Here is a 46,678-nt window from a genome sequence, read left to right as displayed (position 1 = left end):
GCACACCTACAACCACCACCGCGGACACACCGCGCTGAAAGGCCAACCACCCGCCAGCCGCGTCCCCAACCTCACGGGTCAGTACACCTAGGGCCTGTCTCCTTGATGAGTCGGTCCGCTGCTCGGCGCCCTCTTGGATGCCTGCGGCATCGTGCATGGAAGTCTGTTTGCATGGACACATTCGCGGACCGGTTCGACGGCGGGCGAACGTGGTGGGAGGCCGCTGTCGAGGAAGCGCAGGAAGGGCGCTGGGTCCGTGACGCCGTGGAACGGCAAGTCATCGAGGACATCGGCGCCGCCACAAACCCTCTCTGTGGCGGGCGGACGGCCCCGTTCACCGAGGACTCGTGGCACGTGCGAATCGGGAGGATCGCGAACTGGGCCGGGGTGCTGCGACTCGCGGCCCGGTCAGGCGGGTGGGTGCTCCAGCCAGTTGTCGGGGGCCGCCCGCCGCGCCCGGCGGGCATGGCCGAGCTGCTGTCCGGCATCTACGCGGTCGGTGAGCAAGGAGAAATCTGGATGCGGCAGTTCCTGAAGGGCGAGCTGCCGCCGGAGGGCGAGATCGCCAAGGCTGAAGGCTTCTTCACCGGGCCGGGATCCGTCGAGGACCTTGAGCTCTTCTTCTATGACTGAGAGGTCGTCTTCTCCCGCTGTTTCATCCCGGAATCTGCTGTTTGGTCTGTGGTGTCGGGTCGCGCCAGGAGATGGCGTTCTCGCTGGTGAGGCGGCGGGTCATGAGGTCGGTCATGGCGATGTGGATCACGGCTTCGGAGCGGACGGAGGGGTCTCGTAATCGCGGGCCAGTCGGCGGTGGAGCATGAGCCAGCCGTAGGTCCGCTCGACTGCCCAGCGTTTCGGGATCGGGGTGAATCCCCTGGTCCCGGGCTTGCGTTGCGTGATTTCCATGTCACTGCCCTGGGTGGCCGCGTGCTCGACGAGGTGCTGACGGTAGCCGCCGTCGACCCACACCTTGCGGATGCCGGGGTGTTCGGCCGCGACCCGGTCCAGGAGTCTGGTGCCGGCGACGGAGCCCTGCACACTCGCCGCGGTGACCAGGCCCTGGAGTCCTAGCTCAGACACCAGCCGCAAACTAGCCGGATGATTACGCGCTCGCCGCCGTGGCGGCCTGTTCGTCGTGCTCGCGCAGCATCCGCATGACGGTGGCGGGCGAGGGGTGGTGCCCCTTCTTCGTGCCGATGGTGATGACGAGGCGCTTGGCGATGTCGCGCAGGCTCATCTCCTGGTCGCGCAGGTGGAGAGCCATGGACAGCATGTCGTCGTCGGTGACCCCGGCGCCGCCGATGGTCTTGCCGCGCTTCCGCGCGCTCTCGTGGCCTTCCAGGGTGCGGTCGCGGATGTACTCGCGCTCCATGCCGGACATGGCCGCGAGCACGGTGAGCACGATGCCGGACGGGTCGTGCGAGCCCTTCAGTTCGCCGGTGAGGAACTCCAGCCCGACGTCGCTCGCCTTCAGCTCCTCGGCAAGCATAGCGAGTTCGATGCCGCGGCCGAGCCGCTTGTGCTCGTGCACGACGAGGGTGACGGCAACACCAGAGGAGCGGATCTCCCCGGCGAGCTTCACGGCGGCCTCCAACTCGGGGCGCTTGGTGGCGCGGGTGGAGATCTTCTCCGAGAAGACGCGGGTGACCCCGGCCTCGCCGAGCGAGTCGAGTTGTGCGTCGAGGGACTGTCGAGCGGTCGAGGCGCGGGCGTAGCCGAGGCGGACGTGTCCGACCGGTTCGGCGCCGGCGCGCGCGGGCCGGGGCAGTTCGGTCCACACCGAGCCCGGTTTCCGTACGGCGGGGGTCGGCACGCTGAGCGCCTTGGCGAGTTGGGGCACTAGGCGGAAGCGGGCGGTGTGGTACTGGATGGCCACCTTGCTCTTGCCGGTCCGGCAGGGGGAGCCCGCGGGGGCGGCGCAGGTCGGACGGGCGGCTGTTTCATGAGCGACCACCTATGAAACAGTGGGGCGGCGGGCGGACCCCCGGTGCTTCGAGGGCAGGGGGTCCGTCTCGGCCTGATCTGCCACCGATCATCTCGGCCGCGCTGAGATGCCGAGCGCCCAGCAGAGGAAGCTCAGCTCGTCGACGTCCTGTTCGATGAGGGCCGACAGGGTGGTTCCTCCGCCGTGGCCAGAGTCACGCAGCGGCACCAGCAGGTAGGGGCCGCCCTGCGGGGCGTCGGCTTGGAGAGCCGCGATCATCTTGAGCGGGTCGTGCGGCGGTACGGTGCGGTCGTTGAGTGCCGACGCGATCGCCATCACTGGGTAGCGGCGGTCGGGCCGTACGTTGTGGTAGGGCGAGTAGGCGGCGAGATAGGCGCACTCGTCGGGGTCGTCTGGCGAGCCGTATTCAACGGTGGTGCCACTGAGGTTGGGGAAGGTTGGAAAGCGCAGCATGTCGAGCAGGGGCGCGCGGCAGTAGACGGCACCGAACGCGTCGGGAGCTTGCAGTGCGGTGACGGCGACCATCAGGCCGCCGTTGCTGTTGCCGCGCGAGGCGATCCTGTCGGGGGTGGTCCATCCGGTGGCGACCAGATGGCGGGCCGCGGCGATGTAGTCGTCGAAGGCGTTCTGCCGGCGCATGCCGACGGCTGCCTCGTGCCAGGTGCGGCCGTATTCGCCGCCGCCGCGTATGTTGGCGTGGGCCAGCACTCCGCCGAGCTGGAGCCAGGTGGCGCTGACGGCTGAGAAGCGCGGTTCTACGGGGATGTTGAAGCCTCCGTAGCCGCTGAGCCGGACCGGTCGCTGTCCGTCGCGCGGCAGGTCGGTGCGGTAGATGAGGAACATCGACACGGGGGTGCCGTCGGTCGACTCGTACCAGACCTGTTGCGTGGTGTACGCGGCCGGGTCGAGGCCGGCGTCCGGTACGTGGTAGGGCTCCAGTCGGTCCTGTGCGTAGTCGTACTTGTAGACCGACGGCGGCTGCACGAACGAGGTGAAGGCCACCCATACGTCGTCGCCGTGCCAGGAGCCGGTGACCCCGCTGACGACGCCCACCCCCTCGTTCCGGTTGACCGAGCCAAGGGACGGGAGCGCCAGGTCCCGCAGATGAGTGCCGTCCTCGGCGTGGACGGCCACCCGGTGCGAGGCGGCGTGCGAGTAGACGGCGTAGAGGCGGCCTCCGATCCCGGTGACGGTCTGCAGGATGTCCGGGCCTTCTGGGATGAGCGTGTGCCATGAGGTCGGGTCGGTGAGGGGAGCAATGCACAGGCGACCGCGCGGCGCGTCGAGGTCGGTCCACACGAGCACCGAGTCGTCGATCACCTGCACCTGGTTGACCGACCGCATTCCAGCGGCCACCGGAATCAGCTCGTCGTCGGTGAGGCGCAGCAGGGTGACGTCGTTGGCGTGTACGAAGTCCCACACGGTGATGACCGCGTACCGGCCACACTCGCTGGCGTCTACGGTGCACCAGTGGTCCTTATCGCGATCGTCCCCGAAGACCTTGCGGGCCGGGGTGTCCGAGCCGATCCGGTGCTCGTAGACGGCGTGCCAGTACGCCTCCTCGTTCGGTGGGACCTCGCCGTGCTCGGGGTAGGCGGTGTAGAAGAAGCTGGACGAATCGGGTCGCCAGGCGACCGAGCCGTGGTCGGTGCCTCGCAGTCGGTCGGGTAGCAGCTGGCCGGTCTCGACGTCGAGAACATGGACCACTGCGTCGTGGGTGCTGCCACTGGCTCGGCCGAATGCCACCAGGGTGCCGTCGGGGGACGGCTCGGCGAACACCAGGACGTCGCTGGCCGGCCATGTGCCCGGGTCGATCACGGTTTCTGCTGGGACACCGGTCGAACGGCGCATCATCAGGGCGGACTTCTCGTCGTCGGCGTCGGCTTGCCAATGGAAAGTGCGCCCGTTCCGGCCCGCAGGGATCGGTGGGGACAACCGCGCGTAGCGAGTGGAACGGGCGACGGCAGCGCGCAGACCGTCGCGGCCGGGGACGCTGTCGAGCACCGTGCGGGTGACCGCCTCCTGGGCAGCGATCCAGTCGACCGTCTCGCCGTCGTCGAGCCGTTCCAGCCAGACATACGGGTCCTCGTAGTGCCGGCCATGCAGCGTGTATCCGCCCTCAGAGACGCGGCGAGTCGGGGGGACCTCCACAGGCAGCGTTGGCCTCACCATCAGGTGCCTCTCTTTTCGGACCAGCATGGTCCCGGGGGTTGGTCAGCCGGACAAAAACGATCTACAAGCTAAGTAAACGCTCCGGGCACCGCGCATGAGTAACCTTCGCTTGTTCTGCACCCTTCAGACGGTCATCGCTTGTCAAGAGGGGACCGTTCGGCAGCATCAACCGTGGCACGGGGACCGGGCACTGTCACGGCTGGCCCCAGGTCGAGGCGCTTGTCCATGTCGAGGTGGAAGGTGCCGTACGGGTTGACGTTGGACCAGAACAGGGCGGTCAGGCCGCGCCGGTCCTCATGGCTCAGCTTCTTCGCCCACGCCGGTTCGGCCAGGACCTGCTGCACCAGCAGGGTGTTGACGTGCACGAGCGCGGACTGGAGCAGGTGCAGGGTGAGCATCGACGTCTCGGCGTGCTCTTTGTCCGGGCCGGTCAGAGCGCCGTCCTTGCCGTAGTGCAGCACGGCGTTCGCACTGTTCCAGTTCTCCACGACCTGTAGCCCGCCGTGGATCTCGCGGCGCAAGTCGGGGCTGGCCAAGTAGTCGCATACGAAGACCGTGCGAACTGCGCGGCCGAGTTCTTCGAGAGCCTGGTAGGTGGGGTGCTTGGGGCCGCCTCGGGTGAAGCGCCGCAGCACCTGTTCGGCCTCCGCCGTGCCGAGGCGGAGCGCGGTGGCGTACTTGACCATCTGGTCGTACTGCTGCTCGATCAGGTCCCAGCGGATCGGCCGCGTCAGCGAAGCTCCGAGTGCCGGCCAGCCGGGCGGGGTGTCGTCCGGGCGATACAGGCGGATGCTGCCGATTTTCTTCAGCCGCGGCAGCAGGCGGAAGTTCAGCAGTTCGGTGAAGGCGAACCCGACCACGCTCGCACCGTGGGTGTCGACGTAGTTCGACTCGATCTCGGCGTCCGTACAGTGCCGCAGCAAGCCCTCGATCATCGCCACGACCTCAGACGACGAACAGCTCTTGAGCTGGGAATAGATGCAGACGTTCTTCCGCTCGACGTGCCAGTAGATCATCACGCCGTTGCCGCCGTATCGGGCGTGGTACTCGGTCATGAAGTTCGAGGACCAGGATCCGAACTTCTTCGAGTCCGACGCGCACGCGGTGCCGCGGCCCCACCAGGCGGTATCGCGAGAGGCGAAGGTGGCGTTCACCAGCTTGGTGACGGCGGCCCGCAGGTTGTCGACGGTGATGAAGTGCCGGCGTACGTGCCGCAGCGCGGCCTCGCTCTCACCGTGCTCGCCGGTCGCCACGATCGCGCGGATACCCATGTTCGTACCTAGTGCGAAGAGGGCCAGCAGGAGGCGGCGCTGGAGGACGTCACGCTCAATTCGCTCGTAGGCGGCCACCGAGGAGAACTCCTCAGTGAAACCGGTGAGGAAGTCGGCGTTCTTCAACACGTCCAGAAGGTCCAGGACGCCCCAGCGGCACGCGACCTCCTCCTTGAGGGCCGCCAGGCCGGTGGGCTCGGCCAGCGGCTCCAGCTTCGGCACCGTGATCCACGGCTCGCCCTTGCGGGTGGTGACCTTCACCCCGCCCGCCGAGCCGTCCGCGAGCGCGCCGGACAGCTGGTCCAGGCCCGCGATCATGCGCTTCTTCAAGTCCGTGATGAACGCCCTCGGGTTCAGCGGCTGCCGGATCGCGGCGTAGTGCACGGCGCGGGTGGCCTCGAAATCGCCGGGCAGATCGTCCTCCGGATTGCGCCAGCGCGCGGCGCCCTCGACGTAAATCTCCCGGCGCCGTACGGCGTCCCGCAGCGCGACCAGAACGCACATCTCGTACGGGATGCGCTCGACCTTGCCCTTGTCGTCAACGACCGCTTCGCGCCAGTCCTTGCGCACCACGCCGTCCATCGGCACCTCGTCGCCGACGTCGTAGAAGCGGGTCTTGCCGTCGACGCCGGCGTACGTCTTCAGCAGCTTCATCGCGTCCATCACCGGCCGGTACGCGGTGTTGTTGCACTTGAAGCCCAGGGTGTTTAGCAGCGGCGGCAGCATCTGCCGGTAGTACGAGCTGTACGACGACCGGAGCGTGGTGCGGACCTTGGCCCTGAAGACCTTCTCGTTCGCCTTCGCCTCGGCCACCAGCTCGCGCAGCGTCTTCTCCCCGACCACCGGAAACAGGGCCCGGCGTACGACCTCGTCGGGCTTGTCAACGCGGCCGTCGCCAGCTTGAAAAGGATGCCCTCCTTGCCGCGGACCTTCTTCAACTCGGCGGTGAGCTGCTTCTCCACCCGCCGCTCGGCCCGTGCGTTGATCTTGTGGACCAGAGCGACCAACAGGTCGACCAGGGCATCGGTGATCTCCGCTTGCCGGGACGAGCACAGCGCCGCGAGCAGGGTGATCCGTACGTCCTCGCTCGTGTCGCGGAAGTCCGAGGGGTACATCTTGATCGCCCGTGCCCGCCAGGCGGCCACCAGCTTCTCCGAGCAGTCCGTGAACAGCCCGTCGGGCAGCCCGAGCTTGCGCACGTCGTTGAGTTTGGTGATCTCCGTCAGCAGGGAGTCCAGGCCGACCGCGCCCGGGTCGCGCTTGAGCGCGGCCAGCAGCGCAGTACCCGCCTCGTTGACCTCGGCCACCAAGGACAGCAGCCGGGCCGTGCCCGCCTCGCCGAGGCGGCCGATCGTGCGGGCGCAGAACGTCCTCTCCCACTTGCCGCGCGCCGCAACGAGGACCTTCTCGACCCGGGTCTGGCCCGGCGGCTCAATCTTCCGGGCCCGGCACTCGACCAGCAGGGCCTCGCGCCGTCGGTCCTCCACCAGCTCGACCGGACAGACCTCCACGGCCAGCCACTCGGCCAGCGCCTTCTCGTCCGCGTCCGTCGAGGGCCGAAAGCCCAGGGCCTCACGGATCTGCTTGCGGTGGTACTCGGCAGTCCGGCCGATCAGCGTGTACTTCGCGAAGTCGGTGGCCGGGACCTTCACCAGACCGGCACACGAAGGGCTTCCCCGTAATGATCATGGTGAAGCCCGCCAGCATACAGGACCGCGACGCCGCACGCGAACTCCTCTGGAGGCTTCGCCTCACGCATCCGCAGATCACCCAGGTCTGGGCCGACTCCGCCTACGCCTACGCCGGCCAACTCGTCACCTGGGCCGAGGACTTCCTCCACATCACCCTCAAGACCGTCTCCCGCCCCGAAGGCGCCAAAGGCTTCGTCGTACTCCCGCGCCGCTGGCGCGTCGAACGCACCCTGGGGTGGATCATGAACGCCCGCCGCAACGCGCGGGATTACGAGCGCCTTCCCCAGCACAGCGAAGCCCACCTGAACTGGTCGCTCATCACCCTCATGACCAGACGGCTGACCCGGAAGAAGCCTGCCTCCGGCTGGGCGAAGAAGCCGGAACCGATGGCCTGAGGCTGCCTGGAGGCGCGGAACCGAGCCTTGTAAAGGTGATGCACGGCCTGCCCGACGCCGTCCACCTCCAGGACCGGCTCCTCATCACCCGGCGGCGCGAGCAACGCCGCCCTGGAACAGGTGCGTACCCGAGTCGTGCAGGGCGCAGGCCGCTGCACCCGCGTGCCGCGCGACTTCGCGCTCGTCATCGCCGTCGGCCGCGCATTGCAGCGGTTCCCCTCCCGTACGGACGTCCGCGCGGGAATGCCGCCCGAGTTGCAGGCGGAGACCGCCTTCGGCCGGGAGAACAGCGAGGTTCCCGCCGGCGACCTGGTCGCGCTCACGCAAAGCGCCCTGGACCAGGAGTTCTCTTGGGGAGCGACTGCGGCGCGCGACCAAGCCTTGGGGCCTTGTACAGCTCAGTGCCGGTTTCGTCGACGCTAGCAGGTGCAACAGGTCCGGCGGTATCGCCGGTTCAGGTGAAGCCCCGGCGGCGCCGGCGCTGCCGGGCCGTTGTCCGATCAGCCACAGGGGAAGGCCGCGCTCGAAGGTGTTGCCGGTGTGGGTTCACCGAGCCGTTGCCCAGCGAGCTGGAACAGATCTTCCATATGGACGCCGGGCCTTGGAGATGAAACGGGTGTCCGAGCCCGTCGGCTGCGGCTGGACCCGATGCGAGTGTCCGGCAAGGCGATGGAGCTCGCTCCGAAGCGCATTCGCGACGTACGGCCTCTGGGCGCCGGGACGGTCGACGTCGGGCAGGCGCGGCGGCACGGATGACGGGCCGCCTTCTTCGCGCTCCCAAAGTAGATTTGGTTAACCATGACTGGATTGCACGTTTTCTACCCTGGGAATCGCCCCGTCGCTCTGCCCTGGAGGGTTCTGTTGCCCCTTTTCGTGTTCCCTGGGCTGATCGGTGTGCCCCCGGCTGGCCGCACGGCAGTGCCTGCCGATCCAGTGGAACTGGAAGCGAAGGTGATTCAGGTACTGCCGCATGACGTCGGCGCCTTCACCGAGGGCTTGGAGGTTCTGGCCGGCTCGCTGTACGAGAGCTCCGGAATTTACCGGCAGTCCTGGGTACAGAAGGCAGATCTGTCCTCCGGCCGGGTGAGCCGACGCGTGGCGCTGCCCGCCTCATGGTTCGGCGAAGGACTGGCCCTGGTCGACGGAGGGCTGTGGCATCTGACGTGGCGTGAGCATACGGCCGTGCTCAGGGACAGCCGGACCCTGGGCGAACTGCGCCGGGTGACTTACGACGGTGAGGGCTGGGGTCTGTGCCACGACCGAGCACGGGGTCGGCTCATGATGAGTGACGGCAGCGCAACCCTGTCGCTGCGCGACCCGCAGTCCTTTAGGCTGCTGGGCCGGATCACGGTCCACGACGGTGACGGGCCCGTAAGCGGGTTGAACGAGCTTGAGTGCACCGGCACGGACGTGTGGGCCAATGTCTGGCCCACCGAGGAGATCGCCCGTATCGATCCCAGCACAGGGCGCGTGAAGGCGACCCTGCACATCGGCGCCCTCCCAGATCTTCCGCCTGCTGCTCGGCGCCCCGGCAACGTCAACGGCATCGCCGTGGACCCTTCCACACACGACTTGCTCCTCACTGGGAAGTATTGGCCGCACGTCTACCGCGTCCGCACACAGCCTGCCGAACGATAAGGCGACTCGGCCGCCTGTCTCGGAAGCGATTCCCAACCCGAGGGACACGGCGGCCGCTCGAACCTCCGTACGTCTCACTCCCGTTCGGGTGTTCTCCACCCGCTCGCGCTTCTCCAGCACCCCCAGCACCCCCAGCACCCCCAGCACCGACGGCATCGACGGCATCGGCCACCTCCGCACACCTCCCATCCGAACCAACGGAACGAGCCTGCCTACCCAGCGGCCACTCCACTCCCGACATGCGGAAACGTGACCCTACGTCCGGGTTGGGATCACTTCTGACGCCAGTTCAGGCGACTGACGCGGCTGGCTGAGTGGGCAGCTATCGGCTCGAGAGTGAGCGTGGAAGCCCGAACCAGGGCAGCACGCTGTTCTCGAATCGGGTCATGGCGCTGATGCGGTGGTCGGCGAGGGTGAGGACGTAGAGGCCGGTCCCGTGGCTGATGCCGTTGGAGGCGCGCAGATACGCGCCGAACGCCGGCTGACCGTTGGCTCGCGTCGGCACCAGGTCGAACCTCCGGCCAGACCAGAAGACGCTGGCGCAGAAGCGGGCAACGAGGTCTTTGCCCTCGTACTCGAAGGGCACTGGCGGCATCGAGAAGAAGACGTCGTCGGTGAGAAGATCCACCAGCGCGTCGAGATCGGCGCACTCCCACGCGCGGACGAACCTCGCCACGACCGCGTCCTCGGAGGCCGAGCCGGGGGCGGGAGGTTGGTGGTGGGCGGCCTGCGGCCGGCGGCGTTGCAGGGCGGCGCGGGCTCGTTTGAGGGCGCTGTTGACCGAGTCGACGGTTGAGTCGAGCATGTCGGCCACCTCGCGGGCGTGGAATCCGAGGACGTCACGCAGGACGAGAACGGCGAGTTGACGAGGCGGCAGTACCTGCAAAGCGGTGACGAACGCCAGGGAGATCGATTCGGCCTGCTCGTAGCGGGCTTCCGGCCCGAGCGGCGCGTCGATCACGGCCCTGAGCAGGGTGTCGGGATACGGCTGCAGCCAGACGACCTCACCGAGCCGGGTCGGCTCGGGCGGTTCGACATCGGGCACGTTCCACTCCTTCGCCTGGCGCCGACTCGCCGAGCGACGCGCGTTGAGGCACCGGTTGGTGGCGATCCGGTACAGCCAAGTGCGCATCGAGGCGCGCCGCTCGAACCCCACGATGCCTTGCCAGGCGGCCAGTAGCGTGTCCTGCAGGGCATCCTCGGCGTCCTGCAACGATCCGAGCATGCGGTAGCAGTGCACCTGCAACTCCGCGTGGTACGGCTGGACCAATGCGCGGAACGCGTCACCGTCGCCGGCCCGCGCCTTCGACATCAGATCGCCGGTCGCCATCCTCGTGTCACCCTCTCCGTCACCACATCGCACTTCCCACGGGTATGGACACCGGCTGACCGGCCAACTGGGCGGCTGACGCGCGCCCAGTTCTGCCGATGCCGCGGTGTCTACCTCAGTGGTAGTCCGACCACCCGAACATGGGAGCATCGACATGGGAACGATCGTCGTCTTCGAGAACGTCTCACTCGACGGAGTCACCCAGGACCCGACCGGCGAGGAGGGCTTCAGCCGTTACGACTGGCGCGCCGGGCTCGCCCCGACCGACCGCGAGGCATGGGACAAGCTCATCCTCGACGACGCGCTGGGCGCGCAGGTCCTGCTGCTGGGGCGACGCAGCTACGAGTTCTTCGCCGCACGATACCCATTCCGGACCGGCCGGCTGGCGGACAGGATCAACAACTTGCCCAAATATGTCGCCTCCACCACACTCACAGATCCCGGCTGGAACGACTCGACGGTGCTCGTCGGTGACATCGCGGATGAGGTTGCGAGGCTGAAGGACACGGTCAACGGCGAGATCCGCGTCTACGCCAGCTCCCAGCTCGTGCACACGCTGATCGAGCACGACCTCGTCGATGAGCTGCGGCTGACGGTCTTCCCGCTCGTGATGGGCGCGGGCAACCGTCTCTTCGACCAGTCCGGCACCCCGAAACGCCTGCGCCTTGTCGGCACCCGCACCGTTGGCGACAGCCTTGCCTACCTCACCTACCAGGCAGGGTGACGTCGTTGGCCTGCTGCACCGTCAGGTCGGTGAGTGCGTAGACGCGTTCCGGTGTGACCTTGCCGGTGGTGACCGTTCGCGGCGGCGCACGATCTGCACGGTGGGCCGCCACTTTGCCGTGTCTGCGCGCCCAGTTCTTGGCTGGGCCGGTGTCTACCTGGTTGGAGGCGGTCCCGGTCCGGGGCGCGCCCCGGGGACAAGGAGGATCAAGATGGGAAAGATCGTGGTCAGCCAGAACGTCACGCTCGACGGCGTCGTCGAGGACCCGAGCGGCGAGGGAGGTTTCAGGCACGGCGGCTGGTTTCTTCAGTTCATGCACCAGGACTGGGAGGCGTGGGCGGAGCTCGAACTGGCCGAGGCACAAGCCGCCGAGGCGCTGCTGATGGGTCGGCGGAGCGACGAGTACTTCGGCGCACGGTCGTCAATGATGGGCGGCGAGTGGTTGGACAGTCTGAACCGCCTGCCCAAGTACGTCGTGTCCACGACGCTCAGGGAGCCCAAATGGACGAACGCCACCGTCCTGGCAGGCGACGTAGTCAGCGAGGTCTCGAAGCTCAAGCAGCAGATACAGGGGGAGATCGTCGTGTACGCCAGCCGTCCGCTCGTGCGCACACTGATGGAGCACGACCTGGTCGACGAGCTGCGCCTGACGGTCTTCCCGGTTGCGGTCGGCGCGGGCGAGCGCCTGTTCGGCGAGACCAGCGACAAGCGACCCCTGCGCCTGATCCACACGAAGGCCGTGGGGAACGGCCTCGTCCACCTGGCCTACGAGCGCGCCCGCGAGGCTTGAGAAGCGATTCTCGAACCGCGTGATACGCCTCGTGCTCGATCGTTCGTGTGGATCGATCTCGTTCGGCTGACCACTCGGCGGTGAACGCATAGGAGAGGGCCCCCTGCACAGCTCGATGATGTCGAGCCAACCATGCATCCAGGAGGCCCTGGTGGCCCCCTGCGGCGTGCCCGTCCTGCCCGCGTCCGCTTCCGGCGTGTCGCCGTGCGACTGCCTCGCCCACCAGTTCGGCAACGCCGCCGACCAACCGGACCGCGTCCGCCGCTAGGCCTGTGACCTCACCGACGCGGAGTGGGCTCTCGTCCGGCCACTGCTGCCGGTCCCGGCCTGGACGATCGGACGCGGCGGGCGCCCGGAGGGCTATTGCCACCGCCAAATGCTCGACGCAGTGCGCTACCTGGTCGCCGAGGGCGTGCGCTGGGCAAGTCTGCCCGCCGACTTCCCCAAGTGGCGGGCCGTGTACCGGTTCTTCCGCCGCTGGCTCGACAACGACCTGATCAAGGAGCTCTACGGCCGGCTGCGCAAGAGCCTGCGCGCCCTGGCCGGCAAGAAGGAGGAGCCCACCGCCGCGATCAGCGGCTCACAATCGGTGAAGGGCGACGCCACCGTCCCTGCCGCCTCCCGCGGCTACGACCCCGGTAAGAGGATCAACGGGCGCAAGCGACACATCGCCGTCGACACTCGGGCCTGCTGCTGGTCGTGATGGTCACCGCTGCCTCGGCCAGCGACCGCGACGCCGGCCGCGACCTGCTGCAGCGCCTGCGCGCCCGGCACCGCGCCGTCACCCTGGTGTGGGCCGACGGCGGTTACACCGGCTGGCTGGTCGCCTTCGCCTCAACCGTCCTCGCCATCACACTGACCATCGTCAAACGCCCCGACGACGTGTCCGGGCACCACCAGGACGCCGGAGGAGTCCCTCACGTCCTCCACCCGTCCCGGGAAACAGCACATCCTCAACCGTCTTGCTCGCCACGGCAGGAAGTACGCTGCCGAAACGATCCCGCGTTCTTGCCGTCGACGTGGGGATTCACGGAACTGCGGACAGAGCCGATTTCAAGAATCGCCATCACCGTCAGGCGCCAGCTGAACTGGAACTCAGGGCTTCCCTCAGCCGGTGGCAGACCCGCTCCACCTCCTCCGCCGGCGGGAAGCACCGCGCCTCACCCATAGCCACCTGCAGCGCCGGACCGAAGGCGTCAAACCGTGCCATGTCCTCTTTGCCGGCGGGCTGCACGACGAAGTGGATGTGTCCGGGAACGCCGCCGGCATGGGACCACAGGCATACATACACCTGGTCGGGGGTCATCACCTCGGTGACCGCAGCGCTCACCTTCTGCAGCAGAGGTCCGAGCTCCATGGACTCTTGCGCCGTCAGATCGGCCACGTGCACTACATGCCGGGCCGGCTTGACCACGACGGCACCAAGGCCCAGGGGGCCGACGCAGTGCTCGACAACCCAGAGCTGCGTCCGCAACAGGTTCCCGCCCGGCAGCGGGGCCCTGCCCTCCATGAGATCGCACGCGAGGCACTCGCCGCCCACACCAGCATCCTCCCTGTAGTTGAGCGCTTATTTGATCACAGAAGACTCATTCGGATCCGGCGACCGACGAAGCCCACTGTCGGCGAGACGCTGCACGGCAGCCGGTAAATACCGCCATGCGCAGGTCAGAAGGAGCTTCTCACCCGTGCCCAGGCAGATTCCACGTAACTTCTAGTGTCTGGAGCCGGTCCAGATCGTCCGGAAGATCCCGCGAGCTATCGAACATATTTTTCAATCTAGGAGCGTGATCATTCTCTTCGCGCTCGCGAGTTCGATTGTTTGTTCGATAGTGTTGCGGGCGAGGTGAGCGCCGGATGAGTGCGTCGGTCAGCCCGCCCCCCTTATTTGCGCATACCTCATGCAGTCGGCGTACCGCAGGGATCATGGACCGTCAGACCCTACCGACACCACGCTTTGAAGCTCAGCAGACGCCGTCGGTGATGTCAGTCAGACCTGCCGTATCGCCCTGGGCCTCGATCTCGGCCAGCCGCTCCGACAGGGCCGCTCGGAGGAATCGGTAGGAGTCGCTTCCCAGGACCAGTCGCAGCGGGGCAGGGTTCTGCTCCACGCTGTCGATGATGCGCGTGGCCATCACTGCCGGGTCGCCGAGGGAAGGCCGGCTGCGGTCCTGGGCTGCGCGGGTCATGGCGGCCGGCGTGTCGTCGTACGCCGACAGCGGGACTGCCATCTGGAGGCTGCCGTAGCGGAACTCGGTGCGCGCGCCTCCGGGCTCGACGATGGTGACGCCGATGCCGAACGGGGCGACGTCCTTGGCGGTGGATTCCATGAATCCCTCGATGCCCCACTTGCTGGCGTGGTACATGCAGGCGCCGGGGTTGGTGGCCTGCCCGCCGTAAGTGGAGATCTGAATGATGTGTCCTCCGCCCTGCCTCCGCAGATACGGCAGTGCGGCACGGGCAACCTGGATCGAACCGACCAGATTGGTGTCGAGGATACGCAGGATCTGCTCGTCGGTGACCTCCTCAGCCGCACCGAACAGGCCATGACCCGCGTTGTTGACAATCACGTCGATCCGCCCCAGCTCAGCGAAGGCCCGACCGACGACCTCCTTGACGGCGGGGGTGTCGGTGACGTCGAGGGACGCCACCCAGAACGTGTCGCCGTACCTGGCGACGAGATCGTCCACGGATCCAGTCCGACGAATCGTGCCGGCCACCTTGTCGCCTCGCTGCAGCAGCTGCTCGGTCATGTGCCGGCCGAAGCCGCTGTTGACGCCGGTGATGAACCAGGTGCGCTGTGTCATGGCGTGCTCCTTGCCGAGGAGGAATTCCTGTGCGCCGCGGTGTTCCCGAGGCCTCGTTCTCGATCCTGCGCCAGCACCGTTCGGTCAGGCAGTGCCCCCCTGTTCCGGGTAGTGGCAGGGCCCCCGCAGGAGGAGAAGTGGCGCGTTACCGTCGGAGCATGGACACAGCAGACGGCCGCAATGCCCTGGGCGAGTTCCTACGGGCCCGTCGTGAACTCGTCCGGCCGGAGGAAGTGGGGCTTCCCGCCGCAGGGCTCCGACGGGTGCCAGGGCTGCGCCGTGAGGAGGTCGCGATGCTCGCGGGCATCAGCGCCGACTACTACCTGCGTCTGGAGCGCGGCCGGGACCGCAACCCGTCGATCCAGGTGCTCGACGCCCTCGCGGAGGTGCTGCGGCTCGACGCGGACAGCGCCGCTCACCTCGTCGAACTCGCCAGGCCCAAATCCCGCCGCGGGCAGCCCCTCCCCCGCACCGAACGCGTCCCGGACGGGATCGCGATGCTGCTGGACACGTTCGCCGTGCCCGCGTTCGTGCAGAACCGGTGCATGGACGTGCTCGCCGCCAACCGCCTGGCCGTCGCCCTGTCGCCGCACATGGCGCCGGGCGTCAACCGGCTGCGGGCCCTGTTCACCGACCCTCTCGCTCGGCAGCTGCACATGGACTGGGAGCGGGGCACGGCCGGTGTGGTCGCGCAGCTGCGCGCCGCAGCCGGCGCCGAGACAGATGACCCGCGCCTGGCTCAACTCGTCGGCGAGCTGAGCCTGAAAAGCGAGCGGTTTCGTCGTCTGTGGGCCCGTCACGACGTCCGCCGCTGGGAGGGAGCCACCACCCGCCTGCGGCATCCCCAGGTCGGCGAACTGCATCTGCGGCGCGAGAAACTGGCCGTCACCGGCTCCGACGGGCTGCTCCTCGTCGTCCACTACGCGGAGCCCGGCACACCTTCCGCCACCGCACTCGCTCTGCTTGGTTCCCTGTCTGCCACTGAGCAGGAGGCCTCCGGGGCACCCCGCGTCGACAACGGTCCTCTCCGCTGAGGCTCGTCCGGCAGATCCGGGGAATAGCGCCCCTGCAGAGACGCAGTACACAAGGAAGCCGGTGTTCTGCGCTGCTGGTTCGTTGGGGAGGCGTGGACGCTGCGACCGGCTGGGGCGAGGTCTGTGCGGCCGCCCTCGGCGCATCAGCCCGAAGGAGGGCTTGCCGCCCACTCGTTCATGGCTCTTCAAGAACTTCACTCGGGCAGCGACATCTCAAACCACGTGTTCTTGCCACGGCCGGCAGGTGAACTCCCCCATGACGCCGCCAGCGCGTCGACGATGAGCAGGCCTCGCCCGGACTCCGCTTCGGCATTCATCGCCTCATTGGCAACGATCACAGTAGGAACTGGGGGCTGCGGGCTGCTGTCCTGCACTTCCACCCGGATGACGCCGGCGTGACGGCACATCCGGATGTCGACGTCACTATGTGCATGGGTCAGCGCATTGGTGACCACTTCGGACAGCATGAGTTGCAGGTCATCCAAGAGCACTTCCGATCTCCAGCGTTTGAGCACCTCGCGCAAGTAGTGACGCGTGGAAGCCACGGCCTGGAGGTCGTAGCGCTGGATGGACAACCGGGCGACGTCCTGTGCGGGGCGGGGCGGTCGGATCAGCGCTGCGGGTCGCCTCTGGTGTTCAGGCCGCAGGCGTCGTGCTCGGCGGCGTCCTGGGACACCACGGGCACGACACGGCCTCGGCCATCGATCCCACCAGGGTGCCCGCGGTGCCCTGCCGGCGGCCGACGGTGCCCGTGGTTTCAGGCAGACCGTCCGGCCTGTCGCCGTGCCTCCTCCGACAGTCCCCATGTCTTGCCGCGAACGGGGCCGAAAGTGACGGCGTTCGTCGATGTCTGACTCCGGCCATGCGGGTCCGCCTTGACCCTCTCCTGGCGGGAGGGTCCAAGGTCGCAGCCATGAGCAGCAATGATCTCGACGGACGGTTCGCCGTGGTGGCAGGCGGCAGCAAGGGACTGGGGCTGGCGACGGCACGCCGGCTCCGAGGCGCCGGGGCGGCGGTGGTCACCATTGCCCGTACGCCGCCGGAGACGGCCGACCCGCTCTTCGTGCGGGCCGATCTGAGCACCCCCGAGGGTGCCTCGGCGGCGGCCGCGGCGGTCACCGAGCGGGGCGGGGTACCGGACGTCCTGGTGCATGTCACGGGCGGCTCCCGCGCCCCGGCCGGCGGGTACGCGGCCCTCGACGACCACCTGTGGCAGGAGGAGCTTGGACTCAACCTGCTGCCGGCGGTCCGGCTGGACCGGGCGCTGGTCCCCGGGATGGTGGCCCGCGGGTCAGGCGCCGTCGTGCACGTGACCTCGATCCAGCGCCGCATGCCGCTGCACGACTCGACGCTGGCGTACGCGGCGGCCAAGAGTGCCCTGGCCACCTACAGCAAGGGGCTCGCGAACGAGGTGGCGCCGCGTGGTGTACGGGTCAATTCGGTCGCCCCCGGTTTCATCCGCACCGATGGCGCCGAGCACCTCCTGGCGCGCCGGATGAGCGAGGGCGGCATCACCCGCGAGGCCGCCCTCGGCGACCTGATGCAGGTACTCGGCGGCATCCCGCTGGGGCGGCCCGCCGAGCCGGAAGAGGTGGCCGAGCTGATCGCCTTCCTGGTCTCGGATCGGGCGAGCGCGGTCACTGCTGCCGAATACATCGTCGACGGCGGCACCATCCGCACCCTCTGAGCCGGCCTACTCATCACGACATGGGAGAAGACCATGCAAGACGTCCAGGAGTTCACCAAGGAGTATTTCGCCGCGGCGACCGATCCCGATCGCGAGCGCTACTTCGCGCTCTTCGACGACGGCATCGTCGTCCACGACGACGGCCGTAGCCATGAAGGGCTCGCGGCGGTGCGCCGCTGGCGCACCGAAATCCCGCCCGTGCGCTACGAACTCCGCGATGTCGCCGTCACCTCCACCGGGTGCCAAGCCGTTGCGGAGATCTCCGGCGACTTCCCCGGCAGCCCGGTCACCCTCAGCTTCACCTTCGAGCGCAACGCGCAGGGGAAGATCACACTGCTGGACATCAGGCCCTGAATACCCACCCGGATACCGGGACCTGAGCCGGCTCGGATCCACACGACGAGGAGGAGATCGTGGACGAGCAGGACATCGTGGCAGCGCGATTGACGATCGGGGAGTTCTCCCGGATCACGCACCTGAGCATCCGCACGCTGCGCCGATACCACGAGCAGGGCCTCCTCGTTCCCGCAGAGGTCGACCCGGCCACGAACTACCGCTATTACACGCCCGCGCAGGTCCGGCCGGCGCTGACCATCAGGCGGTTCCGCGAGCTCGACCTCCCACTGGCAGACCTCCGGCGCTTCCTCCAGGCCGAGTCCGCGGGCGGGGACGAGGCGGGCCACAGGGCGGCGCAGCAGATCGTCGTCGCCCACCTGCGCCGGCTCGAAGACCGGCTGGGCCGGACCCAGCGAGCCGTCGAAACGCTCCGGGAACTCCTCGACCCGCAGGCCGAACGAACCGTGAACCTGGAGGTCCTTCCGGCCCAGCGCGTCTTCGCCGTGTCTCTCGACGTCCCGCCCGGGGCCAACCTCAGCTGGTACGACTCCGCGATGCACGACCTGGACGCAGCAGCCGGCGGCCGCCCGGTTCTCCCGCCGGGCGGCCGCTACCAGCACGAGCTCTTCACCGAGGGCCACGGCCGCGCCACCGTCTACCTTCCCGCCGAAGTGCCGCTGCCACCGGATGCACCGGCCACCGTACGAGAACTCCGGCTGCCCCAGCGGACCGCCGCCGTCGCCACCCACCTGGGCCCGCACGACGATCTCGACCTCACCTACGCCGCCCTCGGCTCCTTCGTCGCCCGGAACGGACTCCACTCCCAGGACCTCGTCGAGGAGACCTATCTCGTCGGGCCGGGCGACACCGACCAGCCCGATCGCTGGCGCACCGTCGTCTCATGGCTGATCGCCTCCGACCCGGTCGGTTCGAGGGGGCAGAAGATGCGGGTCGACTGATCCGTCCGCACCGCCTTGTGCCCTGGATCCCGCCAGCGGGCGAAGAAGGCATACACCCATGGCCAGGGCGGGAAGTCGGACGGCATCGCCCGCCGCTTGATGCCGTTGTCGACGGGATAGCGCACCGCGTCGGTCATCTGCCGGTGGCAGTAGCCCTCCGGCCGGCCGCCCCGGCGCGCCGGCCATCCCGGCACCGGCAGAAGATCCCGCACCGACGCCCACTCCGCATCGCTTCTGTCCGAGCCGTACCGGGGCCGGCGCTCTGGCCGGTCGGCCGCATTCGCGAACCGATGGGCGAGACATTCACAGCCAGGAGTGGCCGGACCGGACCCGGCCACCGCAACCACGCGACACTTCGACAACAGACACCTCACGTTGCTATGCCGTCAAGTTCTCGGGATCAGCCCTCCGTTCACGGCGCGGTTGTATAGCCGACGGTGCCACTCGTTGGCGTGGGGTCCGGGGTCGGTGGTCAGGACGGGGTTTGGGCCGGTCTCGATGAGGTGCAGCAGGGTCCCGGCGACGCCGTAGCAGTCGTCCGGGCCGAAGCAGGAGACCAGCGCTCGAGCTTCCTCTCCCGTGACTGGCTTCGGAATCGCGTCGAGTTGTTCGACGCGCGTGTCGATCTCCTCTTCGCTCGCGTCCCAGTCGGGGAGCGGGCCGTCGGCGACGAACGCCTGCACTTCGGGTCTCATGGGTGAATGATCAGCTTCCATTGCCAGCGTGAGCAAGGTGTCTTCGCTGTTCAGGCTGCCTCCGCCTCTGCCTGCGACGGTGCTGGAAACGCAGCTTGCTCGTCGAAGAGTTCGCGGCGTTGGAGGCAGTGGTAGAGCTGTCCGATCATGCGGTTGAAGAGATTGCGCTGGGCAGCGGCGTGCCAGTCTCCGTGCTCGCGTCGTCGCCGGTAGTGGGCGTTGGCTCCGGTGGATGTTCGGAGCGAGGAAAAGGCCCAGAGGTAGCCGGCGTGGTTGAGCCGGTCGTTCTTCACCCAACGTCTTGTGACGCTGGACTTCTTGCCGGAGGCCCTGGTGATGGGCGAGGAACCGGCGTATGCCTTCAGGCCGCGGGCATCGGCGAAGCGGGTGGAGTCGTCCCCGATCTCAGCCAGAATCCGGGCGGCGAGCTGGATGCCGAGCCCGGGGAAGCTCAGCAGGATCTCGGCGTCCGGGTGCTGAGGGAACGCCTCTTCCACCGCCTCGGCAAGCTGGTTGGCGGCGGTGCAAGCGGCATCCAGTTGGAGAAGGAGGGCGAGCATCTGCTTGCCGAGTGCCTCTTCGACCAGCGGCGGCTGGTGGGCCCACTCGGCGCGGAAGACGTCGCGGACGCGGTCGGCTTCGGCCTCGATGCCGCGCTTGCGGCCTGCTCGTCTAAGAGCGGCCTGGAGCTGAGTGCGGGTCAGCCGCGCGGCCCGAGAGGGAGTCGGTGCGGCCTTGAGGAGTTCGCGGACTTCGGGGCGGCACAGAGCGTTGGCCCAGGTGGCGAAGGCTTCCAGGGCAGCGGGATAGTACTCGCGCAGAAGGGAGCGGAGCTGGTTGGCGAGCTGCTGCCTGTTCCACAGAGAATCTTGCTGGGCACGTGCCAGGACGGCGATCGAGCGTCCGAGGTCGCTGTCCTGCGGCAGCGGCCGATGGGCATGCATGTCGGTGCGCAGGATGTTCGCGAGCACGAGTGCGTCGCCGGGGTCGGACTTCTTGCGCGAGACCGAGTGGCGGTCGCGGTAGCGGGCCGCGGCCAGCGGGTTGATCGCGAACACTTGCCGTTTTCCGGTCCGCAGCACGGCAATCAGCAGGCCGCGGGAGGTCTCGATCGCCACCGGTATCGGGTTGTCCTCGGTGTCGCCGTACTCCGCGAGCAGCTCCACCAGCAGTTTGTAGCCGGCCGCGTCGTCAGTGATGTGTCGCTTGGCCCGTAACTCGCCGTTGTCGTCCACCAGGGCGACGTCGTGTGTCTTCTCGGCCCAGTCGATTCCGCAGTAGATCAAGATGTTCCCTTCCCAGGCACGGGTGTCTGTGCTGGTCACGAGCGCATGCGGGCCACGCAGCGACCTAATTCCAGGACTCGGCCCACCGGACTGGTCCGCCACCTCACTAGCCGTTCGTGGCACCAGCGCACCACGCGGGCCTCGGTCTGTGCGGGAGCTCGGACGGCTCGGGCGTATCGAGAGGTCACCGCGTGGTGGGCTCGCACCACCAGCACCAACGAGTGATCAGAGCAAGGGGTGTTGACGCTCGACGGCGCCGGGCATCGCCGCTCTGCACGGAGGCATCGTGGCCAGGTAGAGCACAGGCGTCCGCCCGGCGCCCACGAGCGCCAGCCCCTCGCTTTACGGTGGTGGCCGCGAGGACGCCGAACGCCGCCGCTCTGTTGTGAGACGTCGAGGTCAGGGCCTCTTGAGGCGTCCGTCCGACAGCTCACGCGACCACCACCATGAGCATCGGGGCCCACACCCCTCTCAGTGGAGGCCTCAACGGCCAGGGTCCAGAAAGGCGTCCCAGTCCCGCGCTCGAACAGTCCGCCGCGGGTGTGGTCCCCGCTGCTGGAGCTGTTAACAAGGAATTAGGGCCTCTTGCTCCTCGCTGGACTCGACAACCGCGAGCTGCCAAGAGGCCCTTCCTTCATGCCTGCGCGTCGACCAACTCAATCGATCCAGAACCCCGTTCGAACCAGACCGATCACACGAACGGATAGAGAACGGCCGGTTAGTACTCCAGTACGACTTCGTGATCTGCGGTCGGAGGTCGGGGCAAGCCTTCTCGCGACGTGACCCTGGATCGGAAGGTGACTTCAGTGGCTGGCTGCCTCACGGTTCCGCTGGCCTTCGGCCGGGTGCATGTACCGGATATTGGACAACTCCCTGCGCGTCCGCAGAGATTCGGGGATCCTGGGTGACCGTGACCGAAAATTTGAGCGATACAACTCCGGGTAGTGAGGTAAGGGCGCTTCTTCGGGTCCTGGACGGACAGCGACGCCACGTTCTCGGCATCCTTGACGGGCTCGACGCGAAGGATCTCCGACGGCCCGTGCTGCCTTCCGGATGGCACTGCCTGGGGCTGGTGCAGCACCTGGCACTGGATGTGGAGCGGTTCTGGTTCCGCGCGGTCGTTGCCGGGGAGGAGAAGGTCATCCGCGGTCTGACGAGCGGCGACGAAGCCTGGAAGGTGGCCCTGGAAGTGCCGGCCAACGAAGTGCTCGACCGGTATCGGCGGGAGGCGGAACTCGCTGATGCCGTCATCACCGCCACCTCTGCCGACGCCGCATTGGCCTGGTGGCCCCACGACCTGTTCGGTGAACCGCACCTGCACACGCTGCGCGACGTTCTGCTGCACGTCATCACCGAGACTGCCTGCCATGCCGGCCACCTCGACGCAGCCCGAGAGCTGATCGACGGCCGCCGCTGGCTGGTCCTGACCTGAAAATCGCCGGTCCGGCTCCGCGCTCCTCGTGTCGCGTTTTGTGTTCCATCCGGTCGGTTCGTGAGGGTCTCGCTGGCGGTAGTGGCCGCGGCGGGCTGTTGCCTGGTGTTGTCGGCGCCAGGTGGACCAGTGCAGCAGCCTGGTTGCTGTCACGGCCGGCGGGTGGAGAACGGCGGCAAGTAGGTGTCGGATCTCCGGGACGGTGAGTCTGATCAGGGGGTGACCGCAGGTGAGGTGGGCTGGTCGGGCGGAGCGCCCGGGTGCTGAGCTGACGGCGACGGCGGTCAGGAGGGCCAGGGCGAGCATGGCGAGCGTGACGTGCCGGTGCCATGAGGTCCAGTGCCTGACCTGGTAATGGTCGAGTCCGACTTGGCCCTTGGCGGCTTGGAAGCATTCCTCGACGCTCCAGCGGACACCGGCGACGCGGACCAGTTCCGCAAAGGTGGTTGTGGTGGGTGACCAGCACAGGTAGAAGGCGAGTTCCCTGGCGGTCCGATTGCGGCCCTTCTTCACAAAGCCGGTCTCGTCCACGATCAGCACGCCGTCGCCGGTGCCGAGGTGTTCAACGACGTAGGCACGTAGGTCATCACGGACTGTGTGGCGTCCCAGCGGGCGTAGCGCAGCAGCCGCTGCATCGGCCCAGGCCGGGCCAGGCCGGCTTGTTCGGCTAGCTGCCAGCAGTTCTTCCGCTCCGCCTTCGACAGCAGCCCGAGTAGACAGGCCCGGGCACTCAGCCGTGGCTCGACTCGGCCGAAGCGACCCGCGACCCGGGCCATGGCCTGGTCGAACATCTCCCGCCAGCGCGCAGGGTCTACGTTGTGGCCCGCGGCCACCGCACGATCTTCGCTTGTCCACACAACAACCGATGATCACGCGGTGGCCGTACCCGTTCCCAGCCAGGACCGCAGAAAGATCGCGAAACCAGACTGGAGTATTAGGAGTTCCAAAGGTGCGCTATCACGCGGGTGGCTCATCGGCAATGGGTCGAATGGTAGTTGGGTGGTCGGCCAATGAGCCGTAGGGTTTCGGCCACGGGTGTGACGCACGGGGACGTAGCGAGAACCTGAAACTTCCGGGGCTCTGGGGGGAGCGGTGACGGGAATCAGCGAGAACTTCGGCTTGGCCGCATTCGACATTCTTGACCGCGCCCTCACGGAATGCCGAGCGGGCGCGGTGACCGGCAGGCTGAGCTTCTCAGGCAGCCCCGGGGCGGTGTTCCATATGCGGCAGGGCTTCGTCGTCGCCGTGGACAGTCCCGGTGCTCCGGGGCCGGACGCGCTTCTGCTGCGGTCCGGAAGAATCAGTGAAACCGACTGGACGGCGACCCTGCGCGCTGCCGCGGAATCGCGCACCCCACAGGCTGAATTGGTCGTCCGGGGCTGCGTCGGGTCCACCGAACTGCAGGTTCTGTGCCTGATGGCGATGCAGGACGCGGCCTTTGCCACTGCCGCGGGCACCGTCGAGGACTATGCCGTGGACGACGAACCGGCGGAGATCCTGTTGCTTGCGGTGGACGGCATCGATCCTGACCTTCTCCTGCGCGAGACCGCACGTCGACTGGGTGCCCTCGCCAAACTCCCCGTCCGCGTGACGCCGCACCGTCAACGCGTCGCTCCCGCGCCCGGGATCGACACGAGAGACCGTCTTCTCACTCCTGGTCGCCGTGAGATTCTCGCGTATACCGACGGTCGGCGCTGTGCCCGGGACATCGCCTTCAGAATCAGCCGCAGCGTGTATTCGGTGACGGTGGAGATCTCCCGGATGCTGAGCGAGGGCCTGGTAGTGGAGGTCGTCCCCGGAGCCCGCCGGGACGCCGCACCGGAAACCAGCGCGCCGGAGCCGCCCACGAAGGTACGGCCCATCCCTGGCCAGGACGATGGCGACGGTTCGCCGGATCTGCTGCCCCTACGCCGCCGCGGAGCGAGTGGCATCAACGAATCGCCGGACAAGACCAGGACCTCAGGCTGGGAAGGGCTGCCACGGCTGCTCGCCCGAATGCGGCCTTCCCCGGCCAACGCCCCGGCCGCCGCGGATCCCGGGGACGCGGGGAACCAGAAAGGAACCTGAGATGGACAAAGCGCTGGTTGCCGAACTGCACACGCTGCGCGAGCAGGTGAGCGGCATCACGGACACGTTGGTGTCCGCGGTGGACGGCCTTCTCATCGTGGCCGACACCGAGGACACCATCGACCCTGACGGACTCTCCGCACTCGCCGCCGCCGGCCTCGGACTCGCACAGAGGACCACTGAGGCCACCGGACGTGGCACGTTCCGGCAGAGCGTCGTCTACGGCAGCGGGGGATACATGGCCGTGTACGCCGTGGGAGACATGGCTCTGATGGTCGTTCTCGGGGACGAAGGCCTCAACGTCGGGCGACTGCTGAAGGAATCACAGCCCGCCGTCGAGCGGATCAGTTCGATCCTCTCCTCGCCGCAGGCCCCCCAGAGATGAAACGGGTGCGCCACGCGCCCGCCGTCGATCAAAGAGAAGAGACAGAGAAGATGGACGCGGCAGGAAAGCATCACCAGAGCATGCACGACCAGGTGATTTCCGTGGTCAAGCAACTGCGTCACGAAGTCCCCGACTGCTTGGCCTCCGGCGTGGTGGACATGGCGACCGGCATGCTGCTGGCATACGAGACCACCGACAACCATCCCCAGGAGGTTCTTGACCTGCTCGCCGGGGCGACGCTCGATTTGTTCCAGGGCCGCACCGTCGTCATGATCGAGAACTTGTTCAAGGAGCGCCGCGGCGTCAGCAACAATGAGCACTACTTCCAGGAGATCCTGGTCAACAGCTCCCATCTGACGCACCTGTTCATCCGGAGCAACCACAACGAGGACACTGTCGCTGTCGCGGTGTGCCCCAATTCCGTGAACATCGGAATGCTGCTGGCCTCCGCCAGGAGAGTGGTCAAGGAGTACGGCGCCATCTGATCCCGGATCCGGCGCGTGATGATCGGCTCGGGCGGCTTCGGATACCAAGAGGTGTCGGCTGACCTTTGATGATGGGCAAGTTGGACGCTTCCATCAGTGCCAGGCGGCAGGGCACCTCCGAATCCGTCCCTATGGGCCCGGTCCACCGCCTGGAGATCCGGCGGCTGAAGACCGTCCCCCTTCGCCCACCTGACACCCCGGCGCACGCCAGGCAGTACACGTCGTGCGCTGGAGGAAGGACTTTTCCAGCGAGACCGCCGCCCTCAGGTGCATCGGCATGGCGCTTGCCCAGCGGGAGCCGGCGACCGCAGCAGCTCTGCGACGCTGGTGCCGCCTGGCGCAGAGGCCAGGTAGTACGCGGTCTCGTCAGGGTGAGCAATGCTGCGGCGGGCCGGCCCCGCGACGAGGCACAGGCGGCGAACACGGCGACCTGGCAGTTCTCGGTGCGTCCTGCCGTGCCCGAGTACTGCCGCTGCAAGCCCGCCGAAGCGGTGCCCTTCTCGAGGAAGCCGGTCTCATCGATGATCAGGACACCGTCGGGCTCGCCGAGCCGTTCGGCCACGTATTCCTGCGGGCCGTCGCGGACCTCATCCGGATCCCAACGGGACCGGTGCAAAAGGTGCTGCAAGCCCGCCGGGACGTCGTGGCCGACGTGCTCCCCCAGTTGCCAGCCGTTCTTCCGGTCGACAGGGCCGAGCAGCCCGCGCACGTAGTCCCGCGTCCGCCGTCGCAGATCGACCCGGCCGAACCGGCGACCGACCCGCAACAGCACCCCTTCAAGCTCTCAAGCCCAGACACCGGGCCGCACATCATCTTGCACGATCAGCACAACAGTGACCGGGCGCTGCCGGTCACGAACTTCGACCACATGACGACGTGTCAGCTGGGAATGCTCAGAGACCAGCCCCTGACCAGCGGCAATAGCGATGTGCAACTGGATTGTTGAAACTCCTAACAGAATGCGTCGTCTGCAGCGTGGCTGGTTCCTTCGTGGCCTGATGCCGAGGTGTCCTAGAGTCGCCGCATGCGGCGAAGGACGGGACTGGCGGTAGCCGGTGTTGCAGCCCTGGCCTGGGGCGAGTGGTTGAACTGGCGCTGGTCTCGAGCGCTCGTGGGGAGGAGCGGGGGCGCCTCCACGGCCGTGGTGGTGTTGGGGTACCGGAATCCCCAAGCGACGGCGAACTTGGTCAACCGATGGCGAGTCCGTGCTGGAATCCGCTCCATCGCCGCTGACGGTGCTCATGGGACCTGCGTGATCTTCAGCGGCGGTGCGACCAGCAGCGGCGCCACGGAGGCCCAGCTGATGGCTGACTACGCGACGTCGGTACTTAAGTTCGACGGCACGGTGCTCCTCGAGGACCAAAGCGCGACGACGTGGGAGAACATCACGAACGTGATCCCACTGCTTGAAGACATGGATCGCATCAAGATCGCCTCCCAGCCGGCTCATGCGCTCAAGGCCCGTGCGTACTTGCGGCGGCAGCGCCCCGATCTTGCAGAGAGGCTGGTGCGCGCGGATGACTACCGCCCCGGCGAATGGATGGTCGTCAAACCGTTGTTGGCTCTGTACGGGCTGTGGACACTCCGCGGCCTCAAGGCCGACGAGCGGAAGGTCTCGCGGTAGACAGCCGCGGTCGCTTTGCCTCACGCATGGTGGTTCCTGAGTCGACGCCAGCAGATATTGCTGCACCCCGGAGTGAGGAGCACTTCGTGGATGTCGTCGCGGATCTCCCAGCGGATCCGCAGGCGGCGGAACCAGTGCGGGTGGGCGAACGCGCGCTCCACGACACAGCGCTGGGTGCCCAGGCCGGAGCCGTGCTCGGTGCCGCGGCGGGCGATCAGCGGTTTCACGCCGAGATCCCGGACGAGACGAACGGTATTTGCGGTGGTCGTAGCCGCGGTCGGCCAGTAGCACGTCCGGGCGGCGGCGGGGCCGGCCGTGCTTGCCTCACAACGGCGGCACAGCGTGCAGAAGCGGGACGAGCTGGGTGACGTCGTTCGGTTGCCGCCGGTCAGGGTGACGGCGAGTGGGATGCCGGTGGCGGCGGTGATCAGGTGGTGTTTGCCGCCCGTCCTGCCCCGGTCAACGGGGCTTCGTGCGGTCTTGGAGCCCCCTTCGACGCTCGGACGGCGATTCGTTGTTCTGGCCATTTGCTTAGCAGGGGAGACGTCACGGAAAGCGAGGGAGCGGTGCTCGAACCACTGCTCCCCGGGAGTAGTGGCCGGTGCGGCCGGTGGCGGGACCATCGGCAGGTGGTCAACGGGATGATCCACCGGCTTAGCACCGGCCAGCCAGCGGCGCAGGCAGGTGTACTTGCGGCACAGGTAGCACCATTCGGCCCAGCGTTGATCACAAGGCCGTTTCCGGAGACCACCCTGTTGGAACTGTCCGCGGTCAGCTCGAAGGTGCTCATCGGGTTGTGCTCGGGAGCTGCGCGGCCGTCGGGCGCACCACGAGTTCGCGGTGTGCCCGACGGTCCTGCCACGTGACGGCGTTCGTACACCGTCCGCACGGCAGTTCCCGCGAGGTCAGCGGGTGGCGACGCTGTCCGCGGCCCCGGCCTCCGGTGCTGCCGCGGCGGCGTCGGCCTCTACGGGCGCGGTGTTCTTCGGGCCCCGCAGGGCGACGTAGACGAGTAGTACGGCCATGACGGCGGCGCCGATCCACATGGACTGCTGCCAGCCGTCGACGAAGGACTGCTGTGCGGCGTGGATCAGGTCCTGGGCGTGGCTGCCGGTCTTGGGCGCTACTTCGATGGCGTTGGCGATGCCTTCGCGGGCGGTGTCCGCGGCGCCCGCGGGGATGCCGTCGAGCTTGTCGTCGATGGCGCTGCGGTAGCCGTTGGCCAGGAGCGCGCCGAGCATGGCGACACCAAGTGCGGTGCCGAACTCGCGGGTGACGTCGTTGAGTGCGGAGGCAACGCCCTGCTCGGCGCGGGGCAGGGAGCTGGTGATGGCCTCCGTGGAGGGTGTCATCGACAGACCCATGCCGATGCCCATGGCGAGCATGCCGCCCAGGATGGACAGGTAGCCACCGTCGACGGACACGAACAGCGCCATCAAAGCGAGGCCGAGGGTGGCCAGGGCGACGCCCACGGTCGTGGTGGAGCGGGCGCCGATCCTGGCGGCCGTCTTGGGGGCCAGGCCGGAGGCCGCCATCATCATGACGGCCATCGGCATCATCGCCACGGTGGACAGCAGACCGGACCAGCCGAGTACGGCCTGGAAGAACGGGAAGAGGACGACGGCGATGCCCGCCTGGACGCCGAAGACGACGAGCAGGGTGATGGAGCCGCTGGCGAGGCCGCGCGCACGGAAGAGGCGTACGTCCAGCAGCGAGGCGTCGCGGCGGTGCAGCTCCCAGGCCACGAAGGCGACGACGCCGATGACGCCGACGACCAGGCCGAGCAGGGTGATGGGGGCGGTCCAGCCGCGCTCGGGGCCTTCCTGCAGGACGAAGATGAGACCGACCACGGCGATGATGGAGACCAGCGCGCCGGTGATGTCGAAGGAATGGGCCGAGCGGTCGCGGGAGTTGGGCACCGACTTCAGCGTCATCGCCAGGGCGATGACGACCAGGACCACGGGCAGCACGAACAGCCACCGCCAGTCCGCGACGTCGACCAGGAGCGCGGAGAGGAACATGCCCAGGATTCCGCCACCTCCGGCGACACCGGTCCAGACACCGATCGCCTTGCCCCGCTGATCCTCAGGGAAGGTGGAGGTGATGACGGCCAACGTGATCGGCATGATCATCGCGGCGCTGATGCCGGCCGCCACGCGCGCGGCGATCATGACTCCGGCCGACGGGGCGAGCCCCGCGATGACGCTGGCGACACCGAAGATGATCAGTCCGGTGATCAGCATGGGCTTGCGGCCCAGACGATCACCGATGGCGCCGAGCGGCAGCAGCAGCGCGGCCAGGGCCAGGGTGTAGCTATTGATGATCCACAGGACGGTGTTCTGCGAGGCGTCCCACTCGACGGCCATGTGGGTCTGGGCGACGTTCAGCCCGGACACCGAGGCGATGACGGCCATCAACGCGAGCGAGACGGTGATCAGGATCGCGCGCAGCTGACGCTCATCCGGCGCACCCCCGTCGCTGACCGACGCGGCTGCCGCCTGAAGAGGCTGATCAGTACTCATGAGTTCCTTCCAGAAAAGGGCGTGCAGAATCAGCGCCGGGACAGGGCCGGTCGCCAGGTTGGTGAGGTAGGGACTTGCTCACCGCGCGGACCGCTGGATGGCGGTCGCGCGGTTCTTCAGCAGCGGGGGCTTACGTGTCAGCCGGTGTTCTTCTGTGCGGCGGCAAGCGCGGCGTCGGTGTCGGCGGTGGCCGCTCCAAGCCCTCAGTGCGGGCCCGCATCTGCGTGACCACAGCCAGAATCCGCCGCTCCGCAAAGGTGCGGTCCGTCAAGCGGACCTCTGCGCGGGCACCTTCTTCGTTGACTACTTCCCTGACATGGGTCTGGACGGTGCGGATGTTGCGGGCGGCGAGGCGGGTGCGGGTGTCCGCGTCCAGTTCGGTGCCGCGGGTGAGGTAGGTGAAGTCGATGAGGTCATCCGTCTGCTGGCGGAACAGCCAAGCGTGGTGGACGGAGGCGGGGCCGGTGGCGAGGTTGCCGATGGGCTCGTCGCGGACCTTCCAGCCGCGGCAGTAGGAGCAGTGCACCACGCTGTGCCCCCAGTGCTCAGCCAGGTCGGGCACCTCGGGCAGCACGTCGCGCAGGCCGGTGGCCACCAGTACCCGGCGTGCTGTGACCGTGCGGCCGTCGGTCAGGACGTTGGTGAACCGCAGATCACCGTCTGCTGAGGGGGCGGCGGGTTCGGCCGTGGCCACGTCGCCGAAGACGATCTGGCCGCCGTATTCGCGTACCTGCTGGCGTCCGCGCTTGAGGATTTCGGGGGCGGGGTGCCGTCCAGGACGATGAAGCCGTGCCCGGCTTCGGCGGGTGCGTTGCACGGGGTGCCGCGGTCGATCACGACGACCGAGCGACGGGATCGGGCCAGCATCAGCGCGCCGTTCAGCCCCGCGGCGCCGCCGCCGATCACCACTGCATCCATGGTCTCGGTGGGCAGTGCGTCGCTCTCGTAGCGGGGAGTCTGCGCAGACATGCCGGGCCCTTTCGTCGTAGGTGGCCCCGTGCGGGACCATCTGTATTCGACGTTAAGCCCGCATTGCATCAACGGCATACCATGTTGCTCATGACGCAAGAAGATGGGCAACTGGACAGCCTCGTGCGCAAACGGATCCGCGCCCTGCGGGTCGCGCAGGGCTGGTCACTGGAGGAACTGGCCACCCGCGCCAACCTCAGCCAGTCCTCACTGAGCCGCATCGAAAACGGTCAGCGGCGCCTCGCTCTGGACCAGCTGGTCACCCTCGCCCGCGCCCTGGACACCACCTTGGACCAGCTCGTGGAGAACGCCGCCGACGACGTCGTCATCAGCCCGATGATCGACGGCACGCACGGCCTGATGCGCTGGCCCATCAAGGGCGACCCCGGCATGAGTGTGATGCGTCAGCGGATGACCGGCCCGCCGCCCGACAACCCGGCTCGCATGCGCGCCCACCCCGGCCGCGAATGGCTCGTCGTGCTGTCCGGCACCGCCACTCTCATGCTCGGCCACCGACGCTTCCGCATCGAGACCAACCAGGCCGCCGAGTTCCCCACCATGATGCCGCACGCCATCGGTGCCGAGGGCGGACCGTGCGAGATCATGGGCATCTTCGACCGCGACGCCCGCCGCGGCCACCAGAAAGATGCCGGCGCCGACGAGACCGAAGCCGACTGCGGAGGCGCCCCGGGTCCGTGTGACTAGCGGCCGGGACCGCCCGGAAGTGCCGGCGCGGTGGGTGATCTTGCGTGACGGTCAGCACATCAGGCCACCTGCTGTCGTGCTTCCACGAGCCGAGTCAAGGGCGCTCCACTGCGTTCCGCGTCGCTGCGGCGGCGCCGTCCTCCTTTCCGCAACCCTGCGCCCCACCCCTGCAACGCGAGGACCGGCAGCTGCTCGCCGAAGCCGATGGAGATTTCGCCGAGGTCTGCGACCGGCTGCCGGGTCAGACCGCCTGAGCTGCCCCGCCCTGGCGGATGCGGTCGAGCAGGGTGTGGTGACAGGTAGCGAGGTCGGCGTCGGGAACGAGGGGCGGGCCTGCCGGTGAGTGTGTGCGGCAGCGAGGTGAAGCGAGAGATCAGGGCTTGAGCGCCACGGCTCCCAGCTGGGGTACGACCGTGGGCTCGTCGCCGGGCTCCGGCCGCCACAGCGAGCAGGACACGAGCCCGGGCTCCAGGAGCGTGAGCCCGTCGAAGTACTGGGCGACCTCCTCGCTGCTGCGGGCGGTGACCGGCGGTCTGGCGTTGGCGTTCCAGAACGCCATCGCCTCAAGCTGGAGGTCGCCGCCGAGTTCGGGCTCCGTGGTGGGGTGGGTCAGTACGAGGAAGCTGCCGGGGGCCAGCGCCTCCACGAGCCGACGTGCGATGGCCCGCGCCTCGTCACCGTCGAGGACGAAGTTGAGGATGCCGAGCAGCATGAGTGCGGTGGGCTTGGTGAAGTCGATCGTCTGTCCGGAGATACGCAGAATGGTGTCCGGGTCGTGCACGTCGGCGTCGATGTAGTCGGTGGCGCCTTCCGGCGCACTGGTCAGCAGGGCGCGGGCGTGGACAAGCACGATGGGGTCGTTGTCGACGTACACGATCCGCGACTCGGGGGCGATCCGCTGGGCGATCTCGTGGGTGTTCTCCAAGGCCGGCAGACCGGTGCCGATGTCGAGGAACTGACGGATGCCGTGCTCCGCTGCCAGACAGCGCACGGCGCGGCCAAGGAACTCCCGGTCGGCGCGCGCGATGTCGCGGATGACGGGGATCATTCCGGCAACGTGATCGCCCACCTGCTGGTCGACCTTGTAGTTGTCCTTGCCGCCCTGCCAGTAGTTCCACACGCGAGCGTTGTGCGCCGTCCCAGTATCGAGTCGCTGCACTGCGGCGTTGGCGCTCTGGTTCTCGCTCACGTCTTCCTCTCCTCGCCCGCCCAAGGACCGTGCGAAATGGGGCACTTGCGGTCACGGTTGCGCTATGGCACATCGGTGGGCGTCATTCTGCCGCACACCGCCCTCGTCGCGTCCGGGAACAGGTGGGCCGGAGGGGACACTTGGGGCTACGGCCCTCTGCGGGTGCGGGATGGACAGGAGCTCCAGCGGCCCGATCTCGGTCAGAAGGGTCTTGGCGCGCTTGCCGTTGCGGGGAGTTGCGCCCGTCCTTGCCTGCCGGGTCGTGCTTGTCATAGCCAGGTGGTCGGTGATCTCGCCCTCCACATCGGACTCCAGCAGCCGCCTGGTCAGCTGCTGGAGCAGTCCGCCCTCACCCGTCAGCTGCAGGCAAGCCCTCTGCCCGAGCCCGGCTCACCAACTCGTCGATCAGCCGGTCGTCCACGGCCTTCGCCGACACAGCCGCCGCGGACTCGACTGTCCCCTGCTCGGCCACGTTCTCACTGGTCATCGGTGCATCTTCCGTGATCGGGAGTTGCACCGAACGAATTACAGTCCCGTGGTCGAGGGCGGGCCACTGCGATACGCCCGGCTCAGTCGTCCCCTTCGAGGCGGGCGTTGGCGGGGGTCCGCGGTCGGAGGCGGAGGAGGGGGCGGTCGCAGTCGCGGTCCTGATCGGGATCGAAGGCGGTGAACCAGTCGTACGGGGCCAGATTGACCACCTTTCGAAGTTCGTGGAGCGGGTCGGGCGTAGTGACGCCGGAGAGGCGCGGGGAGAGTCGGGGCGGCGGCTCGCGCTTCGGTGATCTCCCCTTCGACGGACCTCGTAGGTCCTGAGAACAGCGGGCAGCCCGGAACTCGGCGGGCCTCGGACAGGCGGCCGGCTTCGTGCGACAGGGCATCGACGTGTGCTGCCGGCAGGAGCAGACGACGCCGCTCCCCCACAGCCGGCACCGGTCAGTGCGGCCGTATGCGGCCGGTGGCGGAAAGACGTCGGCTCAAGCGGTCGGGGCCGGGGTTGGCAACAGCACAGTCAACCAACGGCACCTGCCGCTCGTCCCCTTTCATGACACGTACCCCTTTGATGATCCTTGTCCCGCATCGCCTCGGCCAACCCCCCACGACGAAAGAGGCCTGCATGCTCCGTATCCATTTCACCCCGGTCGACTTACAGGGCATCCGCGTGGCCCGGCGCCCCGATCCCCTGTGGGAGCTGGTCTGTGCCGCCTGCCGGCTGGTCACGAATCAAGGGCCGCTGGAGTTCGGTGCGTGGCGCCGCGGTGTTCTCGAGCGGACGGTTCGGGATCCGGAGGCGCGTCGCGCCCTGTACTTGTTGGGGACGCTTGTCCCACCCGTCGGCTACATCCCCGACTTCCTCACCCCGCCGGTCTCGGACGAAGGTCTGCCCGCGGCGCTCGAACAGGTGCGGGCCACACCCCGCCGCCGGCTGCAACAGGAGTTGGGCATCCTCGCCACCACCCGCCCACTGCCGGCGTGGACGACGACGCTCGGCAAGCCGGGAGACCGAAACATGGGACACCTGGTCAAGGCCTTGGAGGTCTCCTTCAAGGCACTGCTCGAACCGCGGTGGGGACATGTTCGCAAAGCCGTGCACGACGAGGTCGACCTGCGGGCCCGCACCCTCCTCGACGGCGGTGTCCGCGCTCTGCTGGAGAGTCTGCAGCCGTTCGCCCGGTGGAATTCACCCGTCCTGGAGGTGGACTATCCTGTCGAGCGGGACCTGTACCTGGAGGGCCGGGGTCTGCTGCTCCTGCCGTCCTACTTCTGCTGGCGCAGGCCCACCGCGCTCGCCGATCCCACCCTCGGCCCGGTCCTCGTCCATCCGGTCACCGCGCGGCCCTTCGACGCGGTCGCCCTCAACGGCGGGGGGTTGGAGCGCCTGCTCGGCCGTACCCGGGCCTCCGTACTGGCCCAGGTGGCACGCGGCCGGGCCCGCACCACCTCCGAAGTGGCGGAGGTGGTGGGCATCGCCCTTCCCAGTGCCAGTTACCAGCTCGCCGTCCTGCGGGACGGCGGACTGGTGGCGAGCCACCGGGAGGGCCAGTTCGTACGGCACTCGGTGACGGCCATGGGCCACCGGCTGCTGGACGCGGACGCAGGATGACGGACGGAGAGGGATCTGTCCTGCGGCCCGTGAGACCGTGTCCGGCGTACTGGACTGGATGGCCGAGTGGTGCACGGAGATCCTCACGGAGTGGATCGACGGCGTGGGCCGGTGCCGGTGAGCAACGGCCCACGCCCGGGGGCGACCGTCGTGGGTGCACGCGGACGCTGGCAGCGGCACGCGGGGCGCGGGACGCGGTGGCATCGGCCCGCTGCTCGTCGTCGCCTTCGCGGCCAGAACCTACCTGAATCGCGCCCGTCCGGCTCAGCAGTTGCGGATCGAATAGACCGGCGACCAGTTGACGGCGTAGACCGCGTTGTCGGCCGGAACGGTCTGCAGCAGGCCACCGCCGGAGCCGTAGAGACTGGCGACGGCGCCTCCGGTCTGACTGTTCTGTGCCTCGGCCCAGTCGTTCCAGTTCGAGAGGGTGTAGCGGTTGCAGGAGTAGAAGAAGAAGATCTTGAACTTGCCGGCCGTCGGGTCCCAGACCGAGGCACAGAAGTAACCGCTCTGGCAGTACACGCCCCCACCGGCACCGGCGTAGGCCGTGCGGACGGCCGGTGAGGTGGACGGGGCGACGGCCAGGAGCGTCGCCGGGCGAGCCGCCGTCTGCGGCGCCGCGGGCATGGTCATGACGTGACCGTCCGAGGTGCCGTGCGAGGCCGAAGCGGCCTGCGCGGTTTGGGTGGCGAGGAGGGCCGGCACCATCGTGAGGGCGGCGCACAGTCCGAGAAGTGAGCGCTTCGTACGCATGGTTCGACAGTCTCCCGTCCGGCATGGCGGTGTTGGCGCATGCGCGTGTCGTGGTTGTCCACGGTCCGATGACCGTGTCCGGGTCACGCCTGTTCCTCGTGGGTGACCGGACCACGGTGGCGGTCGGTGCAGGCGGCGTCAACGGGAGCCGTGGGCCGCACCAGTGGGGTCCTGTCGATCGCTCCGTGCTGCAACAGGCTTGCGACCTGGGCGTGTTGGTCGTCGGTGGGGGCGGTGTGACCGCGCACGGGGACACCGGCCTTTCGAGCAGGTTCGAAAGGCTTCTACTGGGCCTGCGCGATCGGCGATCGTCGCCGTCAGGGCACGATCGGTGCCGCTGTCAGACGTCCCGCTGTCGTCCCGACGGAGGTCTCATCCATGCGCGCGAAGCGCTCGTTGCTCGGCATCATCGGCGTGCTGGTCTGCATGCTGATGGCCGTCTTCGCCACCGGACCGGCACAGGCGGCAACCGCCCCCGGCCCCCGTACCAGTGACCATGCACAAACCGCGGCCGCCGTCTCTCCGACGATCTCTCCGGCCACCGACGTCAGCTACCGCACCGACGACCAGACGTTCACCTGCGGGCCGGGGAACCTCTGCCTCGAGGTGTGGGACCCGACTGTCTCGAAGTGGAAGATCTTCTACCTCTACAACTGCAACCGCTACTACCTGTCCAACTGGTACGGCGACGGCTACTACCTCAACAAGCAGACCGGGTCCGTCACTTCCTACCTCTACGACGCCAACGGGAACGTGCTGCGCGCCTTCTCCCCGCCGCAGGTGGGCACCCAGAACTGGGACCCCGTCTGGTCCGTCCGCAACTGCTGACGCACGCGTCGGGGCCGGCCCCTCGTGCCGCGGCCGGCCCCGACGCGGGGTCGACCTCACCCGGCCCGCACTGCACACCGCAGGGACCGTGGGGGCGGGTGACCGGTCGACCGTCGCCGTCTTCACCCTGCACCCGCAGGACACCTCGTTCGGCGCCGCGTACAACGCCCTGAACACTTCGGTCTCCGGGCCTGCGCCGCCACGAGCGGTCGTACATCGGCAGGGAGCCAAGCGCAGCAGCAATTCGAGCCGGAATTCAGCGGTCGGGGTGCGATCCGCCGATGCAGGGGCCGTCGTCGCGGCGGCAGCGGAACCAGCTCGGGCTGGAGTACATGCAGCCGACGACGACAACAGCGCGTGGGTATCCGTCGGTCTCCGAAGGCTCGTAGACGGCGGCACCCCGCACGTTGTTGCACCACCACTCGCTGCCGGAGTACCAGCAGCCGGAGGCCGCCGAGGCGCCGGGCGCGGTGGGGGTTTCGAGGGTCGGCGTCAGCGCCGCGGCGCTGACCGGGGCAGCAAGGTTCTTGCGTATACGCATGTGAACGGGCGCCAGAGGGCGCGGCAGGAGTGGGCAGGGTCGGCCAACTGGCCGGGAGCCTTGCCGGTGCCCCGGCGCTGCAGGCAGCCTGTGAGGAACCTGCCCGGCGCGCCGGGCAGATCACCCGTAGCAGTTCGGGAGCGGGTCGGTCTCGCTCGAGATCGCCGTGTCCTTCATGAAGCCCAGCTGGCCGTTGTCCGCGACCGTCATCTCCCAGCGTGTGGAATGCGGCCCTCCCACCCAGGCCTGGTCGTCTTCCTTGCAGTAGAACCAGCTCGGGTTGGAGTACATGTAGCCGACGACGGTATTGGGGTCCGGGTAGATGTGGTTGTCGCCGACCGTGCCGTACACCGGTGCGCCGGAGACGTTGTCGCACCACCAGTGGGTGCCGCTGTACCAGCACGGACTGGCGGCAGCCGCGGAGGGCGCGGTCGCCACCGCGACACCCACGGTGAGCGCGGTGGCCGCCAGCAGCACGCCGGCCTTCCTGGCGTTCGTGCCCCCGCCTGACCGATTTTCCCTGCGCATGTACTCCCCCTCGGTTTTCACAGGCTGACTCCGCTCACCGAGTCTGCAGCGGACGGCGCGCACCAGTCACACATTTCGACCGCAGTCGAAAGGCTTGCCGTACCGCCGCTCGGGTTCGCCCCCGCACCGGCCGCGTCCGCTGAGCACCGTTGCGCGGCCCGCGCCCCTGCCCCGCACCACACGGGCCTGCGCGGCGGGCGACGCGGCGCCGTCCTCGGCGTACCAGCGCATCCGGATCTACGCGCCGTCGCCGGCGGTCGCGTAGTGCTCGCGGGTCTTGACGTCGACGGGGATCGGCTGGGCGGTTCCCGCGGCGCCGATGGTCGGTTCCCACATGGCGCGCTGCGCCGCGACGTCGCCTACGGCCGGTGGCGTGGGGTCCGCCGTGGCGGCGGCCATCGGGGCCGGCGCCGCGGCGGTTCCGGGAGCCGGACCGAGTGACGTGGTCCCTGCCTTCCGGGGTCAGGCGGTGGGCGGGACGACGATGGCCTTGCCGTGCACCGCGCCTTCGGCGGCTCGTGCGTGCAGCGCCGGCAGTTCGGCCAGCGGCACCCGCTCGCCGACGTCGACGCGCAGCTCGCCGCGGTCGACCTGCGCGACCAGCTGCGCCAGCTGGTCGGCGTCGCTGTTGACGAACAGGTCGATGCCGCGCACGCCGCGCTCCTCGTCGCTGGGGGCGGGCATCCACACCGTGGTGTTGACGACGACGCCGCCGGGTCGGACCAGGGTGAGCAGTGCGGCCAGCTCGGCCGGATCGACCGGCGCGAGGTTGAGTGCGACGTCGACCGGCTCGGTCACCGCGTCGGTCAGGCGGGTGGTGGTGTGGTCGATGACCTCGTCGGCGCCGGCGGATGTGACCGCGTCGCTGCTGCGCGGGCCGGCCGTGGCAATCACATGGGCGCCGGCGTTCTTGGCCAGCTGCACGGCATAGCGGCCGACCGCGCCGCCCGCGCCGTTGACCAGCACGCGTTGCCCGGCGGTCAGCTTGGCGTGGTCGAACAGCGCCTGGTAGGCGGTCAGACCCACCAGCGGCAGCGCGGCGGCATCGACCAGCGGGACGCTCTTCGGTGCTGCCGCGAGGATCCCGGCCGGGGCGAGGACGTACTCGGCGGCGGCGCCTGGTTTGTCCATCGGCAGGAAGCCGATGACCTGGTCGCCGACCGCGAGGCCGTCGACGTCTTCGCCGAGCGCGTCGATGGTGCCGGCGACGTCGATGCCGGGCGTGTGCGGCAGCACCACCGGGATGGGGCCACGCATGAAGCCGCCGCGGATGTTGCCGTCGACGGGGTTGAACGACGTCGCGGCGACCCGGATGCGGACCTCACCGGCCCCGGGGACGGGAAGCTCCACGTCCTCGTAGCGCAGGACGCCGGGGTCACCGTACTCGTGGAAACGCACTGCCTTCATGACGGTTCTCACCTTCACTGCGATCCAAGCTGCTTCGAATTCGAAGCAACTGCGATGACAATATCTCTGCTTCGAATTCGAAGCAAGTGGTTGTCGGTCACTGCCGGTGTGAGCGCATCGCCGCGGCGAGTTCCGTGGCGGCTCGGTCCATGTGGGCGTGCAGCCGCGTCGTGTCGCTGTGAGTCGTGGTCTGCCAGTCGGCGGGGCCTGCGACGACCACCGTGGGCACGGGGTCGGCGTGCACGCCGGTCAGCCGGCTGCGTACGACCTGTGTGAGGTCGGGTGGCTGCCGGCGGGAGTGGCTGTTGAGCGCCAGCAGCACCGGCATGCCGGAGAGGGCTCCGTCCCCGAGGACGGCGAAGAACGAGTCGAACACCTCGCTCGCAGATGCGGTGAGCACCGGGGTCGCCACCACCAGCCCGTCCGCCGCCATGACCGCGGCGACCGCCTCCCGCAGGTCGAGGCTGGCGCGGCCGTGGACGGAGCACTGGGCGAGGTCGGCCGCCAGCCGGTGCAGCTCCACCACCTCGACCTCGGCGCGTGCACCACCCGCCGCCAGTGAACGGCACACAGCCTCGGCGGCCCAGTCCGCGAGCAGGCGAGTCGGATGCGGATAGCCGGCACCGGCGCTCACGACGGCCAAGGACACCGGACTCCACGCGGCGGCGCTCATCCCGGCGCCGTGGCCTGGGGTTCTTCCCTGCGGCCGGGCTCCGGTGCCGTCACCGGAGAGGGCCGAGGACGACATCGCCCGAGAGTTTCGCGGCTTCGGCGAGCAGCTGCCGGTCCTCGCGTTGCCTGAGGCAGGGGATGCTCATGACCGGTCCTCCGGATTCGCGGGCGGCGGCGCCGTCCTCCTTTCCGCAACCCTGCGCCCCACCCCTGCCCGATCTCCATCTTCCGCGGTGCTCAGTCGGGCCCAACGCTGCCCACACCGTGCGCCCGGGAGGTCACGACATCGGAACAGCGAGACGCCACACTCTTCGAATTCGAAGCAGTAGACTCCGGTCATGTCTGATCAACCGCCGCCGCTCGACCCCGTACAGCTCGGCGCCTACTTCGACCTCATCGAAGTGACCAGCCTGCTCCGGCACGCGGTCGAGCAGCAGTTGCGCGAGAGCGGCAATCTCAGTTATGTGCAGTTCCAGCTGCTGGCCCGCCTCGGAGACTCGCCGACGGGCAGTCAGTGCATGACCGACCTGGCCGACGGCGTCGTCTACAGCCGCAGCGGACTGACGTACCAGGTAGGCCTGCTCGAGAAGGAGTGCCTGGTCGTCCGCGCTCCCTCGCCGGACGACGAGCGAAGCATCACCGTCACCATCACCGACGCCGGGCGTGAGCTGCTTGCGAAGGTGCTGCCGGGGCACGTCGAGGTGGTCAGCGGCCTCCTGTTCGAGCCGCTTTCGCGCGACGACGTCAGGACTCTCGCCGACCTGCTGGCGCCGGTGCGCGACCACATGCGCTCGACACCGCCTCGCTCGGCCGGGTCTCGCCGCCGCAAAGGTGGAGCATGAGAACCCGGTGCCCGTCGGGGTCCGCAGACCGCAGCGGGCCAGGGCCAGGAGGCGACCAGACACCGGGCCGGCCGCGGCAGTCGCCGGTGAACCGGAACGGGGACGGAGAGGAGCCCGAGTCCTCAGGCCGGTCGGCGTGCGAATTGCGCCGGTGTTGCCCGGTATTGCTTCTTGAAAGCGCGGATGAAGTGGCTGCTGTCGGTGAAGTGCCAGCGTGCGGCGGCCTCTGAGACGCTCAGTGGTGATCCGGTGGCGGTGAGCGCCACGGCCGCTTCCTCCAGGCGCCGGCGGCGGATGTAGGCGCTGAACGACTCGTCCAGACTCGCGAAGGCGCGCTGCAGGGTGCGGAGGGAGACGTGCAGGTGTGCGGCGATCGCGGCCGGCGACAGGTCGGCCTCGGTGAGGCGGGAATCGGCCAGGTCCTTGGCGGCTTGGGCCAGCGCCGGAGTGAAGGCGGGCTCGCGGTCGTCGAAGTGGTCGAGGACCAGCCCCTTGGCCAGTTCGAGCAGGGCGTTGCGGGACGCGTGCGCGCCCGCCGGGCTGAGCCCGCTCACGGTCCGCTGCACCATGCTGGTGTGTGCCATCAGGATCTGCGCCGCCGGTGAAACGGCCTGCCCGGCGCGCGGTTTCCCGGCGACCAGGGACCGCAGGGCGTCGCCGGGGAAGATGAAGATGCGGGTACCGATCTCCGGCGTGGTGTGGAAGTGGTTCTCCGCCACGACGTGGTGGATGAAGTAGGTGCCGGCCGAGACATAGGCGTCACCACCGTGGTCGTGCGGGTCCCGCAGGGCCACTGCGCCACGCAGCCCCACGTACAGCCTGATTTCGTCGTGCTCGTGCGTCCCGACTGCCCGGGTGCTCACGGGTGACGAGCCCCAGAGTTCGTTGACGGCGGTGTCCTGCAGGGTCACCGAGCGCATCGTTCCCCGGAAGCCGTCGATCGTGGAAGGGCTGAATTCCGGCAGGGGGTACAGGTCTCCCATGCGGTCGTTCCAGGTGTCGATGAACGGCTCCCACGTTTCCCGACCGGTGCCGGTGGTGTCGGCGTCGACGGTGAACGTACCCGTCCTGCCGCCCGGGCCGAGGAAACGCGGCCTGCTGCTCATGTGTCCTCCGCGCCGTTGTGGATGTCGCCGGAATCCCATTCGGTGTCGCGAATGTACACGCTTTCTACGCACGGCCGTTCCTAATCTGGGCTGCACTCAAGCCGTCGACGATCTACCGCCCTGCCGGTGCGGTCGGCCGAGCTGACGGCCCTTCAGGCGGCCCCACCCAGGCGCGCTGCCCAACGGCCAGGTCGTCGCCGCGCCCGGCTGCCGACCCCCGCCTGACCGACCTCCGAGGAGACGACCGCGATGATCCCCGAGGACGATCCGTCCCGTTCGCTGACGGTGGCGAATCCCGACCACCCCGGTACGACGTACGTCTCGCTGGTGGGCAACACGTACGCCATGCTGATCACCGGCGAGCAGACCGACGGCCGGTACTGCCTGATCGACATGCGCGTGCCCGACGGCGGCGGCCCGCCGCCGCACCGGCACGACTTCGAGGAGATGTTCACGATCCTCGAGGGCGAGATCGAGTTCACCTTCCGCGGCCAGAAGCACGTCGTGGGAGCCGGGTCCACGATCAACATCCCGGCCAACGCGCCGCACAACTTCCGCAACGCCTCGGGTGCGCCGGCCCGCATGCTGTGCATGTGCACCCCCGCCGGCCAGGACGAGTACTTCCTGCGCATCGGTGATGTCGTCGCGGGCAAGGACGCGCCGCCGCCGCGGCTGTCGCAGGACGAGCTCGCGGAGCGTCGCCGCCGCGCGGCCGAGCTGGCCCCGGCCTACCGAAGCGAGTTCCTGTAGCCCGCGGGGCCGGCAAGCCGGACCGTTGACCGCCCCTCACCGGGCCTGGACGCCCTTCGAGAGGTCGGCGTGACCGCTCCGATCACGTAGCCGGGCTGAGCGGTGCAGCCATGATGAGCAGCCCGGCGGCGCAGTTGCGGACAGGCCGACAGTGTCCAGGACGTGGCGGCAGCACAGAAGCAGAGGAGCGCGGATTGGGAGCGGCGGGACTGGCGGGCCGGCTGGCCGCGGCACGAGCCGATGCGCTGGTGGGCCGGGAACCGCAGCGGACGGTGCTCGACCGGATGCTGTCGGGCGCCGCGGACGCGCCGGCCGTGGCCTACCTCCACGGCCCCGGCGGCATCGGCAAGTCCTCGCTGCTGCGCTACGCCGCCCGGCAGGCCGAACTCTCCGGACGCCGCGTGGTGCGGGTGGACGGACGGTTCCTCGACGCCGACCCGCGCCGGCTGGAGGAAGCCGCGGCCCCGGCGTGCGCGGAACCCGGCGCCGTGCTGCTCATCGACACCTTCGAGCAGTGTCAGTCACTGGAGGCGTGGCTGCGCGAGACCTTCCTGCTGCGGCTCGCCGACCACGCGATCGTCATGGTGGCCAGCAGGGTCGCCCCCGACGCCGAATGGTCGCTGGATCCTGGATGGGCGCAGCTGTTCACCGCGCTGCCCGTGCGGCCGCTGGACGCCGCCCAGTCCCGCGCCCTGCTCGCCGCTCGGGGCGTCCCCGCCGAGCAGTGCGACGCCTTCGTCGCCTTCGCGGGAGGCAGCCCGCTCGCCCTCTCACTGGCCGCCTCCGTGCCACCGGCCGCACCCGGCGCACCGTGGGAGCCGGCCGGCGACGTCCTGACGACCCTGGTCGAGCGGCTGGTGGGCGACCTGCCCAGCGCCGTCCACCGGCGAGCCCTCGAGGTCGTCGTGCAGGCCTACGTCACCCGCGAGCCCCTGCTGCGCGCGGTGCTGGGCGACGAGGACACCGAGACGGTGTTCTCCTGGTTGCGTCAGCTGCCCTACATCGAGGCCACGCCCGAAGGGCTGCACCCGCACGACGCGGTGCGGGCCACCCTCGAGGCCGACCTGCGCTGGCGGGACCCCGCACGATACGACGACGTCCGCGTCCGCGTATCGCTGGCGGGCCTGCGGGCCGTACGCGGCGCAGCCGAGGACGACGCACTGCTGCGGGTCGCGGAGTGGATGTTCCTCTTCCGCAACCACGGCGGCCCGGACAACCTCTACAACTACCGGACGCACCCGCACATCGAAGACACTCCGCTCCGGACCGAAGACGTGCCCGGCGTGCTGCGCATGGCCGAGGAAGCGGAGGGCCCGGCGTCGGCGGCCGTGGTCGCGCACTGGGTGCGGCGCCAGCCGGAGGCCTTCCGCGTCCACCGCTACGCGGGCTCGTCCGCACCCGTGTCGTTCATGGCCGGCCTGCGGCTGGATGCGCCACGGCCCGAGGACCTCGCGGCGGACCCGGTGATCGCAGCGGTCTGGGACCTCGTGGAGGCGGCCGCTCCCCTGCGGCCGGGCCAGCACCTGGGCATCCGCCGTTTCGCGGTGCAACCCGGCGGGCACCAGCGGCCCTCACCCCTGATGGAGCTCATCAGCCGGCGCGCCGTCGGCGAGGAGATGCGGGCCCACGGACGCGCGGTGACCTTCACCGTCTTCGAGGACGCCGACCGGTGGGGGCGCTACCTCGCCGCGGCCGGAATGCCGGAGCTCGCGGCCGTGGACGTCGGCGGGAGGCAACAGCACATCTTCGGCCGGGACTGGCGACGGCAGACAGTGAGGCAGTGGGTGCAGCACCGGGCTCGTGCCGCGGCCGCACCCGTGGCGACGTGGCCCGCAACTGCCACCACGAGTGCCCCAGGCGGCCGGCTGCCGCGCGCGGCGTTCGCGGAAGGCGTGCTCGAGGCGCTGCGCACCTGGCGCACCCCCCGCGAATTCGCCACCAGCCGCCTGCTGAACTCCCATCTCGTCACCCCGGGTTCACCCGACCCGGCCGCGGACCTGCGCGGCGCCGTCATCACCGCCCTCGACGCGATACAGACCGACCCCGCGGGCGTCAAAGCCCACGAGGCTCTCACCGCCACCTACATCACGGCCTCCCGTACCCACAAGGCCGCCGCCCGGCGGCTCGGGGTGCCCTACGGCACCTACCGGCGCCGCCTCGCCCTCGCCAAAGAACGCCTCACCGACCAACTGCTGCGACAACCGGCCACGCCGTCCACACCGACCCGGCCGGGCTCGCCACCGGAGAACTGAGAGACCGCTGCCGCACCCCTTGCGTTGAGCGCGGGTTCGTTTTGGCGGACTCGGTCGCGTGCCCCTTCGGCCGCCTTGCCGGCATGGACGTGCCTGGCGTCAGTTCGCCTCGGGGCCGAACCTGCGCCTGTACGCCGACGGAGTGATGCCCGTCTCGCGCCGCATCAGCGTGCGCAGGTTGGCAGCGGTGCCCAACCCGCTCTGCCGTGCGACTACCTCGAAGCGTGACTCGCCCCGCTCGATCAACCGGCAGGCCAGGGCGAGCCGTTCCCCCGTGAGCCACATCAGCGGAGTCGTTCCCAGCTGCGTCCGGAAGCGGCGGTGCAGGGTCGCCGGGCTGACGGCCGCGCGCGCGGCGAGGTCCGCGATCGTGAGGGGCGAGTCGAGCCGTTCTTGCGCCCAGGACAGAACGGGCGCCAGGGACTCGCCGGGGAGGTCGGGCATGGGACGTTCGACGAACTGCCGCGGCCCGCCGTCACGGTGGGCCGCGAAGACCAGTCGCCGGCTGACGGAGTTGGCGATCTCGGCGCCGTGGTCGCGGCGGACCACGTGCAGCCCGAGGTCGAGTGCGGCCGTGCTTCCCGCCGCGGTGAGGATGTCGCCGTCGTCCACGAACAGTACGTCCGGTTCGAGGTGGACGGCGGGGAAGCGGGAGCGGAACGCATCCGCCCACTGCCAGTGGGCCGTGGCCCGGCGGCCGTCGAGGACTCCGGCCTCGGCCAGGGTGAAGGCGCCGCTGCAGAAGCCGACCAGGCGCGCGCCGCGCGCGTGCGCCCGACGGATGCTGTCCAGCACCGCGGGCCGGCGGGGCACCTCCGGTCAGTTTTCGGCCGCCCTGCATGGCACGCACGTGAGAGCCGTCGATCACCGCCTCGACCAGTCCAGGGCGCCGACCGCGTGCCGCTCGGTCAGCAGTGACTTGTGCAGACGCTGCCACACGCCCGCCTCAGCCTGCGCCCATCGACACCCCGCGACGCGTGCGCCCGCAGCGGGGGTCGAGGCTGCCGGAGGTGCGCTGGAGAGCAGGTGTTACGCGCGTAAATTCTGTGACCGATGCCTTGCCGACGCCCCCTTACCTCACGATACTTCTGAATTGAAATTGTCAGGAACACGCCCAACCCACCCACCGGTGGGCTCGCGCTGTACCCACTCGCCCCTCTGACCCGCATCCCCCCACAGGAGGAACGCATGCGGATCAAGAAGCACAGCACCGCGAGACGCAAGGGACCGATCGCCACAGCGTCCGGCCCGACAGCGGCAACCGTACCCACGCCCCTCACCGCTCGCACCGGTCCCGCGCCACACACCCCCACCTCCCCGGGCGGGTCCTCGCCGAGGAATCACCCGACGTCCGCCGAGCCCCGCTCCACCGCCGCCACCGCTTCCCGCGGCGGCGTGACCGCCACAGGACACACGAACGGAACTCCCGGCAGCCGCAACACATCGAGAGCACCTCGCACAGGCCGCCGCCCCACCGCCGTCGCGCACGCCGCGGCCACGGCGCGCACGACACCCGCGACTCCGGCACGACCGCCGACAGCCGCGTCCGCACCGAGTGCGGCGAGGCGCACGGCAGGACACCGGACCGCGCCAGGACATTCACCCGTGCCGCCAGCGGCGCACGTACCTCAACTCCCACTTCCAGGGCCCCTGACCGGAACGCCGAACACGTACAGCACCGGCATGCGCTGAGGGTCCCGCCCGGCCGCGTCGGCCACGGCACCCACACCGCTCCCACCGGCTCCACCTGGGCATCTCACCACCCTCTCGCGGCAGCCCTCCCCATGCGCACACCCCTGGTCCCGCCCCTTGAGACCAGGGCGCGGACCCGGAGTGCCAAGAGAGCGTGACATGTCATGCCCACCTCACCCACTCGCTCCTTTCGTGTACCGCCCGATGGAATCCGACATTCCGCTTCTGGAGGTTCCGTGAGATCGACCAAGTCGCTGTCCGTGCTCGCAATCCTGGGCGCCGCAGTACTCACCAGCCTGGGTCTGGCCGCTCCGGCCGAGGCCGCCGGCCCGGTCTACGTCGCGCTGGGCGACTCGTACTCCGCCGGCAACGGCGCAGGCAACTACGACAGCGCGAGCGGCAGTTGCCACCGCAGCTTCAGCTCCTACCCCTACCTCTGGAAGAACGCGCACGCCCCGTCGTCCTTCGCGGACACGGCGTGCTCCGGCGCGGTCACCACGGACGTGACGAACTCGCAGCTCGGCCCCCTGAACTCCTCCACCACCCTGGTCTCCGTCACCATCGGCGGCAATGACGCGGGCTTCGCCGACGTCATGACGGCCTGTGCCACGGATTCGGACTCCGACTGCGTCAACCGGGTTAACCAGGCCGAGAGTTACGCGCAAAACACCCTGCCCGCTCGCCTCGACGCCACCTACGACGCGATCCGGGCCAAGGCCCCCAACGCCAAGGTGGTCGTGCTGGGTTACCCGCACCTCTACACCCTCAACGTCTTCTGCATCGGGCTCAGCGACACCAAGCACCGCAAGATCGACGAGGCCTCTGACGTCCTCGACGGCGTCATCCAGAGCAGGGCCGCCGCGCACGGCTTCACCTTCGGTGACGTCCGCACCACGTTCAACGGGCACGAGCTCTGCTCCGGCGACGACTGGCTGCACTCCATCGTCATCTCGCCGACCTGGGAGTCCTACCACCCCACCGCCACCGGCCACGCCTCCGGCTTCTACCCCGTCCTCAACGCCAACAGCTGACCGGCCCCCAACCGCGCGCAGGCACCCGGGCCGCCCGGGT

47 protein-coding genes and 6 pseudogenes are annotated in these 46,678 nt (G+C 68.8%); 25 read left to right on the top strand and 28 right to left on the bottom strand.

The features are described 5' to 3' along the window. The first annotated feature begins 171 nt into the window (after window positions 1-171). Window positions 172-633, top strand: coding sequence for a hypothetical protein (locus AB0P24_RS40390; RefSeq protein ID WP_365803074.1), 462 nt, complete (start codon window positions 172-174; stop codon window positions 631-633). A 22-nt stretch (window positions 634-655) separates the two neighbouring features. Here the strand turns inward: AB0P24_RS40390 and AB0P24_RS40385 are convergent. The 5 genes and pseudogenes from AB0P24_RS40385 to AB0P24_RS40365 form a co-directional block, all read right to left on the bottom strand. Next, window positions 656-1,056: pseudogene (locus tag AB0P24_RS40385) on the bottom strand (transposase); the annotation flags it as partial. Window positions 1,057-1,102: 46 nt separating this feature from the next. Next, a complete protein-coding gene (locus AB0P24_RS40380; protein ID WP_365803072.1) occupies window positions 1,103-1,954 on the bottom strand; it encodes a recombinase family protein in 852 nt (283 codons plus the stop codon). 78 nt (window positions 1,955-2,032) lie between these two features. Next, window positions 2,033-4,117 (bottom strand): prolyl oligopeptidase family serine peptidase, encoded by a 2,085-nt coding sequence (locus tag AB0P24_RS40375; RefSeq protein ID WP_365803070.1) that lies wholly within the window; start codon window positions 4,115-4,117, stop codon window positions 2,033-2,035. Window positions 4,118-4,248: 131 nt separating this feature from the next. After that, window positions 4,249-6,213, bottom strand: coding sequence for a Tn3 family transposase (locus AB0P24_RS40370; RefSeq protein ID WP_365803089.1), 1,965 nt, complete (start codon window positions 6,211-6,213; stop codon window positions 4,249-4,251). After that, window positions 6,096-7,040: a DUF4158 domain-containing protein gene (locus AB0P24_RS40365; protein WP_365803068.1), complete on the bottom strand. Its 945-nt coding sequence runs from the start codon at window positions 7,038-7,040 to the stop codon at window positions 6,096-6,098. Before AB0P24_RS40365 ends, AB0P24_RS40370 begins: the two co-directional genes overlap by 118 nt. Before the next feature lie 11 nt (window positions 7,041-7,051). Between AB0P24_RS40365 and AB0P24_RS40360 the strand changes: the two are divergent. Beyond that, window positions 7,052-7,462: pseudogene (locus tag AB0P24_RS40360) on the top strand (transposase); the annotation flags it as partial. An 873-nt stretch (window positions 7,463-8,335) separates the two neighbouring features. Continuing rightward, window positions 8,336-9,112 (top strand): glutaminyl-peptide cyclotransferase, encoded by a 777-nt coding sequence (locus AB0P24_RS40355; RefSeq protein ID WP_365803066.1) that lies wholly within the window; start codon window positions 8,336-8,338, stop codon window positions 9,110-9,112. 322 nt (window positions 9,113-9,434) lie between these two features. Here AB0P24_RS40355 and AB0P24_RS40350 read toward each other — a convergent pair whose 3' ends face one another. Then, a complete protein-coding gene (locus AB0P24_RS40350; protein ID WP_365803064.1) occupies window positions 9,435-10,442 on the bottom strand; it encodes an RNA polymerase subunit sigma-70 in 1,008 nt (335 codons plus the stop codon). Between the two features lie 154 nt (window positions 10,443-10,596). Here AB0P24_RS40350 and AB0P24_RS40345 point away from each other — a divergent pair, with 154 nt between their 5' ends. From AB0P24_RS40345 to AB0P24_RS40325, 5 genes are all read left to right on the top strand, one after another. Beyond that, the gene (locus AB0P24_RS40345; protein WP_365803062.1) at window positions 10,597-11,166 is read left to right on the top strand and encodes a dihydrofolate reductase family protein; all 570 of its coding nucleotides are present in this window, start codon (window positions 10,597-10,599) and stop codon (window positions 11,164-11,166) included. A 211-nt stretch (window positions 11,167-11,377) separates the two neighbouring features. Then, a complete protein-coding gene (locus AB0P24_RS40340) occupies window positions 11,378-11,956 on the top strand; it encodes a dihydrofolate reductase family protein (protein WP_365803060.1) in 579 nt (192 codons plus the stop codon). A 118-nt stretch (window positions 11,957-12,074) separates the two neighbouring features. Next, the gene (locus AB0P24_RS40335; protein ID WP_365803059.1) at window positions 12,075-12,224 is read left to right on the top strand and encodes a hypothetical protein; all 150 of its coding nucleotides are present in this window, start codon (window positions 12,075-12,077) and stop codon (window positions 12,222-12,224) included. 42 nt (window positions 12,225-12,266) lie between these two features. Then, entirely contained in the window at window positions 12,267-12,659 is a 393-nt protein-coding gene (locus AB0P24_RS40330; protein WP_365803087.1) for a transposase, read from the top strand. Next, window positions 12,659-13,126 carry a hypothetical protein gene (locus AB0P24_RS40325; protein WP_365803083.1) on the top strand — a complete coding sequence of 156 codons (468 nt, stop codon included), beginning with the start codon at window positions 12,659-12,661 and terminating at the stop codon, window positions 13,124-13,126. Before AB0P24_RS40330 ends, AB0P24_RS40325 begins: the two co-directional genes overlap by 1 nt. Here the strand turns inward: AB0P24_RS40325 and AB0P24_RS40320 are convergent. Both AB0P24_RS40320 and AB0P24_RS40315 read right to left on the bottom strand, forming a co-directional pair. Further along, window positions 13,029-13,496, bottom strand: a complete 468-nt coding sequence (locus AB0P24_RS40320; RefSeq protein ID WP_365803057.1) for a hypothetical protein — start codon at window positions 13,494-13,496, stop codon at window positions 13,029-13,031. The genes AB0P24_RS40325 and AB0P24_RS40320 overlap by 98 nt on opposite strands. A 421-nt stretch (window positions 13,497-13,917) precedes the next feature. Next, the gene (locus AB0P24_RS40315) at window positions 13,918-14,760 is read right to left on the bottom strand and encodes an SDR family oxidoreductase (protein ID WP_365803055.1); all 843 of its coding nucleotides are present in this window, start codon (window positions 14,758-14,760) and stop codon (window positions 13,918-13,920) included. Between the two features lie 158 nt (window positions 14,761-14,918). Between AB0P24_RS40315 and AB0P24_RS40310 the strand changes: the two genes are divergently transcribed. Next, window positions 14,919-15,794: a helix-turn-helix transcriptional regulator gene (locus tag AB0P24_RS40310; RefSeq protein ID WP_365803053.1), complete on the top strand. Its 876-nt coding sequence runs from the start codon at window positions 14,919-14,921 to the stop codon at window positions 15,792-15,794. A 194-nt stretch (window positions 15,795-15,988) separates the two neighbouring features. Here AB0P24_RS40310 and AB0P24_RS40305 read toward each other — a convergent pair whose 3' ends face one another. Continuing rightward, the gene (locus tag AB0P24_RS40305; protein ID WP_365803051.1) at window positions 15,989-16,369 is read right to left on the bottom strand and encodes an ATP-binding protein; all 381 of its coding nucleotides are present in this window, start codon (window positions 16,367-16,369) and stop codon (window positions 15,989-15,991) included. Window positions 16,370-16,707: 338 nt separating this feature from the next. On the opposite strand from AB0P24_RS40305, the gene AB0P24_RS40300 reads away from it, so the two are divergent. The 3 genes from AB0P24_RS40300 to AB0P24_RS40290 are packed head-to-tail and all read left to right on the top strand — an operon-like array spanning window position 16,708 to window position 18,776. Continuing rightward, entirely contained in the window at window positions 16,708-17,481 is a 774-nt protein-coding gene (locus AB0P24_RS40300) for an SDR family oxidoreductase (RefSeq protein ID WP_365803049.1), read from the top strand. Between the two features lie 33 nt (window positions 17,482-17,514). After that, a complete protein-coding gene (locus AB0P24_RS40295) occupies window positions 17,515-17,835 on the top strand; it encodes a nuclear transport factor 2 family protein (protein ID WP_365803047.1) in 321 nt (106 codons plus the stop codon). A 59-nt stretch (window positions 17,836-17,894) separates the two neighbouring features. Beyond that, window positions 17,895-18,776, top strand: a complete 882-nt coding sequence (locus AB0P24_RS40290) for a MerR family transcriptional regulator (protein WP_365803045.1) — start codon at window positions 17,895-17,897, stop codon at window positions 18,774-18,776. Here the strand turns inward: AB0P24_RS40290 and AB0P24_RS40285 are convergent. The 3 genes from AB0P24_RS40285 to AB0P24_RS40275 form a co-directional block, all read right to left on the bottom strand. Then, window positions 18,662-18,970: a transposase gene (locus AB0P24_RS40285; protein WP_365803080.1), complete on the bottom strand. Its 309-nt coding sequence runs from the start codon at window positions 18,968-18,970 to the stop codon at window positions 18,662-18,664. The genes AB0P24_RS40290 and AB0P24_RS40285 overlap by 115 nt on opposite strands. A gap of 192 nt (window positions 18,971-19,162) precedes the next feature. Continuing rightward, complete coding sequence (locus AB0P24_RS40280) at window positions 19,163-19,471, bottom strand: hypothetical protein (protein ID WP_365803043.1); 309 nt, start codon at window positions 19,469-19,471, stop codon at window positions 19,163-19,165. A 50-nt stretch (window positions 19,472-19,521) separates the two neighbouring features. After that, a complete protein-coding gene (locus tag AB0P24_RS40275) occupies window positions 19,522-20,796 on the bottom strand; it encodes an IS110 family transposase (RefSeq protein ID WP_365803041.1) in 1,275 nt (424 codons plus the stop codon). Window positions 20,797-21,661: 865 nt separating this feature from the next. Here AB0P24_RS40275 and AB0P24_RS40270 point away from each other — a divergent pair. Continuing rightward, on the top strand, window positions 21,662-22,189 hold the full coding sequence (locus AB0P24_RS40270; RefSeq protein ID WP_365803039.1) for a DinB family protein: 528 nt from the start codon (window positions 21,662-21,664) through the stop codon (window positions 22,187-22,189). Between the two features lie 285 nt (window positions 22,190-22,474). Here AB0P24_RS40270 and AB0P24_RS40265 read toward each other — a convergent pair. After that, a pseudogene (locus AB0P24_RS40265) lies at window positions 22,475-22,965 on the bottom strand (transposase); the annotation flags it as partial. Between the two features lie 316 nt (window positions 22,966-23,281). Here AB0P24_RS40265 and AB0P24_RS40260 point away from each other — a divergent pair. The 3 genes from AB0P24_RS40260 to AB0P24_RS40250 all read left to right on the top strand — a co-directional run bounded on the left by AB0P24_RS40260 (window position 23,282) and on the right by AB0P24_RS40250 (window position 25,126). Continuing rightward, window positions 23,282-24,256 (top strand): MarR family transcriptional regulator, encoded by a 975-nt coding sequence (locus AB0P24_RS40260; RefSeq protein ID WP_365803037.1) that lies wholly within the window; start codon window positions 23,282-23,284, stop codon window positions 24,254-24,256. Between the two features lies 1 nt (window position 24,257). Beyond that, on the top strand, window positions 24,258-24,641 hold the full coding sequence (locus AB0P24_RS40255; RefSeq protein ID WP_365803035.1) for a roadblock/LC7 domain-containing protein: 384 nt from the start codon (window positions 24,258-24,260) through the stop codon (window positions 24,639-24,641). A gap of 80 nt (window positions 24,642-24,721) precedes the next feature. Further along, entirely contained in the window at window positions 24,722-25,126 is a 405-nt protein-coding gene (locus AB0P24_RS40250; RefSeq protein ID WP_365803078.1) for a hypothetical protein, read from the top strand. On the opposite strand, the gene AB0P24_RS40245 is transcribed toward AB0P24_RS40250, so the two are convergent. Next, on the bottom strand, window positions 25,104-25,898 hold the full coding sequence (locus AB0P24_RS40245; protein WP_365803033.1) for a transposase: 795 nt from the start codon (window positions 25,896-25,898) through the stop codon (window positions 25,104-25,106). The two genes, AB0P24_RS40250 and AB0P24_RS40245, sit on opposite strands and share 23 nt — an antisense overlap. Before the next feature lie 252 nt (window positions 25,899-26,150). Here AB0P24_RS40245 and AB0P24_RS40240 point away from each other — a divergent pair, with 252 nt between their 5' ends. Next, entirely contained in the window at window positions 26,151-26,750 is a 600-nt protein-coding gene (locus AB0P24_RS40240) for a YdcF family protein (RefSeq protein WP_365803031.1), read from the top strand. A gap of 20 nt (window positions 26,751-26,770) precedes the next feature. Here the strand turns inward: AB0P24_RS40240 and AB0P24_RS40235 are convergent. The 3 genes and pseudogenes from AB0P24_RS40235 to AB0P24_RS40225 all read right to left on the bottom strand — a co-directional run. Continuing rightward, a pseudogene (locus AB0P24_RS40235) lies at window positions 26,771-27,250 on the bottom strand (transposase); the annotation flags it as partial. 405 nt (window positions 27,251-27,655) lie between these two features. After that, window positions 27,656-29,272 (bottom strand): MFS transporter, encoded by a 1,617-nt coding sequence (locus AB0P24_RS40230; RefSeq protein ID WP_365803029.1) that lies wholly within the window; start codon window positions 29,270-29,272, stop codon window positions 27,656-27,658. Window positions 29,273-29,465: 193 nt separating this feature from the next. Then, window positions 29,466-30,241: pseudogene (locus AB0P24_RS40225) on the bottom strand (FAD-dependent oxidoreductase); the annotation flags it as partial. A gap of 90 nt (window positions 30,242-30,331) precedes the next feature. On the opposite strand from AB0P24_RS40225, the gene AB0P24_RS40220 reads away from it, so the two are divergent. Together AB0P24_RS40220 and AB0P24_RS40215 are read left to right on the top strand one after the other, a co-directional pair. Beyond that, window positions 30,332-30,946, top strand: coding sequence for an XRE family transcriptional regulator (locus tag AB0P24_RS40220; protein WP_365803027.1), 615 nt, complete (start codon window positions 30,332-30,334; stop codon window positions 30,944-30,946). Window positions 30,947-30,990: 44 nt separating this feature from the next. Beyond that, window positions 30,991-31,200, top strand: a complete 210-nt coding sequence (locus AB0P24_RS40215; protein ID WP_365803025.1) for a hypothetical protein — start codon at window positions 30,991-30,993, stop codon at window positions 31,198-31,200. Window positions 31,201-31,319: 119 nt separating this feature from the next. Here the strand turns inward: AB0P24_RS40215 and AB0P24_RS40210 are convergent, their stop codons facing one another. From AB0P24_RS40210 to AB0P24_RS40200, 3 genes are all read right to left on the bottom strand, one after another. After that, complete coding sequence (locus tag AB0P24_RS40210) at window positions 31,320-32,135, bottom strand: SAM-dependent methyltransferase (protein ID WP_365803023.1); 816 nt, start codon at window positions 32,133-32,135, stop codon at window positions 31,320-31,322. Window positions 32,136-32,186: 51 nt separating this feature from the next. Further along, window positions 32,187-32,450: a hypothetical protein gene (locus tag AB0P24_RS40205; RefSeq protein ID WP_365803076.1), complete on the bottom strand. Its 264-nt coding sequence runs from the start codon at window positions 32,448-32,450 to the stop codon at window positions 32,187-32,189. Window positions 32,451-32,704: 254 nt separating this feature from the next. Then, window positions 32,705-32,833 (bottom strand): hypothetical protein, encoded by a 129-nt coding sequence (locus AB0P24_RS40200; protein ID WP_365803021.1) that lies wholly within the window; start codon window positions 32,831-32,833, stop codon window positions 32,705-32,707. Between the two features lie 416 nt (window positions 32,834-33,249). On the opposite strand from AB0P24_RS40200, the gene AB0P24_RS40195 reads away from it, so the two are divergent. Continuing rightward, a complete protein-coding gene (locus AB0P24_RS40195) occupies window positions 33,250-34,236 on the top strand; it encodes a helix-turn-helix domain-containing protein (protein WP_365803019.1) in 987 nt (328 codons plus the stop codon). 264 nt (window positions 34,237-34,500) lie between these two features. Here AB0P24_RS40195 and AB0P24_RS40190 read toward each other — a convergent pair whose 3' ends face one another. Next, entirely contained in the window at window positions 34,501-34,989 is a 489-nt protein-coding gene (locus tag AB0P24_RS40190; RefSeq protein WP_365803017.1) for a hypothetical protein, read from the bottom strand. A gap of 378 nt (window positions 34,990-35,367) precedes the next feature. Here AB0P24_RS40190 and AB0P24_RS40185 point away from each other — a divergent pair, with 378 nt between their 5' ends. Next, window positions 35,368-35,817: a hypothetical protein gene (locus AB0P24_RS40185; protein WP_365803015.1), complete on the top strand. Its 450-nt coding sequence runs from the start codon at window positions 35,368-35,370 to the stop codon at window positions 35,815-35,817. A gap of 256 nt (window positions 35,818-36,073) precedes the next feature. Here AB0P24_RS40185 and AB0P24_RS40180 read toward each other — a convergent pair whose 3' ends face one another. The 5 genes from AB0P24_RS40180 to AB0P24_RS40160 form a co-directional block, all read right to left on the bottom strand. After that, window positions 36,074-36,358, bottom strand: a complete 285-nt coding sequence (locus tag AB0P24_RS40180; protein WP_365803013.1) for a hypothetical protein — start codon at window positions 36,356-36,358, stop codon at window positions 36,074-36,076. 120 nt (window positions 36,359-36,478) lie between these two features. Further along, entirely contained in the window at window positions 36,479-36,886 is a 408-nt protein-coding gene (locus tag AB0P24_RS40175) for a hypothetical protein (RefSeq protein ID WP_365803011.1), read from the bottom strand. Between the two features lie 237 nt (window positions 36,887-37,123). Continuing rightward, on the bottom strand, window positions 37,124-37,285 hold the full coding sequence (locus AB0P24_RS40170; RefSeq protein ID WP_365803009.1) for a hypothetical protein: 162 nt from the start codon (window positions 37,283-37,285) through the stop codon (window positions 37,124-37,126). A gap of 63 nt (window positions 37,286-37,348) precedes the next feature. Beyond that, entirely contained in the window at window positions 37,349-38,293 is a 945-nt protein-coding gene (locus AB0P24_RS40165) for an NADP-dependent oxidoreductase (RefSeq protein WP_365803007.1), read from the bottom strand. A 97-nt stretch (window positions 38,294-38,390) separates the two neighbouring features. Continuing rightward, window positions 38,391-38,942 carry an NAD(P)H-dependent oxidoreductase gene (locus AB0P24_RS40160; protein ID WP_365803005.1) on the bottom strand — a complete coding sequence of 184 codons (552 nt, stop codon included), beginning with the start codon at window positions 38,940-38,942 and terminating at the stop codon, window positions 38,391-38,393. Between the two features lie 361 nt (window positions 38,943-39,303). On the opposite strand from AB0P24_RS40160, the gene AB0P24_RS40155 reads away from it, so the two are divergent. Beyond that, window positions 39,304-39,807: a MarR family winged helix-turn-helix transcriptional regulator gene (locus AB0P24_RS40155; protein WP_365803003.1), complete on the top strand. Its 504-nt coding sequence runs from the start codon at window positions 39,304-39,306 to the stop codon at window positions 39,805-39,807. Between the two features lie 122 nt (window positions 39,808-39,929). Here AB0P24_RS40155 and AB0P24_RS40150 read toward each other — a convergent pair whose 3' ends face one another. Continuing rightward, entirely contained in the window at window positions 39,930-40,913 is a 984-nt protein-coding gene (locus AB0P24_RS40150) for a helix-turn-helix transcriptional regulator (protein ID WP_365803001.1), read from the bottom strand. Window positions 40,914-41,162: 249 nt separating this feature from the next. Here AB0P24_RS40150 and AB0P24_RS40145 point away from each other — a divergent pair, with 249 nt between their 5' ends. After that, window positions 41,163-41,663 (top strand): cupin domain-containing protein, encoded by a 501-nt coding sequence (locus AB0P24_RS40145; RefSeq protein ID WP_365803000.1) that lies wholly within the window; start codon window positions 41,163-41,165, stop codon window positions 41,661-41,663. A 194-nt stretch (window positions 41,664-41,857) separates the two neighbouring features. After that, window positions 41,858-43,915: an ATP-binding protein gene (locus AB0P24_RS40140; RefSeq protein WP_365802998.1), complete on the top strand. Its 2,058-nt coding sequence runs from the start codon at window positions 41,858-41,860 to the stop codon at window positions 43,913-43,915. Between the two features lie 99 nt (window positions 43,916-44,014). On the opposite strand, the pseudogene AB0P24_RS40135 reads toward AB0P24_RS40140, so the two are convergent. Next, window positions 44,015-44,731: pseudogene (locus AB0P24_RS40135) on the bottom strand (helix-turn-helix domain-containing protein); the annotation flags it as partial. Between the two features lie 1,112 nt (window positions 44,732-45,843). On the opposite strand from AB0P24_RS40135, the gene AB0P24_RS40130 reads away from it, so the two are divergent. Then, the gene (locus AB0P24_RS40130; RefSeq protein WP_365802996.1) at window positions 45,844-46,638 is read left to right on the top strand and encodes an SGNH/GDSL hydrolase family protein; all 795 of its coding nucleotides are present in this window, start codon (window positions 45,844-45,846) and stop codon (window positions 46,636-46,638) included. The last annotated feature ends 40 nt before the right edge of the window (window positions 46,639-46,678 follow it).

Source organism: Streptomyces sp. NPDC086519, from assembly GCF_040686075.1.
Classification (GTDB): domain Bacteria; phylum Actinomycetota; class Actinomycetes; order Streptomycetales; family Streptomycetaceae; genus Streptomyces; species Streptomyces shenzhenensis.
The sequence above is the reverse complement of the archived record's forward strand: the minus strand, read 5'-3'. Positions and strand labels throughout refer to the sequence as shown.

What these genes read in the sequence shown, in the direction of transcription:
- AB0P24_RS40390 (WP_365803074.1), top strand. Translation starts at nt 172, where the DNA reads ATGGACACATTCGCGGACCGGTTCGACGGCGGGCGAACGTGGTGGGAG.
- AB0P24_RS40375 (WP_365803070.1), bottom strand. Translation starts at nt 4,117, where the DNA reads ATGGTGAGGCCAACGCTGCCTGTGGAGGTCCCCCCGACTCGCCGCGTC.
- AB0P24_RS40350 (WP_365803064.1), bottom strand. Translation starts at nt 10,442, where the DNA reads ATGGCGACCGGCGATCTGATGTCGAAGGCGCGGGCCGGCGACGGTGAC.
- AB0P24_RS40345 (WP_365803062.1), top strand. Translation starts at nt 10,597, where the DNA reads ATGGGAACGATCGTCGTCTTCGAGAACGTCTCACTCGACGGAGTCACC.
- AB0P24_RS40340 (WP_365803060.1), top strand. Translation starts at nt 11,378, where the DNA reads ATGGGAAAGATCGTGGTCAGCCAGAACGTCACGCTCGACGGCGTCGTC.
- AB0P24_RS40335 (WP_365803059.1), top strand. Translation starts at nt 12,075, where the DNA reads ATGTCGAGCCAACCATGCATCCAGGAGGCCCTGGTGGCCCCCTGCGGC.
- AB0P24_RS40325 (WP_365803083.1), top strand. Translation starts at nt 12,659, where the DNA reads ATGGTCACCGCTGCCTCGGCCAGCGACCGCGACGCCGGCCGCGACCTG.
- AB0P24_RS40315 (WP_365803055.1), bottom strand. Translation starts at nt 14,760, where the DNA reads ATGACACAGCGCACCTGGTTCATCACCGGCGTCAACAGCGGCTTCGGC.
- AB0P24_RS40310 (WP_365803053.1), top strand. Translation starts at nt 14,919, where the DNA reads ATGGACACAGCAGACGGCCGCAATGCCCTGGGCGAGTTCCTACGGGCC.
- AB0P24_RS40300 (WP_365803049.1), top strand. Translation starts at nt 16,708, where the DNA reads ATGAGCAGCAATGATCTCGACGGACGGTTCGCCGTGGTGGCAGGCGGC.
- AB0P24_RS40295 (WP_365803047.1), top strand. Translation starts at nt 17,515, where the DNA reads ATGCAAGACGTCCAGGAGTTCACCAAGGAGTATTTCGCCGCGGCGACC.
- AB0P24_RS40280 (WP_365803043.1), bottom strand. Translation starts at nt 19,471, where the DNA reads ATGAGACCCGAAGTGCAGGCGTTCGTCGCCGACGGCCCGCTCCCCGAC.
- AB0P24_RS40255 (WP_365803035.1), top strand. Translation starts at nt 24,258, where the DNA reads ATGGACAAAGCGCTGGTTGCCGAACTGCACACGCTGCGCGAGCAGGTG.
- AB0P24_RS40250 (WP_365803078.1), top strand. Translation starts at nt 24,722, where the DNA reads ATGCACGACCAGGTGATTTCCGTGGTCAAGCAACTGCGTCACGAAGTC.
- AB0P24_RS40240 (WP_365803031.1), top strand. Translation starts at nt 26,151, where the DNA reads ATGCGGCGAAGGACGGGACTGGCGGTAGCCGGTGTTGCAGCCCTGGCC.
- AB0P24_RS40230 (WP_365803029.1), bottom strand. Translation starts at nt 29,272, where the DNA reads ATGAGTACTGATCAGCCTCTTCAGGCGGCAGCCGCGTCGGTCAGCGAC.
- AB0P24_RS40220 (WP_365803027.1), top strand. Translation starts at nt 30,332, where the DNA reads ATGACGCAAGAAGATGGGCAACTGGACAGCCTCGTGCGCAAACGGATC.
- AB0P24_RS40195 (WP_365803019.1), top strand. Translation starts at nt 33,250, where the DNA reads ATGCTCCGTATCCATTTCACCCCGGTCGACTTACAGGGCATCCGCGTG.
- AB0P24_RS40190 (WP_365803017.1), bottom strand. Translation starts at nt 34,989, where the DNA reads ATGCGTACGAAGCGCTCACTTCTCGGACTGTGCGCCGCCCTCACGATG.
- AB0P24_RS40185 (WP_365803015.1), top strand. Translation starts at nt 35,368, where the DNA reads ATGCGCGCGAAGCGCTCGTTGCTCGGCATCATCGGCGTGCTGGTCTGC.
- AB0P24_RS40180 (WP_365803013.1), bottom strand. Translation starts at nt 36,358, where the DNA reads ATGCGTATACGCAAGAACCTTGCTGCCCCGGTCAGCGCCGCGGCGCTG.
- AB0P24_RS40175 (WP_365803011.1), bottom strand. Translation starts at nt 36,886, where the DNA reads ATGCGCAGGGAAAATCGGTCAGGCGGGGGCACGAACGCCAGGAAGGCC.
- AB0P24_RS40170 (WP_365803009.1), bottom strand. Translation starts at nt 37,285, where the DNA reads ATGGCCGCCGCCACGGCGGACCCCACGCCACCGGCCGTAGGCGACGTC.
- AB0P24_RS40165 (WP_365803007.1), bottom strand. Translation starts at nt 38,293, where the DNA reads ATGAAGGCAGTGCGTTTCCACGAGTACGGTGACCCCGGCGTCCTGCGC.
- AB0P24_RS40155 (WP_365803003.1), top strand. Translation starts at nt 39,304, where the DNA reads ATGTCTGATCAACCGCCGCCGCTCGACCCCGTACAGCTCGGCGCCTAC.
- AB0P24_RS40150 (WP_365803001.1), bottom strand. Translation starts at nt 40,913, where the DNA reads ATGAGCAGCAGGCCGCGTTTCCTCGGCCCGGGCGGCAGGACGGGTACG.
- AB0P24_RS40145 (WP_365803000.1), top strand. Translation starts at nt 41,163, where the DNA reads ATGATCCCCGAGGACGATCCGTCCCGTTCGCTGACGGTGGCGAATCCC.